Origin of the sequence: Thalassoroseus pseudoceratinae, assembly GCF_011634775.1 — a bacterium.
Lineage (GTDB): Bacteria > Planctomycetota > Planctomycetia > Planctomycetales > Planctomycetaceae > Thalassoroseus > Thalassoroseus pseudoceratinae.
The window spans coordinates 922,744-980,414 of sequence record NZ_JAALXT010000003.1 but is presented as its reverse complement, the minus strand read 5'-3'; the positions used below and the strand labels follow the sequence as shown (position 1 = coordinate 980,414).

Annotated in this window: 47 protein-coding genes (2 of these 47 only partly in view); 19 read left to right on the top strand and 28 right to left on the bottom strand. The window is 54.2% G+C overall.

The window, feature by feature from the left end; all coding sequences use genetic code 11:
• From G6R38_RS13815 to G6R38_RS13805, 3 genes are all read right to left on the bottom strand, one after another.
• Nucleotides 1-819 carry the 5' portion of a DUF58 domain-containing protein gene (locus tag G6R38_RS13815; protein WP_206028576.1) on the bottom strand. It extends 93 nt beyond the left edge of the window, so only the first 819 of its 912 coding nucleotides appear in the window; the start codon lies at nt 817-819; the stop codon falls past the left edge of the window.
• The gene (locus G6R38_RS13810) at nt 785-1,858 is read right to left on the bottom strand and encodes an AAA family ATPase (protein ID WP_166826256.1); all 1,074 of its coding nucleotides are present in this window, start codon (nt 1,856-1,858) and stop codon (nt 785-787) included. The genes G6R38_RS13815 and G6R38_RS13810 overlap by 35 nt, the downstream gene beginning before the upstream one ends.
• A 209-nt stretch (nt 1,859-2,067) precedes the next feature.
• Nucleotides 2,068-3,279: a sulfatase-like hydrolase/transferase gene (locus G6R38_RS13805; protein WP_166826254.1), complete on the bottom strand. Its 1,212-nt coding sequence runs from the start codon at nt 3,277-3,279 to the stop codon at nt 2,068-2,070.
• A 202-nt stretch (nt 3,280-3,481) separates the two neighbouring features.
• Here G6R38_RS13805 and G6R38_RS13800 point away from each other — a divergent pair, with 202 nt between their 5' ends.
• The 3 genes from G6R38_RS13800 (at nt 3,482) to G6R38_RS13790 (ending at nt 6,428) form a co-directional block, all read left to right on the top strand.
• The gene (locus tag G6R38_RS13800; protein ID WP_166826251.1) at nt 3,482-4,450 is read left to right on the top strand and encodes a hypothetical protein; all 969 of its coding nucleotides are present in this window, start codon (nt 3,482-3,484) and stop codon (nt 4,448-4,450) included.
• An 83-nt stretch (nt 4,451-4,533) separates the two neighbouring features.
• A complete protein-coding gene (locus tag G6R38_RS13795; RefSeq protein ID WP_166826248.1) occupies nt 4,534-5,517 on the top strand; it encodes an NTP transferase domain-containing protein in 984 nt (327 codons plus the stop codon).
• 188 nt (nt 5,518-5,705) lie between these two features.
• Nucleotides 5,706-6,428: a hypothetical protein gene (locus G6R38_RS13790; protein ID WP_166826245.1), complete on the top strand. Its 723-nt coding sequence runs from the start codon at nt 5,706-5,708 to the stop codon at nt 6,426-6,428.
• Nucleotides 6,429-6,501: 73 nt separating this feature from the next.
• On the opposite strand, the gene G6R38_RS13785 is transcribed toward G6R38_RS13790, so the two are convergent.
• On the bottom strand, nt 6,502-7,794 hold the full coding sequence (locus G6R38_RS13785) for a glucose-1-phosphate adenylyltransferase (RefSeq protein ID WP_166826242.1): 1,293 nt from the start codon (nt 7,792-7,794) through the stop codon (nt 6,502-6,504).
• 248 nt (nt 7,795-8,042) lie between these two features.
• Here G6R38_RS13785 and G6R38_RS13780 point away from each other — a divergent pair, with 248 nt between their 5' ends.
• A complete protein-coding gene (locus tag G6R38_RS13780; RefSeq protein ID WP_166826239.1) occupies nt 8,043-11,600 on the top strand; it encodes a PVC-type heme-binding CxxCH protein in 3,558 nt (1,185 codons plus the stop codon).
• 3 nt (nt 11,601-11,603) lie between these two features.
• On the opposite strand, the gene G6R38_RS13775 is transcribed toward G6R38_RS13780, so the two are convergent.
• Complete coding sequence (locus tag G6R38_RS13775) at nt 11,604-12,284, bottom strand: class I SAM-dependent methyltransferase (RefSeq protein ID WP_166826236.1); 681 nt, start codon at nt 12,282-12,284, stop codon at nt 11,604-11,606.
• 114 nt (nt 12,285-12,398) lie between these two features.
• On the opposite strand from G6R38_RS13775, the gene G6R38_RS13770 reads away from it, so the two are divergent.
• Together G6R38_RS13770 and G6R38_RS13765 are read left to right on the top strand one after the other, a co-directional pair.
• Entirely contained in the window at nt 12,399-13,100 is a 702-nt protein-coding gene (locus G6R38_RS13770) for a GYF domain-containing protein (protein WP_166826234.1), read from the top strand.
• A 324-nt stretch (nt 13,101-13,424) separates the two neighbouring features.
• Nucleotides 13,425-14,555, top strand: coding sequence for a hypothetical protein (locus G6R38_RS13765; RefSeq protein ID WP_166826231.1), 1,131 nt, complete (start codon nt 13,425-13,427; stop codon nt 14,553-14,555).
• 98 nt (nt 14,556-14,653) lie between these two features.
• Here the strand turns inward: G6R38_RS13765 and G6R38_RS13760 are convergent, their stop codons facing one another.
• A complete protein-coding gene (locus G6R38_RS13760) occupies nt 14,654-16,006 on the bottom strand; it encodes a sigma-54-dependent transcriptional regulator (RefSeq protein ID WP_166826228.1) in 1,353 nt (450 codons plus the stop codon).
• 9 nt (nt 16,007-16,015) lie between these two features.
• Entirely contained in the window at nt 16,016-17,413 is a 1,398-nt protein-coding gene (locus G6R38_RS13755) for a sensor histidine kinase (RefSeq protein ID WP_166826224.1), read from the bottom strand.
• A gap of 284 nt (nt 17,414-17,697) precedes the next feature.
• On the opposite strand from G6R38_RS13755, the gene G6R38_RS13750 reads away from it, so the two are divergent.
• The gene (locus G6R38_RS13750) at nt 17,698-18,330 is read left to right on the top strand and encodes a TIGR02996 domain-containing protein (RefSeq protein WP_166826220.1); all 633 of its coding nucleotides are present in this window, start codon (nt 17,698-17,700) and stop codon (nt 18,328-18,330) included.
• 35 nt (nt 18,331-18,365) lie between these two features.
• Here the strand turns inward: G6R38_RS13750 and purD are convergent, their stop codons facing one another.
• Nucleotides 18,366-19,640 (bottom strand): phosphoribosylamine--glycine ligase, encoded by a 1,275-nt coding sequence (purD, locus tag G6R38_RS13745; protein ID WP_166826217.1) that lies wholly within the window; start codon nt 19,638-19,640, stop codon nt 18,366-18,368.
• A 364-nt stretch (nt 19,641-20,004) separates the two neighbouring features.
• On the opposite strand from purD, the gene G6R38_RS13740 reads away from it, so the two are divergent.
• Together G6R38_RS13740 and G6R38_RS13735 are read left to right on the top strand one after the other, a co-directional pair.
• Nucleotides 20,005-21,027 (top strand): aspartate-semialdehyde dehydrogenase, encoded by a 1,023-nt coding sequence (locus tag G6R38_RS13740; RefSeq protein WP_166826215.1) that lies wholly within the window; start codon nt 20,005-20,007, stop codon nt 21,025-21,027.
• 60 nt (nt 21,028-21,087) lie between these two features.
• Complete coding sequence (locus tag G6R38_RS13735) at nt 21,088-22,188, top strand: cis-3-hydroxy-L-proline dehydratase (protein ID WP_166826213.1); 1,101 nt, start codon at nt 21,088-21,090, stop codon at nt 22,186-22,188.
• 8 nt (nt 22,189-22,196) lie between these two features.
• Here the strand turns inward: G6R38_RS13735 and G6R38_RS13730 are convergent, their stop codons facing one another.
• Together G6R38_RS13730 and G6R38_RS13725 are read right to left on the bottom strand one after the other, a co-directional pair.
• The gene (locus G6R38_RS13730; RefSeq protein WP_166826211.1) at nt 22,197-23,087 is read right to left on the bottom strand and encodes a hypothetical protein; all 891 of its coding nucleotides are present in this window, start codon (nt 23,085-23,087) and stop codon (nt 22,197-22,199) included.
• Between the two features lie 100 nt (nt 23,088-23,187).
• Entirely contained in the window at nt 23,188-24,822 is a 1,635-nt protein-coding gene (locus tag G6R38_RS13725) for a S41 family peptidase (RefSeq protein WP_166826209.1), read from the bottom strand.
• Between the two features lie 479 nt (nt 24,823-25,301).
• On the opposite strand from G6R38_RS13725, the gene G6R38_RS13720 reads away from it, so the two are divergent.
• The gene (locus G6R38_RS13720; RefSeq protein WP_166826206.1) at nt 25,302-26,552 is read left to right on the top strand and encodes a beta/alpha barrel domain-containing protein; all 1,251 of its coding nucleotides are present in this window, start codon (nt 25,302-25,304) and stop codon (nt 26,550-26,552) included.
• A 10-nt stretch (nt 26,553-26,562) separates the two neighbouring features.
• Here G6R38_RS13720 and G6R38_RS13715 read toward each other — a convergent pair whose 3' ends face one another.
• The 7 genes from G6R38_RS13715 to G6R38_RS13685 form a co-directional block, all read right to left on the bottom strand.
• Nucleotides 26,563-27,231 (bottom strand): FHA domain-containing protein, encoded by a 669-nt coding sequence (locus G6R38_RS13715; protein ID WP_206028575.1) that lies wholly within the window; start codon nt 27,229-27,231, stop codon nt 26,563-26,565.
• A gap of 97 nt (nt 27,232-27,328) precedes the next feature.
• A complete protein-coding gene (locus tag G6R38_RS13710) occupies nt 27,329-27,793 on the bottom strand; it encodes a response regulator (protein ID WP_166826202.1) in 465 nt (154 codons plus the stop codon).
• 156 nt (nt 27,794-27,949) lie between these two features.
• Nucleotides 27,950-29,233 (bottom strand): beta-ketoacyl-ACP synthase II, encoded by a 1,284-nt coding sequence (gene fabF, locus G6R38_RS13705; protein WP_166826200.1) that lies wholly within the window; start codon nt 29,231-29,233, stop codon nt 27,950-27,952.
• Between the two features lie 163 nt (nt 29,234-29,396).
• On the bottom strand, nt 29,397-29,888 hold the full coding sequence (locus tag G6R38_RS13700) for a 3-hydroxyacyl-ACP dehydratase FabZ family protein (protein WP_166826199.1): 492 nt from the start codon (nt 29,886-29,888) through the stop codon (nt 29,397-29,399).
• Between the two features lie 201 nt (nt 29,889-30,089).
• A complete protein-coding gene (locus G6R38_RS13695) occupies nt 30,090-30,500 on the bottom strand; it encodes an acyl carrier protein (protein ID WP_166826198.1) in 411 nt (136 codons plus the stop codon).
• A 187-nt stretch (nt 30,501-30,687) separates the two neighbouring features.
• Complete coding sequence (gene fabG / locus G6R38_RS13690) at nt 30,688-31,440, bottom strand: 3-oxoacyl-[acyl-carrier-protein] reductase (RefSeq protein ID WP_166826197.1); 753 nt, start codon at nt 31,438-31,440, stop codon at nt 30,688-30,690.
• Nucleotides 31,441-31,503: 63 nt separating this feature from the next.
• Nucleotides 31,504-32,004, bottom strand: coding sequence for a 3-hydroxyacyl-ACP dehydratase FabZ family protein (locus tag G6R38_RS13685; RefSeq protein WP_166826196.1), 501 nt, complete (start codon nt 32,002-32,004; stop codon nt 31,504-31,506).
• Nucleotides 32,005-32,318: 314 nt separating this feature from the next.
• Here G6R38_RS13685 and G6R38_RS13680 point away from each other — a divergent pair, with 314 nt between their 5' ends.
• Nucleotides 32,319-33,113, top strand: a complete 795-nt coding sequence (locus tag G6R38_RS13680) for a PilZ domain-containing protein (RefSeq protein WP_166826195.1) — start codon at nt 32,319-32,321, stop codon at nt 33,111-33,113.
• A gap of 72 nt (nt 33,114-33,185) precedes the next feature.
• Nucleotides 33,186-34,478, top strand: coding sequence for an Nramp family divalent metal transporter (locus G6R38_RS13675; RefSeq protein WP_166826194.1), 1,293 nt, complete (start codon nt 33,186-33,188; stop codon nt 34,476-34,478).
• Here the strand turns inward: G6R38_RS13675 and G6R38_RS13670 are convergent.
• The 6 genes from G6R38_RS13670 to G6R38_RS13645 form a co-directional block, all read right to left on the bottom strand.
• On the bottom strand, nt 34,447-35,847 hold the full coding sequence (locus G6R38_RS13670) for a deoxyribodipyrimidine photo-lyase (protein WP_166826191.1): 1,401 nt from the start codon (nt 35,845-35,847) through the stop codon (nt 34,447-34,449). The genes G6R38_RS13675 and G6R38_RS13670 overlap by 32 nt on opposite strands.
• Nucleotides 35,848-35,939: 92 nt before the next feature.
• Nucleotides 35,940-36,623 (bottom strand): SGNH/GDSL hydrolase family protein, encoded by a 684-nt coding sequence (locus G6R38_RS13665; protein ID WP_166826188.1) that lies wholly within the window; start codon nt 36,621-36,623, stop codon nt 35,940-35,942.
• 58 nt (nt 36,624-36,681) lie between these two features.
• Complete coding sequence (locus G6R38_RS13660; RefSeq protein WP_166826185.1) at nt 36,682-36,990, bottom strand: Dabb family protein; 309 nt, start codon at nt 36,988-36,990, stop codon at nt 36,682-36,684.
• Between the two features lie 53 nt (nt 36,991-37,043).
• Nucleotides 37,044-37,712, bottom strand: a complete 669-nt coding sequence (locus G6R38_RS13655) for a 3-keto-disaccharide hydrolase (RefSeq protein WP_240928191.1) — start codon at nt 37,710-37,712, stop codon at nt 37,044-37,046.
• An 89-nt stretch (nt 37,713-37,801) separates the two neighbouring features.
• Complete coding sequence (locus tag G6R38_RS13650) at nt 37,802-38,215, bottom strand: hypothetical protein (RefSeq protein WP_166826182.1); 414 nt, start codon at nt 38,213-38,215, stop codon at nt 37,802-37,804.
• Nucleotides 38,216-38,246: 31 nt separating this feature from the next.
• On the bottom strand, nt 38,247-38,930 hold the full coding sequence (locus G6R38_RS13645) for a nucleoside 2-deoxyribosyltransferase (protein ID WP_166826179.1): 684 nt from the start codon (nt 38,928-38,930) through the stop codon (nt 38,247-38,249).
• A 330-nt stretch (nt 38,931-39,260) separates the two neighbouring features.
• Here G6R38_RS13645 and G6R38_RS13640 point away from each other — a divergent pair, with 330 nt between their 5' ends.
• Together G6R38_RS13640 and G6R38_RS13635 are read left to right on the top strand one after the other, a co-directional pair.
• Nucleotides 39,261-39,773: an RNA polymerase sigma factor gene (locus tag G6R38_RS13640; RefSeq protein ID WP_166826176.1), complete on the top strand. Its 513-nt coding sequence runs from the start codon at nt 39,261-39,263 to the stop codon at nt 39,771-39,773.
• 31 nt (nt 39,774-39,804) lie between these two features.
• Nucleotides 39,805-42,354, top strand: coding sequence for a VWA domain-containing protein (locus G6R38_RS13635; RefSeq protein WP_206028574.1), 2,550 nt, complete (start codon nt 39,805-39,807; stop codon nt 42,352-42,354).
• A 105-nt stretch (nt 42,355-42,459) separates the two neighbouring features.
• Here G6R38_RS13635 and G6R38_RS13630 read toward each other — a convergent pair whose 3' ends face one another.
• A complete protein-coding gene (locus G6R38_RS13630; protein WP_166826173.1) occupies nt 42,460-45,072 on the bottom strand; it encodes a HEAT repeat domain-containing protein in 2,613 nt (870 codons plus the stop codon).
• A gap of 396 nt (nt 45,073-45,468) precedes the next feature.
• Between G6R38_RS13630 and G6R38_RS13625 the strand changes: the two genes are divergently transcribed.
• Complete coding sequence (locus G6R38_RS13625) at nt 45,469-45,975, top strand: sterol desaturase family protein (RefSeq protein ID WP_166826170.1); 507 nt, start codon at nt 45,469-45,471, stop codon at nt 45,973-45,975.
• Here G6R38_RS13625 and G6R38_RS13620 read toward each other — a convergent pair.
• On the bottom strand, nt 45,944-49,981 hold the full coding sequence (locus G6R38_RS13620; protein WP_166826167.1) for an FHA domain-containing protein: 4,038 nt from the start codon (nt 49,979-49,981) through the stop codon (nt 45,944-45,946). The two genes, G6R38_RS13625 and G6R38_RS13620, sit on opposite strands and share 32 nt — an antisense overlap.
• Before the next feature lie 370 nt (nt 49,982-50,351).
• On the opposite strand from G6R38_RS13620, the gene G6R38_RS13615 reads away from it, so the two are divergent.
• Nucleotides 50,352-50,540, top strand: a complete 189-nt coding sequence (locus G6R38_RS13615) for a hypothetical protein (protein ID WP_166826162.1) — start codon at nt 50,352-50,354, stop codon at nt 50,538-50,540.
• A gap of 97 nt (nt 50,541-50,637) precedes the next feature.
• Here G6R38_RS13615 and G6R38_RS13610 read toward each other — a convergent pair whose 3' ends face one another.
• The 3 genes from G6R38_RS13610 to G6R38_RS13600 form a co-directional block, all read right to left on the bottom strand.
• Entirely contained in the window at nt 50,638-51,492 is an 855-nt protein-coding gene (locus G6R38_RS13610; protein ID WP_166826159.1) for an SDR family NAD(P)-dependent oxidoreductase, read from the bottom strand.
• A gap of 192 nt (nt 51,493-51,684) precedes the next feature.
• Nucleotides 51,685-52,668, bottom strand: coding sequence for a DUF1559 family PulG-like putative transporter (locus G6R38_RS13605; protein ID WP_166826156.1), 984 nt, complete (start codon nt 52,666-52,668; stop codon nt 51,685-51,687).
• A 208-nt stretch (nt 52,669-52,876) separates the two neighbouring features.
• Complete coding sequence (locus tag G6R38_RS13600) at nt 52,877-53,233, bottom strand: hypothetical protein (RefSeq protein WP_166826152.1); 357 nt, start codon at nt 53,231-53,233, stop codon at nt 52,877-52,879.
• A gap of 160 nt (nt 53,234-53,393) precedes the next feature.
• Between G6R38_RS13600 and G6R38_RS13595 the strand changes: the two genes are divergently transcribed.
• From G6R38_RS13595 to G6R38_RS13585, 3 genes are all read left to right on the top strand, one after another.
• Nucleotides 53,394-55,793, top strand: coding sequence for a PSD1 and planctomycete cytochrome C domain-containing protein (locus G6R38_RS13595; RefSeq protein WP_166826147.1), 2,400 nt, complete (start codon nt 53,394-53,396; stop codon nt 55,791-55,793).
• A 23-nt stretch (nt 55,794-55,816) separates the two neighbouring features.
• Nucleotides 55,817-56,713, top strand: coding sequence for a DUF58 domain-containing protein (locus G6R38_RS13590; RefSeq protein WP_166826144.1), 897 nt, complete (start codon nt 55,817-55,819; stop codon nt 56,711-56,713).
• Nucleotides 56,714-57,138: 425 nt separating this feature from the next.
• Nucleotides 57,139-57,671 carry the 5' portion of an ABC transporter ATP-binding protein gene (locus G6R38_RS13585; RefSeq protein WP_166826140.1) on the top strand. The gene runs 415 nt beyond the window's last position, so 533 of the gene's 948 nt are visible here — the first part of the coding sequence; the start codon lies at nt 57,139-57,141; the stop codon falls past the right edge of the window.

Genomic DNA, 57,671 nt, shown 5'->3' with positions numbered 1-57,671 from the left:
ATCGACCAGTGTCCGTGCACAATGCTGACGAAGTTCATCGAGGAATTTCTGCAACGCTTTCTGGTAGGCTTCTCGCAACGATCGTGGATCACAAACGAGTTCGCCCGCGTCTTCCATGCCTTCAAACTTTGTCGTGCCGGCATATTCGAAGTCGATTTCTTGATCGTCCATGACGTGAAACAGCAGCACATCGTGTCCACGATGCCTCAGCAATTTCAAACCTTTGAACAACCCTTCCCGATCCGCGAACATATCGGAGATCAGCACGACCAAGCCTTTTTGCGTTTTCTCCTCCGCCACATATCGCAGAACGGAATACATGTCCGTTTTCTTCGATGGGTTTTCGGCGTTGAGGGAGGCAAGCAAGGCGTGTAAATGATTCTGCCGACTCCGCGCTGGCACAACGTTTCGGATGCCTTCATCGAACGTAACCAAGCTGACGGCATCTTGCTGCTTGAGCAGTAGATACGCTAACGCGGCGGCGATCGTGCAGCCATATTCGAACTTGTTCATCGCCCCCGTACCAAACTGCATCGATTCACTCAAATCGACCAGCAGTGTGGTTCGCAGATTCGTATCTTCCTCGAATAGTTTGAGGTAGTACTTGTCTGTCTTCGACCAAACTTTCCAGTCGATCCGTCGAATGTCGTCCCCCGCGACGTATTCACGGTGTTGGACGAACTCGACAGACTGACCAAAGTACGGGCTGCGATGAATACCGGAAAGAAACCCTTCCACGATGTGTCGGGCACGAACTTCAAGCCGCGAAACTCGGGCAAGCGCCTCAGGAAGCAAAAATCTTCTGGAATCGGCTGTCACTGGTCAATCCGCCTTCTTTGGAGGGTGTTTCCTCGATCAACCGATCGATAACGCGGTCTGGGGTGATCCCTTCGCTTTCGGCAGCGAAGTTCGCCACAATCCGATGTCGAAGAACCGGCTTGGCTAATGCGGCGACATCCGAAGTCGACACATGCCCACGACCGGTCAGCAATGCCCGGGTTTTCGCACCGAGCAGCAAATTCTGGACGGCTCGTGGACCGGCTCCCCAACTGAGCCACTCTTCGACAAAATCCGGAGTTCCCGGCCGCCCTACACGTGTTTGCCGAACCAACGCCAGTGCGTATTCGACGACGTGGTCGGTTACCGGGACTTGTCGCACAATCTTTTGCAGTTGCAGGACTTCTTCACCGTCGAGGACGACTTCGATGTCATCAGCCTGAACCGCAGTCGTTTGCTTGGCGATCTGCTTTTCTTCTTCAAAGGTGGGATAGTCAACCAGCACCTTGAACATGAATCGGTCTTGCTGGGCTTCTGGCAGTGCGTAAGTCCCTTCTTGCTCGATTGGGTTCATGGTTGCCAAAACGAAGAACGGATCGGACAGCACATGCCGCGCCTGCCCCACTGTGACCTGCCGTTCCTGCATCGCCTCCAACAAAGCGGCCTGCGTTTTCGGCGGAGTTCGGTTGATTTCGTCCGCGAGCACCACATTGTGAAACAACGGGCCGGAGATGAATCGGAACTCGCGTTGGCCGGTTTCGCGGTTCTCTTGCAGCACGTCCGTTCCGGTGATGTCCGCCGGCATCAGGTCCGGCGTAAACTGGATACGGGCGAAAGTCATTGACAACGACCGAGCCAACGTGCTGATCATCAGCGTTTTTGCCAGACCAGGCACACCTTCCAGTAAGCAGTGCCCCCGACTGAACAACGCAATCAACAACTGCTCGACGACGGTCTCCTGACCGACGATCACCCGCGACATTTGCGCACGGATCGCGTCGTAGGCTTTCGTGATTCGTTCAATCGACTTGTCGATATCTTGAGGCAGCGAACCCGTTGGTCCGGCATTTGAGTCTGTCATAAAGCAATCAATCCTTAGACTGTGTTACCGCCTTCATGCTCTGCGGTGAATTACAAATCTTCGATGACGAATCAATCTCTGAAGGAATCACTCGCCCAGGTTTGGGGTGAAAGGCTCTGAAAAACGAACTCACTGAACTAACTGCATCCCTCACAGCATCTTCGATGCCACGCTCCCGCGCAGCGACAAGGAAGACAGGGTGTTCCTGTCTAAGTTTGTGACGATTCCTTCCCCAAATCCTCACCAACTTTTTCGCAACTCGTCCGAAATTCGCGATATTTCTCGATGAGCTCCTCCACTACACTTGGCTCCTGTCTCGCAAGATTGTGAACACCATGGGCATCTTCCGGGAGCTGGAAGAGCATGGCAATGTCCTCGACAAACGCATCGTCCTCTCCCTCGACGGCCAAGTAATAATCCGCTGTTCTGACGCCGAAACAGAATTTCCGATTCGCCCCCAACTTGATGGAATCGCAATTCCAATCAGAGACATTCGCCATTGGTGTATTGAGGAGCTGACCGAGATCCTGTCCGACCCAATGGTCGGGAGGTTCCACATCTGTCAACATTTTTAGCAAGGTTGGCGCGATATCAACCGTTTGCGTGAGTTCTTTGCGACGCATTGCGGCTTTTTTTTGTGTTCCCCAAACAATTTGAGGGACTCGAACATGCGAGATTGATAATGTTGCCGGACAATCGGGCACAAGTGACGAAAGGATTGGCACGTCGCCGCGTGCGACGGTGACGACAACCACAGGGGAATGGTCAGCGTTGCGGATTTCGTCGCACAGCAATCCGATCTGGCGATCGATCTCTGTAACTCGATCCCGCTGGATTTGCCGCCAAAGTTCCTGCTGTTCTTGGGACACGTTCGCACCGTCCCGAGCCGCCTGGATCAACGTGTCATAAAGTTCGACATCAAAACCGCCCGCCGAAGGAACCGAAGGCCAAGTCTCGACCTTTTGAAAATCCGCATAGCCCGGCGTGTGCAGCCACAATAAACGCGACCGATCTGCGGGTGTCCCCAACCACTTTCGGAGTTGCTCAAGCCCTCGATCGAAAACGCGTCGGTCGAGATCAGGGACTTCTTTTGCGACATTCTCGTCTTCGGCAGGATTTTGGTCCTCATCGGTCGTGACGTGTGAATGCGTGATCAATTGCACGTCAACATCGTGCTCGATCAATAGCTCAAACAGATTCGGTGACGACGGTTCATCCGGCGATGCATGTTCGTATCGCCCGCTCCACCATGCATGACGAGGAGATTCCGTTCCGACGTCTTCCAAGTAATGGGAATCGAAAACCACGCCTTCGGCGGCTAAACGATCCAGCTGGGGAGTCTGTGCACCGACACCGCCATAACAGCCCAACGCGTGAGCTGGCAGTCGATCAAACGAGATGACCAGGACAGTCGAAGGCATCGACGGGCAGTCCGACTTGACTGAGGAAATGATGAAGGACGGATGATAGCGTGTCGAACTTCAGGATGCACGACACACGACGCAAAGTGAGCTATCGATCGAAGAAAAACCTGCCCTCGCAATCCCAGCCACTTGACGGAACCAAGCAATTGGCCAAACAATAGAAACGAAACTTACCTGTCATCCGCTACGGAGTTGACCGATGCCGACCGCCCGTATGTCCCGCTGGCTCTTTTGTTCATTTGCTGCGTATGCTTTAACCGTCGGGTTGCCAGCGATTGGTTTTTCGGCTCCTCCAGCGACCGTCGAACCGGAAACGTCTGAAAAGCCCAGCGTTGAACCCAAGACCGATGCCGACGAAACCAAGTTGGAGCACCCCGAATCGCGATATATTCGCATTCGTCGCAACGATGACGGGGAACCGTTGGCGTTGGAGACCTCGATCGTTCGATTCGTACCCGCAGCCGGTAAGCCCGACGTCGTTCTGGACCTCATCGGAGCGGTCCATGTCGGGGATACCTCTTATTACCGCACTCTCAACGAAGAGTTCACGAAATATGATGTCGTGCTCTACGAATTGGTCGCTGAAAAGGGGACGCGAGTTCCCAAAGGTGGCCGGAAGGGCGGCGATATGTTCCCGGTTCAGATGCTCAAGAACATGCTGAAGCTGGATTCTCAACTGCGGGTTGTCGACTACTCCAAGGAGAATTTCAAGCACGCAGATATGTCGCCCGCCGAAATGAAGAAGGCCATGGAAGAACGTGGCGATACGGGATTCACTCTCATTCTGGGCATCCTGCGAGATATGATCCGCGAAAGCAATCGTATGGCTGCCAAGCAAGCGGCTGATCCGGGTTCCGTCCCGCAAATCTCGTTGATGGATTTGCTTTTCAATCCGGACGGTGGCAAGAAACTTCGCCGAATGATGGCCTTGCAACTCGGTGATCCGCAAGCATCAGCGGCTTTGGGCGAAACCTTGAACACGCTTCTGGTCGAAGACCGGAACCAGGCCGCTCTCAAGGTTTATCAGGAAGAACTCGACAAAGGCACCAAGAAAATTGCGATTTTCTACGGAGCCGCCCATATGCCCGACTTCGAAGAACGACTTGTGAAAAAATTTGGCATGAAAGTGGACAATGTGCGTTGGGTTGAAGCTTGGGATTTGAAATAGCGTCTTCACCAAACGCGTCACATCTGCTATAGCACCGTTTGACTGAGTTGGAAGAGTCGTTCATCCAAATTGGTGGTGCCAAAATGTCTGCTCTCGTCGCCGTTGTGCTGGCTGCTGGAAAAAGTACGCGGATGAAGTCCAGCGTGCCGAAAGTTCTGCATCCGATTTTCGGTCGTCCAATGATCGAATACGTTTTGGATGCCGCTCGCGGCGCTGGTGTGGACCGAATTGTGGTCGTCGTCGGTCACAAGGCGAATGAGGTTCAATCCAGCCTGTCGCACCACTCCGATGTGGAATTCGCCTTGCAATCCGATCAAAAAGGGACCGGGCATGCAGTGATGATGTGTCGTGAGCATCTCGACGACCATGATGGTTCGGTCTTGGTGCTCGCCGGTGATACGCCGCTGCTGAAAAGTTCTTCGTTGGAAGGCTTGCTGCGTGTGCAAGCTGACGAGCGTGCTGCCTGTGTGATTGGGACAGCGGATACGGAAGCGAATTTCGGACTAGGACGAATTGTTCGCGACGATAGCGGCAACTTCCTGCGAATTGTCGAGCAAAAAGACGCCTCGCCCGAAGAGCAACAGATTACGGAAATCAACACCGGGTGCTTCGCGTTCGATTGCCGAAAACTTCTGCAATCATTGACGAAACTCAGCACCGACAATGAACAGGGTGAGTACTATCTCACCGACTGCCCTGCAATCATGAAGGCCGACGGCGACCCCGTAGTGGCCAGCATGCAGTTCGACATCGCGGAAGCAATTGGCGTCAACACGCGATCGCAGTTAGCGACTGTTCGCCAGGCGATTCATACGGCGTCGTTGGAATCTCGGATGCGAGATGGTGTGACCATCCTCGATCCCACGCAAGTCTCCATCGATCCGCGGGCCCGTATCGAGAGCGACACCACCATTCATCCATTTGTGGTCATCGACGGCCCTGTCGGAATTGGCGAGAACTGCGAAATCGGACCGCATAGCGTCCTTCGCGGGTCAGTTCAAATCCCAGCGGAAACCAGCCTTGCCGCGTATTCGCACCTTCAGGTTGAGCCATCCGACGAGGTGTGAAATTCACCGCGTTGGTGAAATCGGTCCCGGAATGCGAGACTGGATGACGGCTGACTGTGTCCGCAATGCACGCGAAAAAACGATGGAGTCAGGACCGCTGCGATGCAAAAGCCGCTATGAGACTGAGAGCATGACTTTCAACAAAATCTGAACTCATTCGAGCCACGGATTCTAAGGAGTTTCACACAATGGTCGGACCAAACACACGACAGCAACTCATCTTCGCGGGCATTCTCTACATCGCGGGAATTTGCGGAGGCCCATCGGTCTTCGCGGGTGTCGTCAAGCCGCTGGAAGACTGGAAGGGCGTGTTGCGGAACAGTGAGTCGCGAAACGTCGCCCCGAAGTCTGGGTTCATCACCGATCAGAAAACCTGGGCGAAAGTCTGGAAGGCTTGGCGGGGAACCGCTGAAGTTCCGGAAATCAATTTCACTCGCGACATGGTGATTGTCGCGACCGTGAGCGGGCCAAATCGAATTCTCATGGCGATGGAATTGGACGCGAAAGGCAATTTGCAGGTGCGGTCAGCGGCAACCAAAATCGGCGGTCCTGGTTTTGGCTACGCGTTGGTCAAGGTGCTCAAAGCGGGAGTTCGGAGCGTCAACGGAAAGCCGCTTGAACCCGGAGACGACTTTGCCGATGCCACCGAACGCATTATTGTCGACATCCGTGGGAAACTTCAGCACGGAGTTGTGGTGATCGGCGGCGAGACGACGGGAACAACCGTCGAAGTCGACAACATCTCTTTGGAACTCGACCTGAGTGCAAACAAAGAGTGGTCAGAAGAGGCCGGCCAACTGAGCGGGAAAATGGTCCGAGTGAAAGGCCGACTGACGAAAAAGAAGGGTGTCGAAGTCGGCGATCGTTGGATCGTCGAGGTGTTCAAATTCGCTCCGTCATGGGACGAATAACACACCGATCGTTCAGCTTATGCACGGAACGCCCAAGGTCAGCGAACCGTGCATGCTGAATAACGATTCCGCATCAATGAGGGCGGAACACATAGCCTTCGGGCAATTGGGCCTCTTTTTGCACGAAGATCACACCGTCTCGCACGACGACTGGCTCTGTGAAGTCCTCGTTGTCGGACATGTCGGGACCAGGTTTGATCGTAACATTCCGACCGATTCGACAGTTCTTGTCGATGATCGCCCCTTCAACGTGGCTGCCCGATCCAATGTTCTCGGATTGCATTTCCGAAGCACCGTAGGCACCGCCGTATTCGTAGAAGTCGGCACCCATCAAGATCGAATCCTTGATGACGGCGTTCCGTCCGATGCGGCATCGAAGACCGACAACGCTATTTTCGATGACGGTGCCTTCACCGATTTCGCAGCCATCGGCGATCATGCTGTTGTTGATGGTCGCTCCGGAAATTTGCGTCGGCGGCAGGAATCGGGCGTGCGTGTAGATCGGTTCGTTCCCGGCGACAAATCGAAACGGTGGCTTCGGTTGTGCCAACGCCAAGTTCGCCTCGTAGAACGCCTTCACCGTCCCAATGTCTTCCCAGTAGCCGTCAAATAGGTGAGCTTGAACCTTCTTCTCTTTCAATGCGAGTGGGAAAATCTGCTTGCCGAAGTCTTCGTAATCGTTCCCTTCGAGGAGTTCGAACAACACGTCCTTCTTGAACAGATAGATCCCCATGTTCGCAAGACAATCGCGGCCTCGGCTTTCGAAACCGAGTTCGTCAATCTTGGCGGGATCGGTCCGGGCATCCGCAAGGGCTTCCGGTGTTTTCGGTTTCTCGACGAAATCGACCACGCGGAACGACGGATCGAGTTTCATGATCCCAAACGCATGAGCTTCTTCACTGGCGACCGGCAGCACGGCGATGGACACGTCGGCGTCCGCATCCTGACATGTCTTCAGCATGTCCGCGTAGTTCATCCGGTATAGTTGATCGCCGGAGAGAATCAGAATGTAGTCGATGCCCGGTTGGTCAAAATACCGCAACTGCTTGCGAACCGCGTCCGCCGTGCCTTGGTACCAATCCGTCCCGCGATTGTTCGTCTGCTGTGCGGCCAGAATCTCGACAAAACCGCCGGAGAAGTTATCGAAGTTGTAAGTCTGGCGAATATGACGGTGCAGACTGACCGAATTGAACTGCGTCAGCAGGTACATCCGGTTGATACCGCTATTCATACAGTTCGAGATTGGGATATCGATCAGCCGATATTTCCCGGCCAACGGTACGGCGGGCTTGGAACGGTAGCGTGTGAGCGGAAATAACCGAGTGCCTTTACCGCCGCCCAAAATGACGCTGAGAACGTTTCGCATGTGAGGTTTTCGACTCAGAAATAGATAAAATGTCGATCGGTCAATCGAAATGTCCGGCTACCGCGCGACGGGCAACAACACGACTGTAGAGGAGGCGTGGTACCAGGAATTCGATCGCATGTGTGTAGAACTCTAAACTACACCGAGAACTACCAACAATCAACGATCGATTCCCCGAGTTGTCAGTGGAATGTTGGATCGGCTAAAGTGAGAGGTCTTGCAATTCCTATTGTCCGGAGGCTCGACCGTTGAAGACTCGTTTACCCATCTTTCCCCTGTTCAGTGCTGCGTTCCTGTTCGGACTTGCCTGTTGGACCCATCTGGCTGCTGAAGATTCTTACCGTCCGCCGATTGCGCCCGCCTCGAACGAAGGCCAGCAGGCGATTGAAGGCTTCAAAATTCCGGACGGTTTCCAAGTGGAACTCGTTGCCGCCGAACCGCTACTCGCGAACCCGGTCGCTTTCGACATCGACGAACAAGGTCGCTTCTATATCTGCGAAACGTTTCGCCAGCAGAAAGGTGTAGAGGACAATCGCAGTCACATGGATTGGCTGCACGACGATCTCGCTGCCCAAACCGTGGAAGACCGGTTGGCATACATCAAAAAACACCTCGGCGAGAAGGCAGCCGACTACGCGAAAGAGCAAGACCGCATCCGTCTGCTGACGGACACCGATGGCGATGGCAAGGTCGATGAATCGACGATCTACGTCGATGGATTCAACGACATCGTGGATGGAACCGGAGCGGGTGTGTTGGCTCATCGCGGCGATGTCTATTACACCTGTATTCCCAAGCTCTACAAGTTCCGCGATTCCACCGGCGACGGCCAAACCGACACGCGGGAAGTGCTCAGCGATGGCTATGGCGTGCGGTTTGCGTTTCGCGGTCACGACATGCACGGACTGACGATCGGTCCCGATGGCCGCTTGTATTTCAGCATCGGCGACCGTGGTTTTCACGTCATCACGAAGGAAGGCGTCAAGTTACACCATCCCGATACGGGAGCCGTCTTGCGGTGTGAACTTGATGGCAGCGATCTCGAAGTCTTCGCGTACGGACTCCGAAACCCGCAGGAACTGGCCTTCGACGACTACGGCAATCTCTTCACCTGCGACAACAATTCCGACAGCGGCGACCAAGCCCGGTGGGTGCATATCGTCGAGGGCATGGATGCCGGTTGGCGGATGTATTACCAATACCTTCCCGATCGCGGCCCGTGGAATCGGGAGATGATGTGGTACCCGCACGACGCCCCACCGCTCGAGAAGGAAGGTCCCGGCGGTGTGCCGAAGGGGAGCGTCGCGAAAGATATCCAACCCGCGTACATCGTGCCGCCGGTGGCGAACGTGAGTGATGGGCCCAGCGGATTGGTCCACTATCCCGGCGTGGGTTTGCCGGAGAAGTACAACGGCAATTTCTTCCTGTGCGACTTCCGCGGCGGAGCCGGTCAAAGCGGCATCCGCGCGATCGCCGTCAAACCGAAAGGCGCGAGTTTCGAACTCGTCAAGAACGAACAATTCCTCTGGTCCACCCTCGCCACCGACGTCGACTTCGGCTACGACGGCAATATGTACTGGACCGACTGGGTCAACGGCTGGAACGGCGAAGGCAAAGGGCGGTTGTATCGGTTGACGAACTCGGAAAGTGAGAAAGCGGCGGAAGTCGCGAAGTTGTTCCGCGAGGGATTCGGCAGCACTTCCGTGGAGCAACTTGTCGAACTGTTAGGGCACGTCGATCAACGCGTGCGATTGGCGGCGCAGTTTGAAATGGTCAAGCAGAACCAGCGTGCCAAGTTAATCGAAGTGGCGAAAACGGATCAATCAGAGCTCGCACGTATCCATGCGATCTGGGCACTCGGACAATTTGTCCGCCAAATACCGAAAGATATGATTCGCAAGGAAGTGCATTCTCTGCGAGTCGCTCGAAACATCGATGTCCTCTCCGAGTCGTTTGCGCTACAGAAGCGACTGGTATCCGAAATTCGACGTCAACCGGCTGGCCGGCGTGTTCTCGATTTGTACGAGCCGCTAAAGAGTCTTATCAGCGATGAGAGCCCAGCAATTCGGCGGCCAGCCTTCGAAGTCCTATGTCGCTTACTGTCAATCGAAGACGTAATGATGTTGGTGAACACCGAGAACATCACTCCTTCTGCCGTACTAGGAATCGAAGAACATCCGCATGTCGTTGCTCCGATGTGGCTTGCATTTGCACACAATCGTAGCCTCGCAAGTCTTGTAGATTTTAGCTTCGCTAGACAATACGAATTGGTCAGAGAGGATCCGGTTTTGCTCCACGCCGCAGTTCAGGTGATGGCAGCAAATCTGTCATCTCACAAGGCTTTAGGTTTTGCGGAATTGGATCGCAACTTCTTGACGAATTCGCCAGACAAAACCGACCTCTTAATTCGAACGCTTGCATTGCGGCGAAATAGAGACCCTGAAATTGCTACCGTGCTGAACGACAGCGAAGCCAAGATCGTTCTCGAAGCCGCGCGGGCGATCAACGATGTGCCAATAGAAAAAGCACAACCAGAACTCGCAAAACTCGCGGGTCGTCCCGGAATGAGCGAAGCGTTGTTGCGGCGGGTTTTGAATGCGAATTTTCGGCTCGGTCAGCAAGAACATGCGGAAGCGGTCGCGGAGGTGGCAGCGGATGCGTCCGCGAGTGAGGCGATGCGGGTGGAAGCGCTCGAAGAATTGCTGATGTGGGAAGCACCATCGCCGACCGATCGCGTGACCGGCATGTGGCGACCGCTCGAACCGCGTGAAGCACCGTGGATGGCGGATGTGCTGGGTTCGAAACTCGGCGGGATGCTCAGTGGTTCGCGGCAGGTGCGGGAGTTGGGCATCAAACTCGCCGCGAAGTACGGCATTCAGGATGTCGGGCCGACGCTGCAAAAACTCCTCGCGGAGAAAGATCAACCCGGCGAAGTGCGAGCCGAGGCGCTGAAGGCGCTCGAATCGTTGAAAGACGCCACGCTCCGCGAACAGATCACATGGGCCGTGGCGGATGCCGATCCACTCGTGCGTGCGGAAGCCTTACGGATTCTGGCGGTTCTTGAACCGGAAGCGGCCATCGCAAAACTCGAAGCCGCCATTGCAGATGGTGAAACAGTCGAAGCTCAGAAGGCTGTCGATGTGCTCGCGGGCATGAAACTTCCCGCTGCTGAGGACGTGCTCTTGCGGTTAATGAGTCAACTGCAAGCCGGTGAGTTGGCAGAGGCGGTTCAACTCGATGTTCTCAACGCCGCCGAAAAACGCGGTTCGTCCAAACTGCGAGAAGCGATCGACGCGTTCGAATCGGCTCGACCCAGCGATGATCCGCTGGCGATGTACTCGGAAACGTTGCAAGGCGGACACGCCGGACGAGGGGCGGATATCTTTTTCGGTCGCAGCGAAGTCTCTTGCCGACGTTGTCACATGATCGGTGGCAGCGGCGGAAACGTCGGGCCGGATCTCAGCGAAATCGGCAAGCAGAAGGATCGGCGGTATATTCTCGAATCCATCGTCAAACCAAATGCCCAAATCGCTAAAGGTTTTGAGACCGTGTTGCTCGCGACCGATGAAGGGAAAGTCATCAGCGGAGTGATTCGAGAAGAAACCGACGACACCATTCAACTCATGGACAAGAACGGTGCCATCATCCGTGTGCCGACCGAAACGATCGTCGACCGGGCCAAGGGCAAAAGTTCCATGCCCGAAGACATGATGAAATACCTTAGCAAGTCCGATTTGCGGGATCTCGTTGAGTATCTCGCCCAACAGAAAACGCCCCCCAAGAAACCCAGCGGACACGCGGAGTGAAACTTACGGTTGGACTCCGCTGACGGTCCAATGTCGATCCGAGGTTTGCGAGACCCACTCCTTCGGATAGCCGAAGGAGTGTAAGATCTCTTGGACTTCATCGACGGTGAGAGCCGCGTGGAGGGAATCTCGAAATAGCTGCCGAGCGTGATCAGCTTCATTCTCGGCATACGTTTCGACAAGTTGATCGAGCGTGTGTTGGTCGGCTGGTCTCATTAAATCTCGGACGAACAACATCCCGCCCGGTCGCAAGACGCGCAACATCTCGCCGAACACGTCAGCAGGTTTGGGGATATGGTGTACGATGCTGTTCGACATCACGCCGTCGAACAGCCCGTCCTCAAAGCCGAGTTTTTTCGCATCGGCATACTTCAACCGAATGCGTTCCGAGAGCCCACGCTCCGTGACCCGTTGCCGCCCGAGCTTGAGCATTTCTTCGGCCATGTCGATGCCAACGATGGTCCCCGAACCACCTTGCTGACAATATTCGATAGGAATCAACGCTGTCCCGGTGCCCACATCGAGGATGGTTGAGTCCCGTCCGAATATGGAATCGAAGCGGCGGCGTGCCGTCAGATAGTCTGCGACGAATACTCGATTGACGTCGGAATGATCCATCGCGTCGTAGTCGACAGCATCGTCCACGCTGTCCATCACTTCGGGTTCTAAAATCCGCTCAAGCATCGGCTAGTCTTCCGACAAATTTCACAAATGCGTTTTGCCCAGGCTCTGTTGTTCTGGTATTTTGGAGCAACAATTCCTCGCAATTCGAAATTATCACATCAAACGGCATTCGTCATGGCAAGCGGGTGGTATATCAAACGCGGATCGAAGATGCACGGTCCCGTCTCGACGGCACAACTCAAGAAACTGGCAGCGACTGGCAAGCTCAAGCCTGACGATCAATTGTCGCAGGCGAAAGAGGGGCCATTTCGCTCGGCCGCCAAAGCCAAAGGATTGTTTGCTGCCAAGCCGAAACCCAAGCCGCCCGAAGACGAGTTTGTCGAAGCGGTCGTGATCGAGGATGACGATTACGAATCGTATGATGACGGCATGGATTATGATGACTATGGAGACGTCGACGATTACGGGGACTATGACGACTACGAGGATGTCGAGGAAGAACCTCGACCCAGTCGGCGTCGCGGGGCGGCGTCCGCGCCTGCGAAATCTCGACCGGCGAAGTCATCAAAATCAAAGACCAAACCCAAGAAATCCAAGGCCAAGAAAAAATCATCGGACGATGACGACGAGGAAGAAGACGGCCCTTGGTGGTTGAATGTGCTTTGGGGCGTTGGTTGCATTGGGCTCGGGTTCTTTCTGTTCTTCATGGCGCGGTCTGCCGAAGCGTCTGGTGAGGCGGTCGACTTCGGACGCAAGGGCGGGATTTTCAAATTGATCTACAGTTTCCTGGGACCTTGGGGGGTATTGGGAGTGTTGGTCCTCGCCGGCTGCGGATTCCTCTACGCCGCCTACGACAGCTACCAAGCCGAGAAATAAGGCCAACTGTAACCTGCAATTTCCGCTGAGCTTCACGACTGATTCATGGTGCAACGGTTTGAACCGCACTGGTCACGCACCGTGTTCTTGTCGGTCGGCAACGATGCGTGGTGCCGGTGAGAGTTGCGATCCCTTTGCGGAATCGATGTAATCGTTAAAGGTTGACCATTTTGCGAAGGCTACCGAGAGTTATTGGATTTCCCGATACACAAAGGGTGTCGTCGCTGCCTATCTTGCCGATAGCGATGTTATAACAGAACTCGTCAATTGGGCGGTTGGTCAGTTGGGAAATCGTTGATGGAGATGATGATGCATTTCGAATGGATGAAAAGTCGCCTGAGCTTCCGGGGAGTCTTTGCGAAGAATGCTTCCACAAAAGCAAGACGCCGCAACCATTCCCGGATGGCCGCGACCGCCGAAGTTTTGGAAACGCGACGTGTGTTGAGTGCCGCCACAGTCACGCCGGATGTGGTACCAGAAACCATCATCAACGACGATGCCTTCGACGAAATGGTCTCGGGCGACTTCTCAGGCGATGGCACGCGTGAGTTGTTCTTCTGGAATCGGCAGACCGGGGCCAACCGCTTCGTCGATCCGGAAACCGGAAACTTCTTCACCAATACCATTGATCCCCGTCAAATTAATGGCGGCGTGTTTGAGAGCGTGACGGTCGGAAACTTCCTCACAACGACTCCTGAAGAATCTGAGATGTTCTTCTGGGATCCCGTGTCTGGTAGCAACCGAACCGTTGTTGCACCGGACCTCAGCGTGACGTCGCGGGATGGTGCTGTCGTCTTTGACAATCTTGTCGCCACGAACCTGATCAACGGCAACGATTTCTCCACCATCGTGGCTGGCGACTTCCGCACCGATGCCGCTGATCTCGATGAATTGTTCTTCTGGGATCCGTCGTCCGGACAAAACCGCTTCGTGACGTTCAGCGGCTCGTCATCGGGTTCCGCGTCGTTCTCGACGAATGTGATCAACCCCGCGGCCATTAACGGCAACGATTTCACGATCGCGACAGCCGGCAATTTCGATGGGGCCGCAGTCGACGAACTATTCTTCTTGAACAACGGGACTGGCCGGAACCGAATGGTCCTCCTGAACGATAACTCGTTGAGCGTCTTTGCGGTTGAAACGAATCTGGTCGCCCCGAATGCCCTTAACGGGAACGTTTACTCGACGGTCATCACCAGCGATTTTGATGGTGACTTGGATTCCGATATTTTCCTCTGGGATCCGCAGTCGGGGCAGAATCGCTTGCTGAGCGCCACACCAGGTCAACCGCCGACGTTCCAAGTGGAAACCAATTGCGTGAACCGTGCGGAGATTGACCGCGTGTTCGACGAAGTGACCTTGATCGACGGTGCCACGATCAATGCGGACGGCTTGTTCTTCTGGGATGCGTCCGAAGGCACCAACACGAAGGCCGATTTCACCACGGCTCCGTAGAGCAATTTTGCTCTTATTGTAGTGGGTAGTGTCACGTGGAGGCGGGGGACAAAGGCGTTTCCACGCCCACCACGGGCACGACCAGAATACAATACGGCCTAGAGATCGATGCCGAGTTCTTCGATTTTGCGATACAAACTCGATAGCCCCAACTTCAACCGTTTGGCGGCTTGGCGTTTGTCGGGGTACTGTCTCAGCACACGAATGATATGCAATCGTTCGTAGTGCCGAAGGGCACTGCGAAGGTCGTCGGTATCTGGCAGCGGCGAGCACAACCCGAGTAACTCCGGTGGTAAATCTTGGGGACCGATCCGGTCGCCATCACACATCATGACCGCACGTTCGATGGCATTGTCGAGCTGACGAACATTCCCCTTCCATTCTGCGGACATCAGCACGCGGATGGTCTCACTCGTGGCCCCGGAGACGCGTTTCCCCATCGATTGGGAATGCTTGCCGATGAAGTATTCCACCAGCTCCGGAATGTCATCGAGCCTTTGTCGCAAGGCGGGAATCGGGACTTTCACACCGTCTAATCGGTAGAACAAATCTTCTTGGAATTTGTTTTCCGCGACTTCACGAAGAAGGTCGTGCGTCGTCGAAGCGATGATGCGAGCCTCAATCTTGACCGTCTCCGACCCGCCGACCGGCATAATTTCCTGATACTCGATTGCCCGCAGCAACTCGGCTTGAATCCCACCGGGAAGCAATGTGACTTCATCAAGAAAAACTGTCCCCGCTCCGGCGTTTTTCAGAATTCCTGGGAGATCGACGGTTCGGCCGGACAGTGCCCCCCCGCGAGCCCCAAACAATTGCGTTTCCAGCAATTCCACCGGACGCGTGCCGCAACTCACCGCCAAGAACTTTTCCTGACTATTCGGCCCAGCCGCATGAATGGCGCGTGCGAACAACTCTTTGCCAGTTCCGGTTTCGCCGACGAGTAACACATTGGAATTCGTGACGGCAACTTTTCGGATCGTCGCTTGAAGATCCGCCAAACGCTGACTCGATCCCACGATTTGATCCAACGGTTCATGACGTCCTAATTCCCGTCGCAAACTCCGGTTCTCCGCGTGGAGATCCGCAAACTTGAACAGCGTTTCCAGTTTATGCCGCAGGTCCTCAAACAATACCGGTTTGACAAGATAATCAAACGCCCCGGCCTTGAAAGCTTCAACCGCATTTTCGACCGTGGCGTAAGCTGTGATGATAAGTACGAACAGATCCAAGTTGATCTGTTGCAGTTTTCGCAGAAGCGCCAAACCGTCGCCGTCTGGGAGTTGGACATCGCAAATGGCGACATCGAAGTCCCGCTGTTGACACATCTGCACCGCCTGACGCGCGGACCCGGTCACTTGAACCGCATATCCCAACCCCGCGAGAAATTCGGCGAGACTGGTCCGGATGATTTCTTCATCTTCGACAATGAGAATGGAACGATGACGTGTCATTTTGAAGGGCTATTGTGGGGTTGAAATCAGTTGATCGGGAAATGAATCAGGCTCGGGAGCCGTGTTCGAAGGCTGGTCCGGGCAGAGATGAATCGTAAACGTGGTGCCGTCGGGACTCGACTCAGATAAAGTAATGCTGGCGTTGCGAATCTCTTGTAGAATATGGCGGCAAACGAAAAGTCCCAGACCGGTGCCCGAGTCTTTTGTGGTGTAATACGGCTGAAAAATCGTGTTGCAATGTTCTTCGGCGATTCCATGTCCGTTGTCACGGATATCGACCCGAATTCGACCATCGTCCATACTCGTGCGAATCTCCAGACGCCCACCGTCTTGGGTCGCATCCAACGCATTGAGAACGACATTCAAAAAGACTTGGACCAACTGATCGCGAACAACTCGCAATCGGGGGAGATCATCAGCGAACTGCGTGACGATCTCGCGTCCCTTTTTCCGTTTATAGTATTTCGCGATGCTCAAGGCACCGTTGATCAGTTCATGGACATCGCAGCGAGTCCGTTCAAGTGACGCAGGACGACTGAAGCCGACGAGTTCGCGGAGCGTTCGTTGAATTCGATTGAGCTGATCGGCGACCATCTGCAACCGCTCTCTGGTGTAGTCGTCCAGATCGCGCATTTGCAGCAGTTGAACAAGAGAACTAATCGCCGCAAGCGGATTTCCAACTTCGTGGGCGATCCCCGCCGCCAAGAGTCCAAACGCCGCCTGCTTCTCCTGCTGGACCAAGAGCGCTTGGGATTGTTGTAATTCACGGGTTCGCTCGCGAATTCGTTCTTCGAGCAACCGTTGCTGATCCCGAAGTTGATCGTTGGCGGCCGACAACCTTCGTCCTGTCCGTTTCAGAATGCCCGCCAATGCCGTCCCGGACCACGTCAACCACCCCATCAGTACGAGCATGAAAATCAAGTCGGTCAAGGTGTGGGCTTCGCCAACGCTGACGGAAGCTCCCGGCGAGAGCGCTATCAGCAAAATGTAGCTCGTGGAGTGCAGCACGAACGTCGTGTAGGTCACCGCCCTGGAGTAGCGAATCGCACAGAGCAGTAGCGAAAGAAAGTAGTAAAACCGAAACGGGCTGGACAAACCGCTGTCAAAATAGCAGAGCAATCCGATAAAGATTGCTTCCATCAATGAGGTCACCAAAGGAAATTGGCCGAGAAAAATCCGGCCCCGAAGACTATGCCAAGCATCCGAGCAAGCGTAGACGGCTCCCAACGCAAGAATCGCGTTCAAGGCGGACTGATTCGTGCTGCGTTCGATGAGATTCACCAACACCCAACCGACAATCAAACCGAACCAGCGAATTCGCACGCTGATCGCCTCGGCTGCCAGCTCCCAGGCCGGTTCGTCTCGGTCAATGTCTGATTGCACACCACACCCCTTCAAAATTTTCACGCAGCGTCGCTAGATTATAAGTACAATCGTCCGAACTGCCCACCACTGCGTTTATTGATTGGTTCCGCCATTCGGATTCTTCTCACCGAAACCATCGCGAGGTGGAAAGAGGTTGTCGCCGATTATTCTCGGCTGCGACGTTCACGCAGGAACTGGATACGGTGACTGGCCGCCAGTGCCGCATCACCGTTATCGTTGGCACTGCGGTATGACCGTTCAGCATTGAACGCTGTGCTATCATTCTTCAGGTTCCCAAGAAATTTGTTTGGCCGATCGACCGAGGTATGTTTCCTGAAGAAGACGCTTTTCACGACGCGATCTCGATGGAACCATTCGACGTCATCCCACGATTGGTTTACGCCGATTGGCTCGATGAACAGCATGATCCGCGTGCGGAATTGCTCCGTGTGCACTGCGAATTGGCAACAATCCCGACCAATGCAGCGAGCTTTCCGGATTTGGTCGAGCGAGAGAAATCCTTGCTGCGGTATTGCGATCGGCAATGGTACGAAACGATTGCGATCGGCTTTCAATTCCGGATTGATGATGTGCTTCCACGAAGTGTCGGAACCGCGTTTGATCTGCCGGATGCAACTTTGCTGCTCTCGGGGCGATTACAGATCGGTCGCGTGTGGTCAATGCAAACTGTGAATGTACCGTTGGTTGACGGTTCTCACCATACGCACACGCGAACGCTTTTGGAGCGTTTGGACGGTTTTGTGGAATCGTGGGGGTGCGAAGATTCCGCGGTTGGCGGGCTGCATCTCCAATTCGCCCGGACAAAGATCCGACCGGAGGATGTCCAACGTGGCGGCATCTGCACGGCAGCGGCTCCACCATATAGTACCGGATTCCAAGACGATCCTCCTCAAGCCACCGTCTCCGGCAAACGGAAGTGGTGGCGTTTTCGGAGTTGATCTTCGTCTGTTTGCAGTCCGAAGCGACTTCAAATTCACCCACGAGCTTTGTCGGAGATATCCTTCCGACACCAAGCCCCTTCCCAACGAATCTTTTTGACAGCTTCGTAGGCACGTTTCTTGGCACCGATGACGTCGTCGCCGAGAGCCGTCACGCCGAGAACACGCCCACCGTCGGTGAGAACGTCGCCCCCTTGCATCCGTGTTCCTGCGTGAAAAACTTTCACCCCGTCCATTGCGTCGGCGTCGGCGATGCCACGAATGGGGCGGCCTTTTTTGTAATCGCCAGGATATCCTTCGCTGGCCATCACCACACAGACCGCGGGACGCGGGTCCCATTCCAAATCTGGGAGATCGGACAAACGGCCTTCGCTGGCAGCCAACAAGACCTCGGCAACATCCGTCTTCAGACGCATCAGAACTGGTTGCGCTTCCGGGTCACCGAATCGCACATTGTACTCGAGCACACGAGGTCCTTGAGCAGTCATCATCAAACCGGCGTACAATACACCCATGAACGGGCGGTCATTCATACGGAGCGTGTGAATCGTCGGGATGAGAATTTTCTCGATGATCGTGTCCATCGACTCTTGGGAGACCAATGGAGTTGGCGAATACGCCCCCATTCCCCCGGTGTTGGGACCTTTGTCGTCATCGAATGCCGGTTTGTGATCCTGTGAGGACTCCAGTGGAAGAATGCTCTTTCCATCGACGATCGCCAAGATACTGGCTTCCTGGCCGACGAGTTTCTCTTCGATGACGATGCGTTGCCCGGCTTGACCGAATTCCTTGATCTGCATGATCCGTTTGATCGCCTCGTTGGCTTCTTCACGACTCTCGCAAACGGTCACACCCTTCCCCGCCGCCAACCCATCGGCTTTGACCACCAACGGTTGCTCGCTTCGGGTTTCAACATATTGCAACGCGTGTTCGAAATTCGTGAACGCACGGAACTCCGCCGTGGGCACGCCCGCCTGACGCATCAGGTTTTTCGAGAACACCTTGCTGCCTTCAAGTTCGGCAGCCAACCGCGATGGACCAAACACACGCAAACCGGCATCACGGAAGGCGTCGGAAATACCGGCCACCAACGGAGCTTCCGGTCCGACCACCGTCAAACCGACGGCGTTCCTTTGGGCGAATTTGACTAACTCGGGAATGTCATCGCTCGCAATCGGGACATTGGTCGCATCGGCGGCCGTCCCTGCGTTCCCGGGAGCGCAAAAAACTTCGTCGACCATCGGCGATTGACGCAATTTCCACGCCAACGCATGTTCACGACCACCCTGGCCAATCACCAAAACGTTCATCACCACACCCACCGCCGTTTATAAACCGATTGAATCATCAAGCCGCAGTATATCAACCTACGAGAATTCTCAGTAGAGATCAGCGCATCGGAAAGTCGAATTCCAGTCGAATCCATTTCCCAGTAGATGGAATCCGCCGCAAAAGTACACATTGCTCGAAGACTTACATGGGAATTCCAAGGAAGCTCTCGTTGATCCAATCAGACTGTAAATGCCGATCGACAGTGGCAATCCAATTCACGAAGCCATCGGCAAAATATCCACTGTGGTTTCGTTTGCATCCGCGTTCCCTGCGGACATATACTGAACCAATCAGATTTTGAGACGCCCAACGTACGCCCGCATCCGGGCTGGGAGAAGGACTGTGTTTGAGACTGTTGCTGTTGTTGGTGCCACCGGTGCCGTGGGTCGAATCATGTGTCGTTTGCTGGAGCAGCGAGCGCTGCCCGTCAACACGTATCGATTTTTGGCGTCCAAACGCAGCGCAGGTAAAACACTCACATTTGCTGGCAAGGACTACCAACTCGAAGAGCTGACACACGACGCCTTCGCGGACACCGATTTGGTCATCTCGACCACTCCCGATGACGTGGCGGCCGAATACTTGCCCGCCGCGGTTGCTGCTGGGGCGATCGTGATTGATGAGTCGGGCTTCTGGCGGATGAAACCCGATGTTGCGTTGGTCGTGCCGGAAATCAATCCTCAGGCCGCTTTGGATGCCAAGGGCATTATTGCCAGCCCGAATTGCTCCACCACGCAAATGGTGATGGCCCTCAAACCGCTTCACGATGCCGCCCGTGTCCGTCGCGTGATCGTCAGCACCTATCAAGCCGTCAGCGGTGCCGGTTTGCAAGGAACGGAAGATCTCATGCAAGGCACGAAGGCCCATCTCAATGGCGAGTCGTACGATTATCAAGCCTTCGCCCACCCGATCGCCTTCAATGCACTCCCGCAAATCGGCAGCATGAAGGATGACGGATACACCAGCGAAGAACTCAAAATGGTCTACGAGACTCGCAAAATCCTGGGGGATGAATCGATTCAGATCAACCCGACTTGCGTGCGAATCCCCGTGGCCAATTGCCATAGCGAAACCATCACCGTCGAAACCGATCGTCCAATTTCCCCCGAGGAAGCGCGCGATCTGTTCGAAGCGTTTCCCGGCATTGTCGTGGATGACGACCTGGCGAGCGGACAGTACCCGTTGCCTTCCACCTGCACCGATCGAGACGAAGTCTTCATCGGGCGGATTCGGAAGGACATCTCTCATCCAAACGGTCTTAGCTTCTGGTGTGTCAGTGACAACCTCCGCAAAGGGGCTGCCACAAACGCTGTGCAAATCGCCGAACTGTTGGCCAAGCACCGTTCTGCACAGCCTGCAAGTTAGGTTAGCACGAAAGACGAACGACGAGAGACCGATTGCCTCCCACCGAGCCGGATTACACTTATGAAGATCACACGTATTGCGGCTTATCAAGTGGACTTGCCCCTGAATGAGGGACGATACTCTTGGTCGGGCGGGAAATCGGTCGACGTCTTTGACAGCACTATTGTGCAAGTCGAAACCGATGCCGGCTTCACGGGCTATGGCGAAGTTTGTCCGCTCGGACCGTTTTATCTCCCCGCTTACGCGAGAGGTGTGCGGGCGGGCTTGGCCGAACTTGCACCACATCTGATCGGTGCCAATCCCGTCGAACTGACAAAACTCAATCGCAAGATGGATGCCGCGTTGCAAGGGCATCCGTATGTCAAAAGCGGAATCGACATCGCCTGCTGGGACATTCTTGGCCAAGTGACCAATCAGCCGGTGTGTTCCCTGCTCGGCGGGCGATATGGTGAAGACTTCGTTCTCTACCGAGCGATTTCGCAAGCCACACCGGACGAAATGGCCGACAACGTCGCCGGTTATCGCGAGGAAGGATATCGTCGATTTCAGCTCAAAGTCGGTGGCGATCCTGATACGGATATCGCCCGAATTCATGCCGTTCGCGAACGTCTGCACCCGAGCGACAAACTCATTGCTGATGCAAACACCGGTTGGACGATGCACGAAGCCATGCGAGTTGTTCGGGGTGTCCAGGATCTGGATGTCTACATTGAACAGCCCTGCCTCACCTACGAGGAATGTCTTTCGATTCGTCGGCAGACCAACCACCCATTTGTACTTGATGAAGTGATCAACGGAATTCAACCGCTACTTCGCGGTCATGCGGATCTCGCGATGGATGCCGTGAATATCAAGATCAGCAAGTTCGGTGGATTGACGAAGGCCAAGCAAGCTCGCGATTTGTGCGTTTCCCTTGGCATTGCAATGACAATTGAAGATAGCTGGGGTGGGGATATCGTGACTGCTGCGATTTCCCATCTCGCTCATAGCACTCCAACCGAATTGCTACTCACTTCGACGGATTTCAACAGCTACGTCTCGGTTTCGACTGCGGATGGGGCTCCACAACGGCAACACGGTCGGATGGCGGCATCGACGGCACCAGGGCTTGGCATTCAGCCGAAACTCGATGTTCTCGGCGGACCAATCTGGAGCACGTAGAGACAAATTCATCGGGGCCAATCGATTCGCACGACTTTGCCGCTCTCGAATCCACAAAGCAACCAATGCCCGAGCGGATCGACTTCGAGAAATTGAATTTCTTCGGCAACGTGAGTCGCCCAGAGCAACTCACCGCGGTTGTTGAGCCAATACAAACTCTGCTCCTGAGTGCCGACCGCAAGGAAGCGACTGTCATAGCTGACCGCGACTCGCGATGGCGACCCATTCACGAGAAACGTCGGCCCGGGCTCGCCGCTCCGTTCCAGACTGACCACGCCATGGTTGTACGCCGCGAGCCAAATTCTAGGACTCAGGTGATCGGTCTTCATGTCTCCCAGGTTGCCGAACCGGTCCGATGTCCAAAGGAGATCACCAGTTTCATTGAACCGCTCCAACCGGCCGTACTTCGTGGCGACTGTGACTTCAAATTTTCGTCCGCACGCTACGACGTGTCGAGGCCGGGGCTTCGAGGTGAAATCCGAGAACCGCTCGTTGTTCTGACCGATAAGGTATCCGTCGCCGCTCTCTAAAGCGACTGCGAGCCAACGCCCGTACGGTTCCACGGTCAACGCAGAGATCGGGTGATTGAATCGCCGAACCCATGCGGTCTGAAAGTCTGCACCGAGCATCCGCAACTCTTCCTGAAACGCTACAAACGTTGGCGAGTCGGCTGTTCGCCCGGTTGCAAGACGGGTTAGTTTCCGAAATCCTTGCACCATCCTTAGCCGGTTGCCACCGCTGTCGATTTTGGCCAGAAACCCGGCTCGATCCGCGAGCAGAATCATGCCGGTTTCACCGACCAACTCGAGCGAGCGAAGTGGTGCATCGGCGTGGAATGTCCAAGCGATTTTGGGACGGCGACGCGTGCTTTGGCCCACCCAATCCCAATCTTGCGACATCGCTCGCTGTTCCTTGTATCCGTCGGAGCGCGGAATAACTCACCCGGCGACCACCGGGTGAGTTTCAGTCATTCGTCATTGGTCGTCTTCGCTGACTGCCTTAGCGAGATGCCTGACGATTCAGGACTTCAATGCCTTTGCGAACGTCCGCGTCGGCGAGCAAATCCGCATCGGGCGTGTAGGCATAAGCGGCGATGTGCTCGTCAACGTCTTCCACGATCACATCCGGACGCACGCCGATCTTCCCTAGAGTGTGACCGTTCGGCGAATAGAACTTTGCCGTTGTCAGGCGAAGTCCGGTCGATCCCCGCAGTGGAAAGATACTTTGGACCGACCATTTCCCATAAGTCTGTCGTCCAATGATCGTGCCACGACGGTGGTCCCGAAGTGCCCCGGCGACAATCTCGCTGGCGCTGGCGGAATCTTGATCGACGAGAAGCACCAATGGGATCGATGTCGTCTTCGTGGGCCGAGCGGAGTAACTCCAGTTCTGATCTCGGTTCCGCCCTCGGGTCGAAACCAAGACGCCTCCATCGAGGAATCGATCCAAGACTTCGACCGCTGCGGTGAGCAATCCACCGGGATTGCCCCGGACGTCCCAAATGAGTGACCGCATTCCTTGCCGATTCAGTTCCGCGAGTGCCTGATCGAGTTCAGCGGCGGAGGTCTTTTGGAAACCCGTCATGCGGATATAACCGACTCCTGCACGTTCATCGAGCATCTTCACAACCGGAATACTTTTGACGTGAACCGCACGACGTGTGAAACGCCCTTCCCGTTCTTGCCCGGTCAGGTGAGTTTCGTATTTCAGTCGCACGATGCTCCCCGATTGACCACGCAAAAGTTTTGCGGCTTCATCGGTCGTCATGTCGCGACAATCAATGCCATCAATGGCAACGATGTAGTCGCCCGGACGCAGTCCGCCGGCAAGTGCGGGGCTATCGGGAAGCACGTTCACGAGGTGCATGCCCCGCCCGCCTTCCGCTTTCATCTCGATCCCGAGACCGACGAATTCGCCTTCGATGTTGCCATACAAGTCGTTCAACTTGTCTGGCGTTAGGTAGCTACTGTAGTCGTCCAAGGCGTTGCAGCCACCGAACACGTATTCGAGAATGGTTGCGGTTTGGTTTAGTCCGCAAGTTCGCTCTGCCAAACCAGCGACTTCGAGGATCGTCCGTCGTGCTGCCAAATCGTCGGCAACGGGCTTGTTCCAATATCGCTCCCGCAGGATGTCCCGCATGGCTTGAATGTCTTGAGCCGACGCATTCTGCAGGTGATGCGAACGGAACTTCCGATTGTTGAGTGCCAAGTAAAGGCTTTCGGTCCCGTGTGCAACGAACGAAGTCACACTGATCGAATCAACAAATCCCGACTGCACTTTACTCAGGAGTTCTTCGAACCGGCTCAACGCTGCGGAGCTTGAAAGTGTCAACAACTGCGTGTCGAAACTGCGGTCGGCGTAGCGTCGTTCGATCCCGAAGTGAACCTTCGAGCGTCGTAGTCCGTACTTGAGGTAATCGTTGTTGGGCCATTTGTCGAGTGCCTTCTCGTAGTGGTCAATGGCTTGCAACCACTGATAGGAACGCTCGAGTTCGGCTCCGGATTGAATCGCTGTGCGATCGTCTTGCGGCGGTGTGTCGAACTTCGGAGCTTCCAAGTTCTCCTGAGCAATCGCTGCGTTGCTCGTCACGATGCAGAGGCCGCCCAACAAGGCAACCGCCAGCAACGGACGCATTCGAAATTTGACGTGTTTTAATCTCAGTTGTCGTTTCAATTGTAGTCCCCCCGGCATCCGACAAATGCAGAGCACCCGATGTTATTCATGGTGTGCGTGATGGTGTAAGGTGTCTGCGGTTGTCGAAGATTTGTTCTTGGTAGACCGAGAAGTTGTTTTGCGTGAACTTCCGCGGCACAACTTGAATATATGGTGGGGAATTTCGGTCGTCAAACAAATCTATTCGTTCTCATCGCCGGAGAATCGTTACAGTCTGCCTAAAGAACCTTCGCACCCGAACCAAATTCCGATTCGGTCGACGAGGAAGGTTATACCAGCACCGATCAGGGGGCTTTTCCCCAAAACATTTGTTGTGATACCCTCGGCCCTTGATTCGTTTGACCAGAATCTCACGGTGATGTTGCCAAAAAACCACATCGACATTCTGGAAACTCAATTCATTCTCAGGCAGAGCACACCCAATGGGGGCATTTGACATCATGTCATCACCGAATCCGATCCATCTGCTGCGTGGGGAACCTTCAATTCCTCCCGGATTCGCAAACCGTGTCCGTGATGACTACCGTGCGTTCGCGGAGCGTGGTTTGCCGGATGATTGGAGCGAGTACGTTCGACACCATTATGAAATGGACCTTTCGAGCACCTATGCCGACATGCCCATTCGCAATCCGTTCGGGAAAGCGTCGGGACAGTTGTCGATGACGCTGGGGCAAGTGAAGGATGACATCGATAGCGAACTGGGATTCATCGTTCTCAAGACCGTAATCGCCGAGGATGAATCCGGCGTGCAAACGATGTCGCCTTGGAGTGTCCGCGAAGCGAAAATGACCGTTGAGCCTATCACTGGGCAAAGCGGCGAAGTTGGCTGGACAGTCAGTTGGAAAGGACGCGGTTGGTGGCGGAGCTTTGACGATTACCTGGAATTGGTCAGCGATGCGGCGTGTTTGTCACGCGGGACGAGTATTCCGATCGTGCCTTCGGTGAAGTTTCACTTGCCGACCGAAGACGGTGAAGAGTGGCGAAATGCTGAATATCACCATACCACTCGGAAACTCTTGGCCGCTTGGCGAACTGGCATGGGCGACACCACCCCAATGCCTTTGGAGAAAGACTTCAGCCCGACATTGGCCGGGAGCGAGAAGGCCCGCGATCAAGCACGCATCTTGGAGTGGTTGCGCGAAGTGCCGGGATTCATACGGGAAAGCGTGCCTGCGGATTCGGTATGCATTGGACTGAAAATCATGAACGCACTCTACGAAGACGAGTTTCAACGTTGCATGATCGACGAAGTGAACCAGGCTTCCTCGGATGCGGACTTTTTCATCTATGGCAACCGGCTGTTCGATCCCAATCGGGTCTATGACGACCACCAGGGAATCGCGTATGGTGGACCGGATCTAAGCGATCGCAATCTCCGCATCATGTCGACAATGGAGCCTGGCCGATTACCGTGGTCAGCCACGGGAAACATCACGACGGGACGGATGGCGATGGAGTATGCACTGTGCGGGGCGAGTAGTTTCCAGATGCATACCATCTTCCAACTACCGGCAACCGAATACTCGATGAAACAGGGCTCACGGACCGAGCGGACGCTGCATGAACTGGTTTTCCACCCCCAGACCGGTCTTCTGGTGTGGATGAAGGATATTGCAGATCGAATCGAAGTGAGCCAGAAGCCCATCAGGTTCACTGACCTCGTTGGACTTCGCAATCGAGTGCTGGAGTAAGAGCGACAATTCAATCGAATTCGTCGGGATCGGCCAGACGCCTGAGGTAAACGGCCAAATCCATTTCCAGTTTCAACAACCGCTGCCAACGGCTCCATTCAATTTGCATCGCATATGGGCCATCGCCGCGTCGATCTTCTTGGGCCGATTTGACCAGCTTGTGAATTTGCTCGTGCACATACGCCATGGCATCGGACACTTCCGCCCGATGCGCGGGCCGCAGACCGCTTGGCGGGTCCGGCACACCGTTAGGAAACAAGTTCAACGACGATTCGTTCGGATCAGACGGATGGAAGGCGAATCCACCGCTGCCGCCTGGAATCGTGTGCTCACCCGTGGGATATGAAGCCAAGCCTTGCTGCCGCAATTCACGATGCCGCTGCTGGACTTCCTCTTGGCTACCAAAGACCAGCAGACAGCGACCGATACTCAACTGGTCTCCCACTTGGAGAATTCGCATTTGAACGGGATGCCCATTGACACGGGTGCCGTTCGTGCTTTCGAGGTCTGTGAGGATGACCCGTCCGGCGTCCGATTGGATTTTGGCGTGAAATCGGCTGACACGCTCATCATTAAGGCGAACGGAGTTATCGTCTTCACGACCAATCGTGACGGGCAGCGGTAACTGCGTGAAGACTCGACCGCGTTCCAATCCTTCAATTACTTGGATGGTCACCATGGCCACCGACCTATCGCCCCGCGTTGTCGCTCGATTCGAATGCCCGCCGCAATACTGTACCAAACTTGCCTGCAAACAGACAGCGTTGAAATGAACGTTATGAATTCCGTAACCAATCCGGTATTTCGACGTGGCGTTCCGCCAAGGCGACTGTGACCGATTTCAATAATTCGCGTCGACGAATCGGTTTCGCCAAAATCTCGTGCGCATTCGCTGCTAACGCATCGCGTCGCAGCTGTTCGTTCACATCGGATGTAATTAAAATGCAAGGAGTCGCGACGTGAACACGCTTGAGAATTCGAACGGTTTCCAGACCCGTCAGCCGACGCATATGCATATCGACCAAGGCTAAGTCCACTGGCAAGGTCTCGGCCAACTCGATGGCCTCCTCACCCGAACCAACCTCGTGCGTCTCAAAACCGTCTTCGAACAGATTCCGGAGTGTCTCGCGGAACCCATCATCATCATCCGCGATCAACAATTGCAATGGACGATGCGGCTTGCGGACCGGAACATTCAAATCATCTTCGTCGGACGTCGGACTCAATCGGTTATTCGACATGGATCAACCGAACATACGGCATTATTGCGGGATATGAAGCGCTACCATTAATTTTATGTCCGAAATCCGCGGAAACCAAACAATCGGGCAAAAAAATGCTGCGAAACGTTTGCCGATTGAGTGCCATGATGCTTGTTCGAGTCAATCCGATGTCGGCTAAGCCGCAAACTTTGAGAGCACCAGAGAAATATTTTGGCCTCCAAATCCAAAGCTGTTCGACAACGCCGTACTGACAGGAACTTCGCGGGCCTCGTTGGGAATGCAATCGAGGTTGCACTTCGGATCTGGAGTCTCGTAATTAATGGTCGGCGGGAGTACGCCATCACGAATGGCTAGTAGGCACGTAATCGCCTCCACACTCCCGGCGGCGGCAATCAGATGACCCAGCATGCTCTTAATGCTGGAAACCGGGATTTTGTCAGCCGTTTCACCCCAAACTTGGCGGATCGCGGCGGTCTCGACTTTATCGTTAACGGAGGTGCTCGTTCCGTGCGCGTTGACGTAATCGATGTCGCCTGGGGTACACTTGGCATCCCTCAGGGCAGCACTCATGCAGGCGACGGCACCGCGTCCCTCAGGATGAATATCAGTAATTCGGTAGGCATCGGCACTTGAGCCGTAACCGATGATCTCGCCGTAGATCGTAGCCCCACGTTTTCGGGCGTGTTCCAATTCTTCGAGGATCAACATTCCCGCGCCTTCGCCAATCACAAAGCCATCGCGGTTGAGATCGAACGGCCGAGACGCTCCTTGGGGATCGTCGTTTCGCGTGGATAACGCTGTCAGCAAGTTGAACCCGGTGACTCCGAACGGGTGAATCATGCTATGAGCCCCGCCGCTCAGCATCAGGTCGGCATCACCGCGACGGATGATTTCACGTGCCTCACCAATTGCTTGGCTCGACGCCGCACATGCGGTCAAGCAGTTGAAGTTCGGTCCTTCAGCTCCAAACAAGCTCGCCAGGTGAGCGGAAGGCATGTTCGGTTCTTGTTCCAGCTCGGTCTGGGCAGTCAATCGTTTCAAGCCGGCGGTGATAAATTCTTCTTCGTTCAGCTCACCCTCGTGTGTGGACTGAGCAATCATGTCCATGAAGATTCGGAATTCTTGTTGCCCCTCACCCGCACCGAGATAAACCCCAAATCGGGCTGGGTCAAAGGATGCATCGGCGAGGCCAGAGTCCTGGACCGCTTGATGAGCCGCCCCGATTGCGAACAAAGTGTTTTTGCCGGCGTAGCGGAAGCGTTCGACATCATCGACGTAGCGACTCAGGTCGAAATCCTTGATTTCCGATGCGAACTTCGTGGGAAAGTTCGAAGCATCGAAACTTTGAGTCGCTCCGACACCACTCTTGCCTTCCCGCAAGGCTTCCCAAAGTGTCGGGACGTCATTGCCGACCGGTGTGATACAACCCAACCCTGTGACGACTACACGACGGCTCATAGATTAATCTCAGTGAAATAGGTCCCCGCACACTCTTTGGAACGAAATTCGATCTCGTTTCTCAACGCGTCTCGGGGAACAATTTTTCTGGGGAAACAGAGTTCAGGAAGTCTCACCCGTCGCAACAAGACGAGATCGAATTACTTCTCTGCATCCAAGAATCTTACGACGGCGAAACGGACCCATCGCCCGCTTTGCCAACTTGGAAAACCTGCATCAAACCGGAGTTGAATACAAAGTTCTTCTGGTCAATACCCTGGATGGCCGGATCGTCGGACTTCAGGTGAGCGAACATGATCTCACCTTCCGCCACCAACCGATCACCGACTTTCGCAGTACAGGTCACGGTGCCGCCTTCGTCGCGGCGGTCGACCAATTCCGTGGAATAAACAAGCGTGTCGCCAGGCTGAACCCAGCTATGAAACTGCATTTTCGGGACCTTCGCCAAGACAACGATGTACCGAAACTGATTCGACTCGCCCAACAATATCCCGCCAGTTTGAGCCATGCCTTCGATCATCAGTGACCCCGGCATAATCGGGAAGCCAGGAAAATGATCGTGCAAATGCTCTTCGGCCAAGGTGACGTTCTTGATTGCCTGCGCCCGGACGCCGCTTTCAAATTCGACGAATCGATCAATCCATATCCAACGCATCTTGGACGCAACTCCTCAACCGTAATACGGCGATCTATTCAAGCGGTGTCTACGACGCCATTTGCGTCGATGCAGGACCGTCGAACGGAAGAACCGTTCCGGTGAAAACATTGAGGGCTCAAAATTCGCCTCTAAACGTGACGAAACATGCCCTCCACAATGTGCGGGAGCATGTCGCATGTTTCGTCGCATTTTGGAGACCTAAGCGGCTTTGACTTCCGCGTCGCCGTTGAGTTTGCGATCGAGGAAGTTCACGATCATTTGCACGGTGAACAAGTTTGGGATGTTTTCGGTGCGAGGATCGGTTTCGAAGGAATCGATGTCGGCATGCGGCATGGTTTCCCGCAATTGCTCAATGCCTTCCGGCGTCACTTTGCCGTCTTTGATGTAGTCTGAATTAGCTGACAGCACATGCTCGGCGAAGAGTTCTTCGCGAGGGATTTGTGTGTCGAAGGTCTTGTCCAAACGGAACTGAATATCGAGGTAATCGATTGATTCCGCCCCCAGATCGCCCGCGAGAGTGGCATCCAAGGTAACTTCGTCGTCGTCAACACCCAGCGCGTCTACGAGGACTTCTTGAACTTTTGAGAAAATCTCGTCTTGACTTGGCATCTTTGCTACTCCTGAGAAATGACGCAATCCTTTAGCGTCAGCCCAGTTCGGGTCAAATCTCCTCGCAAGCACACAGCTTGCTGGGATTCCAAATTTGCTCCACGCAAGTCCGACATGGTTCCCCATCCGGTCGGCCATGCTTTGTCTTCCGTGACACGTCAGCAATCAACAGCGAATCCATCCTCAATCACAGACCACCCAAGGTCAACCCACCGTCAACGGTGAGAACTTGACCGGTCACATAGGTGGATTCTTCACTCACCAAGAACAGCACCGCCTTGGCGATGTCTTCGGGTTGACCGAGACGTCGCATCGGGATGTGCTTCTTGATTTGGTCTTCGGCGGCGTTTCGCACCGCTTCAGTCATTTCCGTTTCAATAAAGCCGGGAGCAACCGCGTTGACGGTGATCCCACGTTTGGCATATTCGGTCGCCAAGCATCGGGTGAACCCTTCAATTCCCCCTTTACTGGCGGCGTAGTTTGATTGACCTGGGTTCGAGTAGTGGGAAGCCACACTCGACATGTTCACAATGCGACCACTTCGTGCGGACATCATCGATCCAATGGCCGCCTGACAGAAGTTGAAGACCCCGGTCAAGTTTGTGTCGATCACTTCCTGCCACTGCTCGAAAGTCATCCGGGCCAACAGCGTGTCGCGAACAATTCCAGCGTTATTCACTAGAATGTCCAATTTGCCCCACTCCTCGACAACTTTATTGACTGCATCATCGGCAGCCGACTTATCAGCGACGTTGGCTTGGATCGCAAGTGCTTCTTGGCCTTGTAATTTCAGTTCGTCAACCAATGCGTTCGCAGCATCGGAATTGGAATGATACGCGAAGGCAACCTTCGCCCCCTCGCGTGCCAAAGTTTCCACGATAGCCCGACCAATTCCGCGACTGCCTCCAGTGACGATCGCTGTTTTCCCTTCGAGCCTCATGAAAATACCCTTCAATTCAAGCGTCTTATGTGTGTCGATCAAGAAATGGTTTTCGCAGATGCCTTACGAAAGTTGTGTGCCGCCAATTCGGCTCCACAACTGCTTGGCTTCCTGAATGTTTTTTTCATCGACCGCAGCCAAATCGGCGTTGCGATCTGCCAAGTTGATTTGCTCCAAAGTCAATTTGGCACTCACGGTTGTACCGGTGGAATCGTCTCCACCAATGCTCCGCGTTCGCCCTTCGGCTTTGAATGTGTACTCAGACTCAGACTTCTTTTGAAATGTCGCAGTCACTTCCAACGTGTTGCCAGGAGTGACAAAGTTATTGAATCGCACGGCACGAGTTTGTTTTAACAGGATCGTGCTGTAACGGAATCCTTCTTCAAACCGCATAAACCAAGCACCTGTCTGGACTAACGACTCCAACATCAAAACGCCGGGCATCACAGGGAAGCCAGGAAAGTGGTCAGCCAAGTATTCCTCGGCAGCCGATAGATTTTTGATGGTGGTGATCGAACGACCGGGTTCGTGCTCTAAAATCCGATCGACGAGTGAAAATCGCATCAATAGTCCCACTTGTATCGAAAGACACGATCTTTCTGTTTATCGACCGAAGATCATTCCGAAGTATAGTTTAAGCGAAAAACCGCTACAACCCCCATCGTCAGGATCATCGGAGTCGATGATGGGAAATCGTTGCAAACGGCAATTCTGATTCGAACCGGCCAATAGCAGTGTCCAAAACAGGGTTCGAGGGGAATTTAGTTTGTTCTTCGATTTGAGGAAAGATACGTTTTCTTCGAATGGTACGGACAAGCTCTCAGGACTCAACAGGCGATATCCAGATGGTGAATCAGTCCACAATTGAACCTTCGACGATGGATGAAATCGAGGCCCTGCATCATCGGCATGTCGGCCAATCGTCCGGTGCATGGTGGACAAGGCTTCCCAATATCGAATTTGTGAAATGCAAACTCGACGGAATCGGCCCGTTGACACGAGTTCATCCCGATATGATCGCCGATGCACTGCTCGCGGTCGACGGTCGCCCGACAACGGATGAACCGCTCGCCACTTCGAACACAGAGCATCCCCCCCAGAAGCTGATTCAGGATGCGGAGATCGCCCAACCCGAAGCAGAGATCGCCCAACCGGAAGCAGAGATCACACAACCGGAAGCAGAGATCACACAACCGGAAGCAGAGATCACACAACCGGAAGCGGAGATTGCACAGGGCGGGAATGATTGGGAGCCGTTTGTCGAGCGTCGTGTCCTGCCGCGACGAACTGGCAATGCGAGTGTCCGAGTCGTTCGCATCCCGGCAGATTCGTCGTTGACCAGTCAGCAAAGGAATTGGGAACTCTATGGGACATCGCTTCGCTGCGAGCTTGAGGAAATCTCGTTGCAGAGTCTGGTCTGCCTGCTCGGGGAACCCTTCTCTCCCGGCGATACGGTATACGTTCGGCTCGAAAACCCGCGAACACACCGCACACTCGATGTGCCGGCAGAAGTGGCTCGTGTTCGGTTTGTCAGCGGTGACGATCGTTGGAAAGTCATCTTCGAGCTTCAGCGGTCGCTCACGTTGAGTGAGTTGCAGCACTTCGCTTACGCATCCGAACAACCGCTTCCCATCGGTGATCTGGAGGAAGCTCAACCGGATAGTTCCCATTGAGAACGCTCCACATAGGCGTTTGACTGACCGTTTGATATGCTCGTTGGCGACCCTTCATTCTGGAGAACGCCGATGAATCCACCGCAGTCGAAACCGTCACTTCTTACCATCGTCGGCCCAGGGTTATTGGTGGCTGCGACGGGTGTCGGGGCTGGTGACTTGGCCACGGGCGCATTCACAGGTAGCAAACTTGGTCTAGCGGTCTTGTGGGCAGTCGTTGCCGGTGCCTTCTTCAAATTCGTTCTGAATGAAGGTCTCGCACGATGGCAATTGGCAACCGGTGAGACACTCCTCGAAGGTGTGATACGTCGTCTTGGACGATTCGTCGGATTCATCTTCCTGATCTATTTGGTCGCTTGGAGCTTCTTCGTCGGCAGCGCATTGATGAGCGCCTGCGGCGTGACATTTCACGCCATTCTTCCGATTTCTGATCCACAGACCGACAAAATTATCTACGGGATTGCTCACAGTTTGATCGCTGTGGGGTTGGTTCGTTGGGGTGGATACCGCTTGTTTGAACGCGTGATGAGCGTGTGCATTGGCATCATGTTCGTCATTGTGTTGGCGACGGCCGTTGCGATTCAGCCTGACTGGATGGCGGTGCTACAGGGATTAACGATCCCCACCATTCCGCGGGCTGATGGCGAAGGACTTGCATGGACGGTCGCGCTAATGGGCGGCGTTGGCGGCACCGTCACCGTGCTGTGCTATGGCTATTGGATTCGCGAAGAGAACCGTAGCGGCGAAGAGGTGCTATCGGTTTGCCGGATCGACTTGGCAATCGGGTACGCGATGACGGCGTTGTTCGGCATCGGGATGGTGATCCTCGGGAGCACGATTGAAACCGATGGGAAAGGTGCCTCGCTCGTGGTGCATCTTGCGGACCGACTCGAAGAAGTGCTTGGAAACGCCGGTCCAACAGCTCGAATTGCCTTTTTGATTGGTGCCTGGGGAGCGGTCGGTAGCAGCTTACTCGGCGTATGGCAGAGCGTGCCGTATTTGTTCGCCGATGTCATGCGACTTCTGCGTGCGGGAGAGCAACACCCGTCCGAACCCGTCAGCACCGATTCAGCGACCTACCGTTGGTTCCTGTATGCCCTCGCAACCATTCCGGCGATCGGCTTATTCTCGAACTTTCAACAAGTTCAGATGGTTTATGCAATCGTCGGGGCGATGTTCATACCGATCTTGGCAATCGTCTTGCTGATTCTCAATTCACAGTCAAAATGGATTGGTTCGCGGTCGCGAAACTCAATTGCCACGACTATTGTGCTGACAGTGGCCGTGTTGGCATTTGCGATTGCAGCGGGCTTTGAGATCCATCGCAAAGTTCTCAGTCTGCTGGAGTACTGGTCGCTTGGTTGACGAGGTCTTCGACTTTTTCAACATAACCATCGATATCGCATTTGCGTTCGAGCCCGCTAGCCGCCATGTAGCGGACTTTGCCAAAAATCGGGCGTTCTTTCCAACCTTGATCGTGTTGGCCGAACACCCAGGCCACACCAGCAAAAGAGTTTGCATCCCGACCGTCGACGAAATACTTGTTATTGATTTCGAGAGCGAATCGGAATGCAGTTTGTGGTGTGTTGGTCCACTCGAGAATTTTCTTCCCCCAATACATTCGCATGTAGTTGTGCATGTAACCGGTGTGCCGCATTTCCTTCATCGCCGCATTCCAATAAGGATCATGAGTTTCGGCGGCTTCGAGTTCTTTCTGAGTGTAGACGTGCTCTCGGGGGTCGTCTTTGTGTTCCTCAAGCGTCGTTTTCGCCCAGCTCGGTAGACAACTGAAAGAATCATAGTTGGACGTGTAGAAGACAAAATTCGTGGCCAACTCTCGACGACACAGCAGCTCCTCAAGGAAAGAATCTCGGTCGTCATCGGGATGGTTCTTGGCGTCCGAGATCGTCAAGGCAACATCGACGGGGGAGATTTGCCCGAAGTGCAGATACTTGCTCATGTGGGAGACATAGTTCGTCTGCGGTTGATTGCGATTTGCGTCGTAGTCGGTGAGTCTTTGGTCCCGAAACCGACGAAGAATCGACTTCGCTTGAGAAGTTCCTCCCTGAAAGAACTTCGTCACCGCTCCGATACTCGTATCGAGTTTCATTCGGCCAAGCAGTGTATCGAGGTCTGACAAATCCTCACCCGGGACGTTGAGATTGAGTGAGTCTTTCTTGAGCGGATTGGTCTTTAGTTCAACGAGAAACTTTTCCCGATGCTTGGCCAACTTCGGGCGAATGGTGCGGGCCGCGTATTCGGCTTTGTCGGACGCAACCTCAACGGGCACGACCACGTCGGACTCGACTTGCCAAACTTCGCAATCCACGTCCTTTGCGACTTGCTCCCGCCAGGCTTTCTGATGACGAAGATACCCACGATCACACACAACAACAGATGCGTCTTCAGCCAACTCGATCGCCACATCGGCCGGTGCTCCCCGCTGAAGCACAAACGCAATACCACGAGATTCCAAGTCGGTTGCGACGTCCTGCAAGCCTTCCAGCATGAAGCGGTAGTGCCGAAGGTTGGCTTCGGGATAGTCGTCCATCAAACCACAAGCGACCAACAATCGGTCGCCCCGATCGTTGGCCGTGCGGATGGCGAATTCCAACGCATGATTGAAAGTCGCTCGCTGAGATTGCTGCATCCAATAAAGAACGTACTTCCCGTCTCTCGGGGGCTTGTCGTTCAATTTCTGGATGCGTTCTTCTTGAATTAGTTGCGTTGCCATGAGAAATCGTCGAGATCTGGGATGCGATTGGCTGCGTGACTAGTTTGTTCTAGCCGACAACAGTCGAATTGGCATCCCCAAGATCGGGACAATTACTTCTCCAACGCTTCGCGAATGGACTTCACGACTTCTTCCGCCAGCGTCTTCGATCCGTCGGGAGTGAAGTGCACGTTGTTGGGGCGTTGAATATCATCGAGTCGTGAGTTGGCGAATGTGTAGAGATCATCGACTGCGATGTCATGTTCCTTCATGATCTTCAAAGCGGCCGTATTGTATTTTGCGGGATCGGTTGTGTCACGATGTGGCGAGACACCAGTGGGAACCGGCGTGGTCGTGCAGAAGATGAGTTTCGCATCGGATTGCTGCAACTTCTTCACGATGGCCCGCAGTTGTTTCTCGTAGGTCTCGACGTCCGCTTGCCGTGGATGATCGGGATTGCGAGAAGGCTTCTTGGTTTTGGGGTCTTCCCGTTTCATGTCGTGTAATCCCCAGTTGAAGTGGATCACATCCCAATCGCCACCGTCGATTTTCAACCACCGCTCGACATTTTCAACGCCATAAGTAGTGCCCGAGCAGTTTTCCGCTCGCTGACCGTTCGCCCGCATTGGTCGCTTGACGATGGCTTCGCCTTCCATCATTTTTTGCACGTAGGGCGTGTAACCGATGGAGATCGAGTCACCAAGGATCAACACTCGTGGTTTGTCAGCGGCCATGCTCACAGAGCAAACCGCTAGGCAAATCAACGCAGCTAACCGCAATCGCAGCGACGAAAACATGGTCTTGTCCTTTTGAGAATTTAGCAGAGTCAATTGGCGAACCTCAGCGAACCATTTATCAGCCGGTGACATCGGAGTCGAAGACACGAACGCTCGCCCAGCTGTCTTTGTTCTCGTCGATGAATTGCAAGTGTGCTTCGACCGTCTGGTAGGCATCATGCGATTCACGGGAATCGAAGACCACGTGCAAGGCAACGTGGAAATCGCGGTCGTTCACTGGGCGATCTAAGTCTGGATTCAAAGTCCCGGCGGCGAAGAAAACGACACCGGGGTGATCCTTCAGATACTTGTGACACGCTGCCACCAACTGTTCGCAGGCGTGGTCCGAGGGATCCTTAAGAGTGAAAAACACGTTGTGTGACAGCATTTCAAGCCTTGAATAACAATTGATGGAAAAATTGGAGACTGTTCTACGGAAACCTACTTGGCTGGTTTCAACGGTTTGATCCGCAAGTTACGCCAGCGAACTTCATAGGGGCCTTGGCGTTTGCCGATTCCGTGAACTTGCAAACCGATGAAGCCGGACATCATTTCGGTTTTCTCGTCTTGCAAATCAGCGATCGCAACACCGTTGACCCACGTTTGAATATGCGGTCCGACAGCCTTCACGTAGTACTCGTTCCATTCGCCCTTTTTGAATGCTGCATTCTTCTTCGCATCGGCTCGCCGTTCATCCGGGCTCAGCCAACCGGTTCCCAGTCCTTCGCCGTAGATGAAGCCAGCGGTTCCGTTGGTCGCGATTTCTACCTGTGGACCATGCACGCGGTACTTCGGATTCGCTCCGAACGCCGCCGAACGAATCTGCACACCCGAGTTGAGTGCGTCATCCACTTTCACTTCGAATTTCAGCTCGAAGTCGCCGTACTCTTTCATCGAGCACAGGAACGAGTTCGGGCTCGCTTCGTTGGTTCTTCCGACGATGCATCCGTCCTCGACGGTGTAAATCGCGGTGCCGTTGAGTCGTTGCCAACCGGCGAGCGTTTCCCCATTGAAAATCGGCGAAAAACCTTCTTCTTTTTCGGCGGCAACCAGGCACGATGAAGTCGCGAGAATTGCGAACATGAACAGTGAGCACAGCGTTTTTGACACGGTGGGTTATCTCCTCGAAATGATGTTGTGTGAAGCTAGCAACATAACCGGGAGTGGGGTCGGAAACAACTCACCGTTCGGAGGCGAATCTATCGCTTGAGCAGAGTCTCCAGTCGGCTCCGTTCCGCGAGCCAATCGAGAATCCGACTGGTGACCACTTCATCGCTGGATTGCGTGACAATTTCGACATTCTCCGCCTCTCGCAAGAAACGCAGAAATCTCTCGAAATAGGTTAAATCGTAATCTGGGATTGAGAGCGTCATCACACGCGACGCATTAAGCAGCACGGGTTCACGACGGAGAAAGCCGAGAACTGAATGCCGGTGTTCTAACGACTCAAGAAATCCTTGGCGAAACACGTCGTCCTCGGCGTAGTCGGCGGCCAGCACTCCGTCCGCCAGAATCAATGCCATCCGCACCGCAGCCGGGTCGATGGGGCCTGGCAGAAATTCACCCCGCTGAAAATCAATCGGTCCCACCGAATATTGACCGGACAGGCTCATGACATGCAAAAACTATCAGAATGCGTGTGACTCAGCGACTGACTTCCGAGCGACCATTGGGTTCGATGCCGTCCGGGGCGAACAGTTCGGCGACACAATCCGCGATCAGTTCGTTGTCACCACTAGCGTCGGCCGATTGCATCGCTTGCCAGAGACACCGGCCATCCGCGATGGTTTGCTGCATTTTCGGCGACAACGAACGTGTCCCCCGCAAACTCCCCGCACTCTCGGCACAGGCATGAGTGAGTTTATCGGGCAAATCTGTAATACAATCGTGCGTGACAAAGTCGACCAAACCAACCAACAACGGATTGAATCGACCTGCGATTAAGCTGCGAACATCATCCGTGTACGCCACCAACGGTTTGCCGAGCGACCAGGCCAATGCAGCTTCCGATACCGCACCCTCGTCTGGCGTTCGACCATTGAGATTCCAAACCATGGCGTCACACTCGGTGGACAACTGATAAACATCCAGCGAGAAAATCGCGGCATGCAAGAACAACGCCGCCTGAGCCGGTTCGAATCCACGTTCAGTCAAAACTTCCACGACCAACCGAAATTCCATGCCATCACGGTGTGGCAGGAATACCGAAAAACCGGCGTCGCACAGGCAATCGGCGATTTTCTGCATCTCGTCCCGCTCAGACTGATTGAAGAGCGGTCCGGCACAGTAGACACGGTATTGGGATCGGTCAATTTGGGAGGCTGACATACGCGATCTTCAACAGTTTCAAAGGGATTGAGGCTCATCCATGACGCATCATCGACATTCTGCCAAGAAGATTGACGAATGTCCACACGTGTTTCCCCCGAATCTCAGTACACTAATCGAGATTCGTATGAGAAGGCTACCACATCTTGTATGCGGTTCCCAATCCGACATCAAGATTCGGATGAAGATTTCGGGAGCGGCCACGCTGATTTTATTGACCGCAGTCGGAATTTTAAAGTTTTTCTGGTGACGCGGCTGATTTCGTCTAAGGAAATGTGATCACGTCGGTTCTTGGAGTACCTGTTGAATGATGAACAGCGAAAGCGGCGTATGAATCGGAACGGCAACACCTCCGCTTGGATCCAGTCGGCACTCGATCAGTACGAGAGTCGATTGATCGGCTACGCACGTCGCATGACCGGTTCGAACGAAGCCGCCTACGACGTCGTGCAGAATACGTTTTTGAAGCTCTGTCGCCAAACCCCCGCCGACGTGCATCAGAATCTCGGCGGTTGGCTGTTCACCGTTTGTCGGAACGAGGCCCTTAACCACATTCGCCGGGAGAATCGCATGACCACGTCGGCTGAAGTCTCGCTAAGAACGGCCCAAGACGCCACCCCCATGCCAGGCACAAAAATCGAACAGGACGAGACCGCTCAACAGTTGCTGGATTGCTTGCACGCGTTGCCGGTGAACCAACAAGAGGTCGTGCGGCTGAAGTTTCACTCGGGGCTTAGCTATCGCGAGATCGGTCAAGTCACCGGCTTGAGCGTCTCCAACGTCGGTTTCTTGATTCATCAAGCACTGACAACCCTCCGCAAACAACTCAGTTCCCATCGCTGATTCCCACGCACATTTACCCTTGAGGTTTCAGATGACATATTCCTTCGATGATCCACGGATCACGGCTTATATTCTTGGCGAACTCCACGAACCGGACTTGAGTGTGTTCAAATTGGAACTCGCTCGTTCGACCGAATTGCAAGCAGCTGTCGAGGAAACACGCGAAACCATTTCGCTGCTCGGCAATGTGTTCGATCAGGAACCGGAATGGCGATTGGATTCATCGCGACGGGAGAAAATCGTCGCAGCTGCACAGCCTCCGGTCTCCGGAACACGGACGGACGCCCCGACCTCCCGCCAAGGATCGGCTCCCGTGTTGGCGGTTGTCACACTGGTTTTGCTGGCCGGTTTTGCGGTGCTTTTAAATTCGGAGGCTTCCCCAACGCCGATGGAAACCTTGGCGAAACTTGAGCCCCCGCAAGAGGTATCCACGTCCACTACGACAGACAGCCTGGATTCTCTGAATGATGAACTGATTGTCGAATTCGTCGATCAGGGAAATGGTCCTGGCGATGTTTCATTGTTTGCCCAATCAACGCAGCCCAAGGACAAGACCGTCAATTTTTCGGACAGTCGGATGACAACCTTATCAACGGTGACTGCGCAACAGCCAAAAGGTGTCACCAGTTTTTCGATTCAAGATGCCGAATCGAAGCAGGGACTCGGCTCCCCATTGTCGTATGGAACGGTAGCGGAGACTTGGGAGTACCGTAACCGCTCCAACCAGAATTCGTATTTTTCGAATCTTTATGGTGTGCCACGCCAACGAGGCAGAGTCAACCAGAACCTGGGCCGGTCAGACGTGCGTTGGGGAGCCACCACTCCGCAATCTAATTCAGGACCCGCCGTCACGCGTTTCGATCAATTTGGTCTGGGTGCTAACGTTGATGGGCGAAGGGGTGGACAGGCGGAGGAATTCGAACGACGGAAGATTCAGGGACCGCAGATTGTGCACGACTTCCAACAAACCCTGAATAGGAAACTGAGCGTACTCGACGGAACCGTCCGCCAAAAGGTTGAAGGATTTCAGGAACAAGTGCCGCGTTTGAACGAAGGTCTTGCCGACCTGGATGCAGCAACTGTTGGAAAGGCCATCGAGCTTCAGCGGCAGAGAATTCCGGCAGCGAAGAAAATCAGAGTTCTTGCCGCAGGCGAACAACCCGCCGCGGAGCAATACGAACCAATTGTCGAGAATCCGTTCATTGAACCCGCCGGTCAGTCGGCACTTTCCACGTTCTCGATCGATGTTGATACCGCCTCTTACGCAAATGTGCGACGGTTCCTGAACAACGGGCAATTGCCACCACCGAACGCTGTGCGAATCGAAGAACTTCTCAATTACTTCCGCTACGACTATCCACAGCCGGCGGACGGGCAACCGTTCTCGGTGAACACCGAAGTCGCCCCTTGTCCTTGGCAACCACAACACCGATTGGTTCGCTTCGGTTTGAAAGGCCGCGAGATTTTGAAGGAGCAACGGCCCGCGACGAATCTTGTGTTCCTCATCGACACGTCCGGTTCCATGTCCAGCGGTAACAAACTGCCGTTGGTGAAAACCGGCCTGGAGATGCTCGTCAAGCAACTTGGCGAAGGCGATCGCATTGCCATCGTAACCTACGCCGGGAATGCCGGTCTTGCGTTGCCCAGCACACCTGCCGAGCAACAAGGCGACATTCTGGAAATCATCCGCAAACTCGAGAGCGGCGGATCGACCAACGGAGCAGCAGGAATTACGCTCGCTTACCAACAAGCCGTGCAGAACTTCATCGAAGACGGTGCGAATCGGGTCATTCTTTGCACCGATGGTGATTTCAACGTTGGCGTCAGCAGTGACAGCGAGTTAGTGAAAGTCATCGAGAAAAAACGTGAGAGCGGCGTGTTCTTGAGCGTCCTCGGTTTCGGCATGGGGAACCTCAAGGATGGGAAACTTGAGAAACTCGCCGACAAAGGCAACGGCTTCTATGGCTACATCGATTCCGAACGGGAAGCCAAACGGGTTTTCGAACGCGAACTGGCGGGAACGTTGTACACAATCGCCAAGGACGTGAAAATTCAAGTTGAGTTCAATCCCGCCAAAGTCGGTGCCTATCGGCTTGTCGGCTACGAAAACCGAATGCTCGCCGCCCGAGACTTCCATGATGACCGCAAGGACGCTGGCGAAATCGGTGCTGGACATTCAGTAACGGCGTTGTATGAAATCATTCCATTCGACGCGTTACCTGCCGTCGCCGCAAAAGTGGATGACTTGAAATATCAACGCACCGACCGCCGCCCCGGTGAGAATTCCAAAGAATTGTGCACTTTGAAACTTCGCTACAAGGCTCCCGATGCCGACAAAAGCGACCTCGACAAATTCGCCGTCCACGATCTCGGCACTGAAGCGGTTCAACCTTCGCCGGACTTCGAATGGCAAGCCTCGGTGGCGGCGTTTGGAATGTTGCTGCGGAATTCCGGGCACAAAGGGCAAGCCAGTTGGCCACTCGTCAGCGAACTGTCTGCCGGTGCCGTTGGAGACGACCCGACTGGGCAACGCGAAGAGTTCCGAAAACTCGTCCAAGCTGCCGCAACGCTAACGAAATAGTCTCTGAAACTGATCCATGAAAAAACCGCCCGTCGATCACTAGCGATCGGCGGGCGGTTTTACGTCTGCGGGGATCAGACAGGGTTTTCGTCGTCTCTCGTTGGGTCAATGAATGATGAAGAATGGCACCGCCATTGCACCGACTTGGACCAGGGCCGCGTCTGCTCGCAACGGCACGAGTTCATGCTGAAACGGGGAGCAACTTCCCGGACGATATTTGCCGAGTGGGTACTCACATTCCCATGGCTTCGAGACCGTCGCCAAGTAAGGCATGAACGGGATTCGCCCGTAAAAGTGAGCCGCCGAAACCAGCGGTTGCACACCGTGCCAATGATGGCCATACCGTTCGAGATTGGTTTCCTCAAAGTACAGCGGCCGGTGACAGTACGCGGGAGCCTCGTAACTCTTGCTGGTCACGATCCAAGGGCGGGATTCCTGCCCGGTACGCGTTTGTCCTTGTTGCTCCAGATAAGCCGCACCATAGTTGGTCGGAAGTTCCTGCAAGCGACCATCTTCATCCCGACGTTTCGGGGCGGTGTTGATGGTCACGTATCGAATTGGCTTGAGTTCCCCCGGCGTCCGAGCAGTCCACTTCTGGACCGGGATGTTTGTGTCCAACTCCGTTGGTGTCGAATCCGCAGCCGGTTCGCCGGGAACGTTCGCTGGTTGGTTGCTCGTGTCAGGAACAGGGACTTCGACTTGCACCAATTGAACTTGTGACGGGCCTGGGTCCTGAACCTCGTTCACCGCCGGTTCCAACGGGGAAACTTCTTCGGTCGGCTGATCGAACTGCGTGACTTCCTGCTGCTGGATTTCAACGGTATCGAAGGTTGGCACGTCTTCGGCAGGTTCGGCCACCACGACTGTTGCAACACCTTTGGGCTCGGTCAGATACCCCGTGAGAGTTGTGTCGGCTGCCATCCGAACACGAGCACTCGAATCACTTTGTGCCGTCGTCAATGCTGGCACAATGATGTCGTCATGATACGGTGCCGCTGCAACCAGAGCACAAGCGGCGAAGAATCGGCTGGACTCATCCTCATCGGCAACTGCCTGCACCAACGTAGCAGCGGCGTTTGCGTCCTGAGGTTCGATCCGCAAGATCGCTTCGGCGACGTGAAGTTTATCCAACCCAACCGAACTGGCCATCGCCTCACGAAGTGCCGGTAAAGCCAAGAGTGCTTTCGAGTCGAATTCCCCTAAGAAATACGCAGCCAACGGGCTCACACCGGGTTGCACGGAACCGACTAACTCCGTCAGAACGCTGACCGCCTGACGGTCGTACTCCGGTGCAATCTCATGCAAAGCCTTGGCGGCATGGGCACGGACCACTTCATCACTGGAAGCCAAGCAAGTCTGAACCTGCGGCAAGACGGCACGCGCCTCGGATCCAAACCAGACCAATTCACTCAAGGCGTACTTTTGCTGGATCGGATCCGCCGAGCCAAGTCGAGTGGCGAGATCAGCCAATTCCGGAGACAGCGTTGGTGATGCCGTAGCCTTTTCGACCGGTTCCGCTGCCAAGACGCTCGACTCACTCGGAGTCAGTCCCCCTGTGTTTGATTCTGGTGGTAACGCTGCGGAAGTTGATTGGGGGGATGTGAAATGTTCGTCGAAGGCATCCGCTTGCGGTTCCACAACCGGTTGACTCGAAATCTCGCTCACTTCACCTGGTACAGATTCCTCTTCAATCGCGGGTTCGGCATCGACCGGAGTCACTTCGACCGTCCGACGTGGTAGCTCATACGCCTCTTGTGGCATCGGCGCCGGTTGCTGGATTTCCTCGATCGGCAACGCTGTCTCGGCAAGCAATCGGACATGTTCGTTCGGGTCGTTTTGCAACGACTTGAGAACAGTCACAGCATCCGCCTGATGAGCCGGAGCAACGCTGAACAACGCAGTCGCAGCCATCACACGAACTTCCGAGTTCACATCTCTCAGGCCTCGCAGCAACACTTCGATGGCCACATCATCGCCAGGATTCAATTTCGCGACCGCTTCCGCCGCGTGCAGTCGCACCATGGTATAGTTGCTAAACATCGACTGACGGAGTGCCGGCAATGCGACTTTCGCGTCCTCACCAGACTCGCCCAACGTAAACGCCGCCATTTGACGAATTTCGTGATCCTCGGCAGTTAACTCAGAGATGAGGTTCTGAATGCCGGGATCGATTTTTTCCGGGCTCTCTACAGAACTGAAACTCACCTGCGTTGCCACATTCGCATTCGGCTGGCTCGCAGAAGTCCATTCCGTTTCGAATACAGATTGCGCGATTGGCGACGCATCCTGGGACTCATCCCGCAAAGTCGGTTTTGGGACGGCATCTTGCGTGGGAACCGTCACTGGCAGGGACACCGTGGGAACCGTCACCGGCGTGGACGCCTTACGAACTGCCTTCGGCGTGGACACCGTGGCAGAACTCTTTGCCGATTGCTCAACGACTTCGAACAAGTCGCTCGCTGGCGTCGATGGTTTGACTAGAGTCGTCGGTTTCGACTCCCGTGAAGGCAAAACCATGACTGGCCGTTTCTTGACCAAGGCTTCGAGATTTAACAAGCCAGGGCCGCTACTTTGTGTTGAACGTTGGTAACTCGGATCGGCGGCTTCCGCGAGAGATGTCCCCAACGTGGCCGGCCAAAGACCACACATACACGCTGAAACGAATACGCCGGCGATTCGACGTCCGCGAGCTCGCAATCTTTGGTTTCGACTGTTCATGGAGTTCATTCCTGGAAGACCTGGGCATTTCCATTTCATCGAGTTTCCATCGACTGCTGGAGAGCCGATCGGACGAACCGTAATAATCCTTTCGGCCAAACATGATCCGTGTATTCAACATCTCAGGAGCAATCCCAAAGGTCGACGTGATCGGCAAAAATCGCCCAATTCCACTAGTTTCCGATGCTCAGCGCAGCAAGCAAAATTTCATGAAGCACGCGGTTCAATTCATGAAGAATTGAAGACCTTCGAAGTCGGCTGTTGATTCGCCGACTCGAACCGCCGTAAAATATGACAGGGAAAGGCGAAGCGAAGATCACCTGAGTGCTCAAATCCGGTCCATTTGTGGCTGGAGGGCGTGTTCAAGAGCCGACATTCCCATCAGATTCAACCACAATGATGACACAATCCGAGTTCACCGAATTTGGCATTGCATTTGGCATCGCCCTCGTATTCGCAAGTCTCGTGGAATACGTCGTCCATCGTTGGATGCACGGCAGAGGGTTTCTTAGCAAGAAGCACGCACGACACCACCAAGACGGTGATGGGCAAGGATGGTTCTTCGAATTCTGCGATTACACTTTGGGAAGCCTACCGATTCTGTGGTTCGGTTTCCTGTATTCGATCCCTGCGGGCTTGGGCTACGCGATTGGCGGCATTCTTTACGCTGCGCTCTCGGCGTATGCCCATCAGCTCCAGCATGAATACCCCGAGATGGTGTTCTGGATGCCCCGCCCAGTTCACTACTTGCATCATCATCACAAAATGTGGCGACACAACTTCGGAATCTTAGTTGATATCTGGGATCGAATTTTCGGCACCTACAAACCTGTGGAACCGACAGACGACACCTCATTACCGAATCGGACACTTAGCAAGTTGATTCGAATTCGTTGGTTTTAGCCGATGGACGTTCCTTCCGCTTGCTCTTCGACTTTGGAACACGCTTCAATTCACGAAGCGACTTCGCCAATTCGACACAGACATAGCCACCGCCCAACACGGCGATCGGTGCGAAGATCTTCGAATGTGGCATGTTGAAGCCAAGCAGAACTCCGGCTGTTGCAAAACACGTTGTCGCAAGTCCGATTTTAAGCAAGACAGCATTCCGCAACTTGTTCCAACTATGACGAGCCACCGCACTCTGAGCCGTGAAATTGGCCAGTTCACGCATCGTCGCCAAGCCTGCACGTTCCGCTTCTTTGTCGATTTTCTTTCTCGGAACTTTTGGTTCCGCCGGTGGTGTTTCGTCCTCGACCGTATCCGTCGATTCCTTCCGAATCGCATTCGGTTCGGTCACGGAAAGTGGTTCTTCCTTGACCGGTGCCGAGGTTGCGGCGTCTGTGGTTCCCGGTTTTCGATTTCGGGCTAAGAGTCGCTCCATATAGAGAGCGATGGAATCTGGATTGTCGACATCAATCTCTTCTTGGACCTGATCGTCAGTGTTGTCCACACTTGAAGTCGCGATCGAATCCAACTCCGGCGACTCAACAGAAGACGACTCAACATCTTCACTTGATCGATCTGTATCAAAGATATCGAATGGATCAGAGTTAGGCTCCATTTGACTCGTTGGCGAGTCGTGCGTCTGATCCGATTCAATGCCGAACATTGCCGCAAGTTCCGGCCGCATTCCGGAAGATGTCGGTTCTGAGTCCTTGATTGGCTCAGCAGTGTCAGTGCTACCATCGAACTGATTGGCATTATCGTCGGCGGTGACTCCGAGTCGTGCCAACGCTTCTGAGATGAGATCATCACCATCAACTTCCGAACTCTCGGATTCCGTTGGCGAATCTAGTTCATGAGACTCTTCTTCAGTGTTCTCTGCAAAAGCTGCAAATGGATCGTAGGCTTCATCTGTGTCATCCGTCGTAGTTGTCGATTCATTTTCAATCTTAGCGAGATCTTCAAGATTATCGACTTGGTCTGCATTGCTATTCTCAATGCTAGGAGATTGTTGTTCCAAGTCTGCCTGTAAGGTTGCGAGTCTTGTCTTTTCTGCGTCTAAGCTTTCTCTTTCAAGTTCAATCTCCGCCCGCAGACGCTCAAGCTCTTCACGCTCGGCTGTGAACTCGTCTGCGCCGACAACTTCTCTAGTATTTTCCTCGTCAGTTTTCTCAATTGCCCCCAAAGCATCGACGAATGCGGCCCGGTGCTCAGTCAGAGCAGAACTCGTATCCTCAAGAGACGCTAACAGTTGATCAACTTCGACTTCTCGATTTGCGAGTTGCTGAGTTTGACGATCTAAGAATTGTTCTCGCTCCGCTAACGCAGATTGACGTGTTTCGAGTTCCTCGAATGCAATCCGCAGCTCTTCCGCTTGATTCAGCAACGCGAGCTTGTCGTCAATCTCTGATTTGTTCGGCTCTGGCACCGACCGAGACTCTAGTTGTCGTCGAAGCTCCTGCAGTTCTTCAGCTTGTTTTGCAAGAGCATCACAAGACTCCTCAAGTTCATTCCTCGCATTTCTTAGCTCGTGCTTGCACTGATCAAACTCGGCAGTCTCCTGGGACAGTCTGTTCTCAAGGCTAGCGACCTGCTCAGTCAGGGAAAGATTGGTTTCCTGATCTTCAGTCCGGTGTGTATGAAGGCTTTCGAGTTGCTGTCGAAGGTCAACCAACTCGGAGTCCTTGCTAGTCAGTTCCGATTTTAATCGTTCGACCTCGGATTCCAGCTGACTACAAGCTGTTTTTTGCTCAATGAACTGCGACTGTTGCGATGCAATCTGATCGCGTAGCGAAGTCAATTCATTCTGGGGCGCATCAGATTCTTGCTGCTGCGAGTGTTTGGTTTCCTGTGTGAACTTCTCACGCTCTTCGTTGAATGACTCCTTGTCTAACTGGAGTTGGCGACTTTCCTCATCCAATGAGGTTTGCCATGACTCCAATTCGGAACGCAGCTCCGTCATGGCGTCCATTTCTGTGGCCAGTTCTTGACGCTCTTGGTTCAGCGTCAAACGTTGAGCCTCGAACTCATCGCGTTCGCTAGCAAGTGCCTTTTTCTCTTTCTGTAGTTTTTCCTCGACCTCATCCAGTGAAACTTGTCGGGAATTTAACTCTTTCTGCAGTTCAGATAGTTTTTCGGTGTCAAGTTGTAGTGCGTAATTACGCTCGTTCAACGACTTCTCAAGTGACGAAATCTCTTCCTGCCGACTTGCTAGTGACTTAGTCTCCGTTTGCACTTGAGAGGATTGAGCGTCGAGCGATTCTTGCAGAGACTCAAGTTCTGTTCGAAGACGGGTTAACGCCTCAGATTCCTTTTCATGGGCTGCAACTCTCTCTTTAAGTGCTCTTTGATCAGCCTCGACTTGCTCTTGAAGTGATCGGAGTTGGTCTTCGGATTCAGTGAGAACTGTCTCTCGATGTGCAACGGAATCTTCTCGTTCCCGCAAAACCTCTTCCTGATCCGAGATCGTTGCTTCAGCCTGACAAACGGCCTCGAGGCGTTCATCGATTCGTCGTGCAGCTTCGACTAGTTCGCTACGTTCGCTGGCGACTTGCGTGCGGTCCGTCTCTAACTGCATTCGCAGTTGATTGAGTTCATGTTCCGTGTTGGTGTTTTGCGCTAATCGGTCGGCGACATCTTTTTCCCGTTCTTCGACCGCGCGTTGTCGACCCAGCAACTCTGTCGCTGCGGTGCTGAATTCCGCTTTCAGGTCGGAAAATACGTGGTGGTGTCGTTCAAGATCGTCTGCCTTCGTCTGAGAGTTGAGATACGCTGTCTCGAATTCGCGTTCTCGAACTTGTAGTTGTTCGACGCGACTCTCCAACTCCTGCTGTTGTCGCTCGAACTCCTGGCGTTGATATTCCCATTCCTCTTGACGTGACTGGAGTTCTTGCTGTTTTTGCTTGTATTCCGCGAACTGTTCGTTGAACGCTGATTCGCGTGTTTGAAGGTCGTCGAGACGATGACTAAGGTCTGTTTCGGCAGCGACTAGTTTTTCTTCGCGTCGACTAAGCTCCTCTGTCTGCCCTTGCAGCTTGTCTTGTTCTTCTTCGACGGATCGCATGAGCGAGCGATGTTGCTCTCGCTCACTATCGAGTTGCGAACGCTCATCGGCGAGCGACTCTTGCAGTTGCTCCTTCTCTTTGATGAAGTCGCTACGTTCACGATTTAGAGACTCTCTTTCGAGGCTGATCTTCGACTCCGCTTCGTCGAGTTTGGCTTCCCGAGTTGCAACTGTCGTCTCAAACTCTTCCGTCCTGCGTTGGAATGATCGTGTTTGTCTCTCCAGACTGTCTTCTTGTCGACGAAGATCCGCCGCGCGGTCCCGCAGTGCTGAGGACTCGGATTCCAGCGTCGCTCTCTGACGATTCATTTCCTCCTGAACCGACCGCTCTTCCGCAATCAACTCCTGCTCGCGGCTAGTCAGCACATCGAGTTTTCGTTCCAGATCGGCCCGCATTCTTGCAAGGCGATCGGCTTCGAGGTTGAGAAGGGATGTCGCACCGCTCGATTGACTTGGGGTGTTGGTGCTGGCTGGCAAGGAATGTGGTTCGGGGGACGTTGGGTTAGCGACACTCGACGAAGCGACTTGAGTGTTGCTGTGCTTCTGAATTTCCTCCTGAGTTGCGGCCCGCACGCGGAACTCGACTGGTCCGATTGCAATCCGGTCCCCAGGATTGAGAACGGCTCTACGAAACGGACCATCGTTGTGCCACGTTCGTGAATCCGAAGCTTCGAGGATTGTTTGATGAGCTGCGACGGAGATCGTCGCGTGACGCGGTTGTACGCCGGGCACGATCAACTGAATCGCACAGTCTTCCGCGGAACCGATCGTCCATTCGCCGCGTTCCAGAAGTACAGCTCGAATGTTGGCAATTCGGCGGGTTGGTTCAAGCACCAAACCGATCGCCACGTCTCCTTGGATTGAACGGTTCTTAGAATCCTCGTCGGAGACGGCGAACATGAACGATTCCTTTGCCTCAATACGTGCCCACAAACAGCCACTGCGGGTAGCGGCTCGACGGCGAAGTGAATTCAAGCCATCAATGATCTATACTCCCAATTTGTTCGTTCGTCAAAATGGGAGTCGATGTCTGGGCACGGGAAGTGGGCAAAGACTTCCGATGATGCGGGTCAACATGTTGTTATAATCGCTAGAGGCGGTAACATGCCGACAAATGTCTTATTCGGACAGCGAGAAAGCGTGATCTGTGAAGGATTCGAGAAGCGATAAATCCTACGAGATCATATGTGGTTGCGGTCATCAATGGACCGGCGGTCGACTGAAACGTCCGCAAAACGTCCCTTGCTCAGAATGTGGGGAACGTTACTTGGTGCTGCCGCAACCACAGCCGTTACCGGAGACGTTCACAAAAGCCGACGCGATGCGAAAACGTCGGCGATCGAAGCGATTCAAGTTACAGTGGCCGTTTTCACTGGTGGAGTCACTAGTGTTACTGATCGGCCTCGCATTGGTTGTTGCCGGGTATCTTTGGAAGCTGAACCATCCCATCGATAACTAGACACTGTCTGGATCTTCTTCGTCTGCGGTGGCCTTGAGAACGCCTTCATACCCAGTCATCGTGAAACCGAAGTCGATACGATGAACAGTCGACTGTCCTACGCAGCGCGGGAGCGTTGTTGTGAGCTTTCGACGGGCTTTGCAGGAGTCGCCTTGTGCTTTTTCTTTCTTCCGATTTGACTGAGTGCGTCCAGGAACCAAGGAGCGATGCGTTTGGTCGTATAAAGCATATGAGCGAGCGGCGTGAGTAGGATCATCCGTTTGTTCTTGCGGATCGCCTTGACGGCCGCTTTTGCGACTTTTTCTTCCGTCGTGCAGATCCATCGTGGCGGAGTTGGGACTGGTTTCTCGGGACGACCGCCAGCCGCGTTCTCGTAGAGTTTCGTCCGAACCGGACCGGGACACAGCACAGAGACTCCAATGCCCTTGCGACCATACTCGGCACGCAGAGCCTCACTGAAACCGACGATACCAAACTTCGAGACGTGATAAGCGGCGAACCGCCCTCCCGCCACCAGACCAGAGATGCTTCCCATATTGAGAATATGCGATTCTGGCCGCTCTAGCAGTGTTGGCAGCAACTCCTGAACAAGCCGGACTGGCGCTCGGAGATTGATATCGAGAATCCAATCCCATTGTTCGGCGGTCATCTTATGAGTCGGGCCGTAGTAAGCCACACCGGCATTGTTGACGAGAATGTCAACATGCTGCCAACGTTTTTTGAGGTCTTCAACCGCGGCGGTGATGTCTTCGGGCTTGGTCAGGTCGCATTGACGACCCACCGCACAGACCCGGAGGGCAGTTACCTCAAAGATCACTTCGTTGAGGCCGGCCTCGTCGATGTCGAGCAGGAACAGATCGACACCTTCATGAGCCAAAGCCAATGCGATAGCACGTCCCAAACCGGATGCCGCTCCGGTGACAAGAGCTTTTTTTCCACGTAATGTCTTCATGCCCGGCTTCCCTGCCTTCGCGTCGCGACTGGTGTACGGCACGGATACTAACGAAAATCCACGTTCTAAGAAAAGGCGTCTTTTCGCCAAGCGATCGTAAGCTCACCGCTCTATGGAACAAAAAAAACGCCACGTCCCAGATGGAAGTGGCGTGGCCGATTGGTATTTGTGGTTCGATTGCTGACAAGTCTTCTACTGCGGCAAACTGACCCGTTCGCTACCATTACGAGTTGCAATGGCGTTCAGAACAACGGAATCAATCGACTTGGAAATCCGTTGCGAACGTCCATCGCAGAATGCCACCTGGCAAACGCCGCCGTGCCAGCTTCCGAACCCAAAATAATGTTGGTTGCCGTTGGACCAATAACTATCGAAGTTGGACCGATCGGGACGCAGGCGGGCACAACAACTGGTTCCATCTGGCCAGAACCCCATGAGACTGTCGGCGGCGAGCATCGTATTGGTACTGCCATCGACCTGAACGTCTCGCATCCGGACTTCACTGCCTGGGTACAATACGCCGTTCAAAGCGGCCATCGGATTTCCATTGGAATCGGTGACGACATTACCGCTGCTGTCAAACTGCGATGTGCCCATGTTCCCACGATAGGTCGAGAATCCAGTTCGTGGAGAAACTTGATTGATGCCAGGAAGACTGGCACTCGGACAGACATAAACTGGAATTTCGACCGCGATCGCTTGGACGTTGACACCCTGGTTCTTTGCCGTATCCCATTGGGGATCGACATTGCCTTGCTCGATTCCATCGAGGATTGCCGCATGCCAAGGCCACTCCGCTGTCATTTGCCAGTTCGAGATGACAGGCATCGTGGGAGGCGAGTCGTAGCTGATTGCATCGGTAATGGTGGCTGGTGATTGCAGTTGAATGTTGACCGAAGACAGTGTATTCCCACCCGCATCGGTCGGCTGAGCGCTGTTTCCAGCGGGGAAAACACCATGTTGATCGTGATAGGTTTGAATCGCGATTCCGAGCTGGTGCAGATGATTCAAACACTGCGTCTGCCGAGCACTTTCCCGCGCCGATTGGATCGCCGGAAGTAACAACGCGATCAGAATGGCGATGATCGCCATCACAACGAGCAACTCGACGAGTGTGAAGCCAGTTCGGCATCGAAGATTGGGGCGGATAGTTGACCGCGCGAAATCAACTTTCATGAAGTGTCTCCAAGCAAACGTGACTTCGACGGGATCCCACCGAAACCACCAATAATGGCATCCGATTCGCAGATCGGAACTGTATCCATTCAACCCAGTGCGAGAGTCGGAGCGGCGAATTCAGAATGGTGTTGTTCAAACAATCCCTATAAGCATACGGGATGCCGAACTAAAAATCTATCCCGATTTTCTGGGGCTTTCGGACCATTTAGCAGATGTCCGCGAAAGAAACATCGGCAATGAACTTGGCATATTGGATGGGCTCGACTGCTGCCGAATCCGCTTTCTCATCGCGAAACTTCTCCCATAATTCGTAGATCTCGACATCAATCATCTCATCCAGGCCCAATTGATTCCGGAAGGTGGTTCGCCAATCCTTTTTTCCACCGAATGCGGTTCGAACCGCCTGGGCGACTTGACGTTCCGTCGGCTCATCGAGTTCCCCGATTGTGTCGAGAATGTAGTTTTCCAGCAGAATGAGGAGCGGTCGGTTTGCGTACCGTTGGGGATCCGGTTCCGCGGAGGGCCAGACATCGGGGGGCTCGATCGGGAGTTCTTCGCTCATCGGATACCTGAAATCGTTGCTGCTGGTTCAATTGACGACGGACACATCTTTGCAATTCCCACGACCACTCGACATTATAAACGATAAGTTCGCGAATTTGGCCGTCCGAAGAACCATTCTGGTCGAATTTGAGCCGTGTTCCTTCTGAGGGTGTCTTACGATGCGATCCTTTGCCTGTGTGGTCATCGGACTGGTGTTCCAAGCCGGGTTCGCAAGTTTGACGGTCAAAGCCGGCGACGAAATTGATTTCAACCGAGATGTGCGTCCGATCCTCTCGGAACATTGTTTCGCGTGTCACGGCCCGGACCAGAACGTTCGCGAGGCGGAACTGCGACTCGACACCAAAGACGGGTTGTTCGAGGATCGCGGCGGATATCACATTATTGATGTCACGGATGTCAACGAAAGTGAATTGCTTGCTCGGGTAACGAGCGACGACCCGAGTCTTGTGATGCCACCGGCGGATTCGAACAAGCCACTCACTCCGGAACAGATCGCAACGCTAAAACGCTGGGTCACCGATGGCGCAAAATGGGAAGGTCACTGGGCTTACGTGGTTCCTGTTCGATCGAAAGTGCCTGATGGCAACGACTCACACCCGATTGACCGCTTTGTACGGGCTCGGCTGAACTCGCGTGGATTGGAACCATCTCCGCCAGCCCAGCGAGAGGTTCTTATCCGCCGATTGTCGTTCGATCTGCGTGGGCTTCCACCGTCAGTCGAGGAAGTTCGCCAGTTCCGGCAAGATGACGGGGCGGATGCCTACGGTCGTCTTGTTGATCAGTTTCTCGACTCGCAAGCCTTCGGCGAACGGATGTCGCAGTATTGGCTTGATCTTGTGCGGTATGCGGACACCAACGGGATTCATGGCGACAATCACCGGAATATCTGGCTTTACAGAGATTACGTCATTCGGTCATTCAATGAGAACAAGCCGTTTGACGAAATCACGATCGAACACCTTGCTGGCGATTTGCTCCCAAACGCAACCGACGAGACTCGGATCGCGTCCGGCTACAATCGGCTCCTGATGACGACTCGCGAAGGCGGAGCCCAACCCAAGGAATACACTGCGAAATACGCGGCGGATCGCGTGCGAAATGTCTCCGAGGTTTGGCTTGGCACGACAATGGGGTGTGCGGAGTGCCATGACCACAAGTACGATCCCGTCCTGACAAAAGATTTCTATGCGATGGAAGCCTTCTTCGCCGACATCCAGGAGACGCCCGTCGGCCAGCAGAAAGAGACAGCATTTCCGACCGCAAAGCAAAGTCAGACGCTAAAAAATCTGGACAACGAAATTGCTCAGCTTCGTGAAGAACTCAAGAAACGAGAGTCCAAGTTTGCAGTCGCGGAGAAGCCGGACGGCAAAACGAAACCTGATGACATTCGTGTTCTAGCGACTCCGGAATTGAACCCACTGCGGGATCGGTTGAAGAAACTCGAGCAGTCTCGGAAACAGGTCGATCAAGGGATCCCGCGGACATTGATCACCACCGCCGTGAAACCGCGAACCATTCGTGTTTTGCCACGCGGGAACTGGCTGGACGATTCCGGCCCCGTGGTGAGTCCGGCAACACCGGAATTCCTCCCGCCACTCACGACAGACGGTCGGGCAGATCGACTGGATTTGGCTCGCTGGTTGGTGTCGGAACAGAACCCGTTGACGGCCCGAGTGTACGTCAATCGGCTCTGGGCACTCTTCTTTGGTGAGGGGTTGGCCCGCTCGCTTGGTGATTTGGGCTCGCAAGGCACTTGGCCCACCCACCCGCGTCTATTGGATTGGCTAGCGGTCGAGTTTCGAGAAAGCGGTTGGGACGTCAAGCATATGGTGCGATTGATTGTGACATCGAAGACATATCAACAATCCTCGCAAACCAGCCCGTCACAACGTGAAGCCGACCCGTTTAACGAATGGTTGGCTCGACAGTCTCGGTGGCGACTACCAGCAGAAACGATCCGGGACAACGCACTGGCCGTCAGCGGGTTGTTGGACAAAACGATCGGCGGCCCGAGCGTGAAGCCGTATCAACCGGCCGGCTATTGGAGTCACCTCAACTTCCCGCGTCGAAAATGGCAAGCCGACTCCGGCCAGAAGCAATATCGCCGTGGTTTGTACACGTATTGGTGTCGAACGTTCCTGCACCCCAGCATGCTCGCCTTCGATGCCAGCACACGTGAGGAATGCACGGTTCAACGCCCTCGATCCAACACGCCCCTTCAGGCGTTGGTCTTGTTGAATGACCCAACCTATGTGGAAGCGGCTCGACAATTGGCTGCCACGATTTTACAAAACGCGGGGTCATCCGATGACGCTCGCATTGAGGCGATCTATCTGAAAGTTTTGTCACGTCGACCCAGTGAAGAAGAGCTGGGGCTACTGGTCACGTTGGTTGATCGACATCGCAGCCAATACGCCGATGATCCCGCTGCGGTCGCCGAGCTTTTGTCTGTTGGACAGTCGGCCAGTCCTGCGACACTCGATCCGATCGAACTCGCCGCCTGGACGAGCGTGGCCAGAATATTGCTGAATCTGAACGAAACCATCACTCGTCCGTAAGATACTCACGGAAGTCAACATTCATGCGGACTGCGGAAAGCTATCTGAAACCGGAAGTCATCCAGACGGTGGCTCGCTTGGATCTGCGGGCAAGATTCATCGTGGAGGGGTTTCTCGCGGGTCTGCACGCCAGTCCCTTTCACGGGTTCAGTGTCGAGTTCAGTGAACATCGCCGATACAACACCGGTGACGACCCCAAGGACATCGATTGGCTTGTCTACGCGAAGACCGATCGGTTCTACGTCAAAAAGTATCAAGCGGAAACCAACATCACTGGTTATCTGATGCTCGACCTGTCCGAGAGCATGGGGTACACCTACCGTCAGGAATTGACCAAATTCGATTATTCGGTGTGCCTGGCAGCCGCGTTGGCGTACCTGATGATTCATCAGCAGGATCCGATCGGGCTGGTGACGTTCGACGAGGTGATTCGCAGTAGTCTTCCGCCGCGCAGCAAACGCACCCAACTCGGGCAAATGCTGGCGCTACTGTCTCAGGCAAAACCGGCGGGCGTGACCGATATTGGGGCCAACTTGCAACGCATGGCCGCCATGATTCGCCACCGTGGTTTGGTGATGCTGCTGTCCGATTTGCTGACCGATCCCGAACCTGTCATTGAGGGTATTCGGCTGCTTCGGCACGCCGGGCATGATGTCATCGTGTTCCATGTACTGGACGAAGCCGAAGTCACATTTCCATTCGATGGGCTCGTTGATTTTCAAGATCCGGAGAGCGGTGAGAACCTGGTCTTGGATGCCTCGGGTGCCCGGGCCGATTATCACGAGGCTGTGGAGGAATTGCGGTCGCGATACAAGAAGGAATGTCTTTCTGTCGGAGCGGATTATGTCGCGTTGGACACAAGTCTTCCCTTCGACAAGGCATTGCTGGAATATCTGTCGCAAAGACAAGCCCGTTTTTAAGAATTTTCGATGAAGCTTCCATCCGTTCACAGGGCAAATTGTTCGACGAATCCCTAGAATCGGCACTCCCGCAGCAATGACGGAACCGCAACGGGTATCGGCGCTTGCAATCGAAGTACGGTCACTCTACAGTGAAAACCACTGTCTTTAGGCAGATCCACTAACTCAACGAAGCGTTCAAAATCTGCTCCAACATCCGGTGTCGATGGCACGTAAGAGGTTTGAAAACCATGTCACCAAAACTCGTAAGTTTGGCGGGGGTCCCTTGGGAAACGCAAACTTTCGAGTGATCAACATGGGGCAAAACCCCAACTGCCTTCGAGTGGCCGGGCGTTGTTTCGAGCGTGACTGCTCCGTTGAATTCTGTTTGTATTTTCATTGGTTATTTCATAGTTTCCTCACTCTCCTTCCATCAAAGGTTTGCGATGAGTTCCGAACCGGTCATCGAGATTCGCAACTTAACTAAAGACTACCGAGACTTTTGGGGACGCCGAAAGACGCGAGCAGTCAACTCATTGAGTCTCACCATCAACAAAGGCGAGGTCTTTGGGCTTTTGGGGCCGAACGGGAGTGGCAAAACGACGACAATGAAGCTGCTCCTCGGGCTGCTTTTCCCCACGGAAGGCGATATCAGTATCTTTGGGGAACCGGCTCTCGAGGTTAAGAAGAACAGCCGAATCGGATATCTTCCCGAAGAATCCTATTTCTATCGCTTCCTGACCGCTCGCGAGACGTTGGACTTCTACGGCAAGCTATTCGGCATGTCGAAGAAGGAACGGAAGGAACGCAGCGAGCAACTTCTTGACCAAGTGAAACTCAATCCGCGATTCTGGAATCGGCAACTCAAAGAGTATTCCAAGGGGATGACCCGGCGGATCGGTTTGGCTCAGGCGTTGATCAACGACCCGGAATTGGTCCTGCTCGACGAACCCACCAGCGGTTTGGACCCGATCGGTCG

Coding starts and splice junctions, on each gene's coding strand:
- G6R38_RS13645 (WP_166826179.1), bottom strand. CDS start 38,930: ATGTCAGCCTCCCAAATTGACCGATCCCAATACCGTGTCTACTGTGCC.
- G6R38_RS13635 (WP_206028574.1), top strand. CDS start 39,805: ATGACATATTCCTTCGATGATCCACGGATCACGGCTTATATTCTTGGC.
- G6R38_RS13630 (WP_166826173.1), bottom strand. CDS start 45,072: ATGAACAGTCGAAACCAAAGATTGCGAGCTCGCGGACGTCGAATCGCC.
- G6R38_RS13650 (WP_166826182.1), bottom strand. CDS start 38,215: ATGAGCCTGTCCGGTCAATATTCGGTGGGACCGATTGATTTTCAGCGG.
- G6R38_RS13665 (WP_166826188.1), bottom strand. CDS start 36,623: ATGTTTTCGTCGCTGCGATTGCGGTTAGCTGCGTTGATTTGCCTAGCG.
- G6R38_RS13710 (WP_166826202.1), bottom strand. CDS start 27,793: ATGTCGAATAACCGATTGAGTCCGACGTCCGACGAAGATGATTTGAAT.
- G6R38_RS13660 (WP_166826185.1), bottom strand. CDS start 36,990: ATGCTGTCACACAACGTGTTTTTCACTCTTAAGGATCCCTCGGACCAC.
- fabF (WP_166826200.1), bottom strand. CDS start 29,233: ATGAGCCGTCGTGTAGTCGTCACAGGGTTGGGTTGTATCACACCGGTC.
- G6R38_RS13735 (WP_166826213.1), top strand. CDS start 21,088: ATGAAGATCACACGTATTGCGGCTTATCAAGTGGACTTGCCCCTGAAT.
- G6R38_RS13790 (WP_166826245.1), top strand. CDS start 5,706: ATGGTCGGACCAAACACACGACAGCAACTCATCTTCGCGGGCATTCTC.
- G6R38_RS13770 (WP_166826234.1), top strand. CDS start 12,399: ATGGCAAGCGGGTGGTATATCAAACGCGGATCGAAGATGCACGGTCCC.
- G6R38_RS13715 (WP_206028575.1), bottom strand. CDS start 27,231: ATGGTGACCATCCAAGTAATTGAAGGATTGGAACGCGGTCGAGTCTTC.
- G6R38_RS13675 (WP_166826194.1), top strand. CDS start 33,186: ATGAATCCACCGCAGTCGAAACCGTCACTTCTTACCATCGTCGGCCCA.
- G6R38_RS13720 (WP_166826206.1), top strand. CDS start 25,302: ATGTCATCACCGAATCCGATCCATCTGCTGCGTGGGGAACCTTCAATT.
- G6R38_RS13795 (WP_166826248.1), top strand. CDS start 4,534: ATGTCTGCTCTCGTCGCCGTTGTGCTGGCTGCTGGAAAAAGTACGCGG.
- G6R38_RS13670 (WP_166826191.1), bottom strand. CDS start 35,847: ATGGCAACGCAACTAATTCAAGAAGAACGCATCCAGAAATTGAACGAC.
- G6R38_RS13805 (WP_166826254.1), bottom strand. CDS start 3,279: ATGCCTTCGACTGTCCTGGTCATCTCGTTTGATCGACTGCCAGCTCAC.
- G6R38_RS13610 (WP_166826159.1), bottom strand. CDS start 51,492: ATGAAGACATTACGTGGAAAAAAAGCTCTTGTCACCGGAGCGGCATCC.
- purD (WP_166826217.1), bottom strand. CDS start 19,640: ATGAACGTTTTGGTGATTGGCCAGGGTGGTCGTGAACATGCGTTGGCG.
- G6R38_RS13625 (WP_166826170.1), top strand. CDS start 45,469: ATGATGACACAATCCGAGTTCACCGAATTTGGCATTGCATTTGGCATC.
- G6R38_RS13760 (WP_166826228.1), bottom strand. CDS start 16,006: ATGACACGTCATCGTTCCATTCTCATTGTCGAAGATGAAGAAATCATC.
- G6R38_RS13810 (WP_166826256.1), bottom strand. CDS start 1,858: ATGACAGACTCAAATGCCGGACCAACGGGTTCGCTGCCTCAAGATATC.
- G6R38_RS13700 (WP_166826199.1), bottom strand. CDS start 29,888: ATGCGTTGGATATGGATTGATCGATTCGTCGAATTTGAAAGCGGCGTC.
- G6R38_RS13600 (WP_166826152.1), bottom strand. CDS start 53,233: ATGAGCGAAGAACTCCCGATCGAGCCCCCCGATGTCTGGCCCTCCGCG.
- G6R38_RS13800 (WP_166826251.1), top strand. CDS start 3,482: ATGCCGACCGCCCGTATGTCCCGCTGGCTCTTTTGTTCATTTGCTGCG.
- G6R38_RS13605 (WP_166826156.1), bottom strand. CDS start 52,668: ATGAAAGTTGATTTCGCGCGGTCAACTATCCGCCCCAATCTTCGATGC.
- G6R38_RS13590 (WP_166826144.1), top strand. CDS start 55,817: ATGCGGACTGCGGAAAGCTATCTGAAACCGGAAGTCATCCAGACGGTG.
- G6R38_RS13725 (WP_166826209.1), bottom strand. CDS start 24,822: ATGCGTCCGTTGCTGGCGGTTGCCTTGTTGGGCGGCCTCTGCATCGTG.
- G6R38_RS13765 (WP_166826231.1), top strand. CDS start 13,425: ATGAAAAGTCGCCTGAGCTTCCGGGGAGTCTTTGCGAAGAATGCTTCC.
- G6R38_RS13685 (WP_166826196.1), bottom strand. CDS start 32,004: ATGCGATTTTCACTCGTCGATCGGATTTTAGAGCACGAACCCGGTCGT.
- G6R38_RS13620 (WP_166826167.1), bottom strand. CDS start 49,981: ATGTTCGCCGTCTCCGACGAGGATTCTAAGAACCGTTCAATCCAAGGA.
- fabG (WP_166826197.1), bottom strand. CDS start 31,440: ATGAGGCTCGAAGGGAAAACAGCGATCGTCACTGGAGGCAGTCGCGGA.
- G6R38_RS13640 (WP_166826176.1), top strand. CDS start 39,261: ATGAATCGGAACGGCAACACCTCCGCTTGGATCCAGTCGGCACTCGAT.
- G6R38_RS13730 (WP_166826211.1), bottom strand. CDS start 23,087: ATGTCGCAAGATTGGGATTGGGTGGGCCAAAGCACGCGTCGCCGTCCC.
- G6R38_RS13680 (WP_166826195.1), top strand. CDS start 32,319: ATGGATGAAATCGAGGCCCTGCATCATCGGCATGTCGGCCAATCGTCC.
- G6R38_RS13695 (WP_166826198.1), bottom strand. CDS start 30,500: ATGCCAAGTCAAGACGAGATTTTCTCAAAAGTTCAAGAAGTCCTCGTA.
- G6R38_RS13775 (WP_166826236.1), bottom strand. CDS start 12,284: ATGCTTGAGCGGATTTTAGAACCCGAAGTGATGGACAGCGTGGACGAT.
- G6R38_RS13595 (WP_166826147.1), top strand. CDS start 53,394: ATGCGATCCTTTGCCTGTGTGGTCATCGGACTGGTGTTCCAAGCCGGG.
- G6R38_RS13750 (WP_166826220.1), top strand. CDS start 17,698: ATGTTTCCTGAAGAAGACGCTTTTCACGACGCGATCTCGATGGAACCA.
- G6R38_RS13785 (WP_166826242.1), bottom strand. CDS start 7,794: ATGCGAAACGTTCTCAGCGTCATTTTGGGCGGCGGTAAAGGCACTCGG.